General features: G+C 38.1%; 62 protein-coding genes and 1 pseudogene (2 of these 63 only partly in view). 25 read left to right on the top strand and 38 right to left on the bottom strand.

The window, feature by feature from the left end:
- The 5 genes and pseudogenes from clpA to argC form a co-directional block, all read right to left on the bottom strand.
- Window positions 1–894, bottom strand: partial view of an ATP-dependent Clp protease ATP-binding subunit ClpA gene (gene clpA / locus DS737_RS07960; protein ID WP_004639236.1) — the beginning only. It extends 1,392 nt beyond the left edge of the window; only the first 894 of its 2,286 coding nucleotides appear in the window; it begins with the start codon at window positions 892–894; its stop codon lies beyond the left edge, outside the window.
- 99 nt (window positions 895–993) lie between these two features.
- Window positions 994–1,098: pseudogene (locus DS737_RS07955) on the bottom strand (ATP-dependent Clp protease adapter ClpS); the annotation flags it as partial.
- A 346-nt stretch (window positions 1,099–1,444) separates the two neighbouring features.
- Window positions 1,445–1,858: an ATP-dependent Clp protease adapter ClpS gene (gene clpS / locus DS737_RS07950; RefSeq protein WP_005080553.1), complete on the bottom strand. Its 414-nt coding sequence runs from the start codon at window positions 1,856–1,858 to the stop codon at window positions 1,445–1,447.
- Between the two features lie 22 nt (window positions 1,859–1,880).
- The gene (locus DS737_RS07945) at window positions 1,881–2,630 is read right to left on the bottom strand and encodes a DUF6776 family protein (protein WP_005080551.1); all 750 of its coding nucleotides are present in this window, start codon (window positions 2,628–2,630) and stop codon (window positions 1,881–1,883) included.
- Window positions 2,631–2,711: 81 nt separating this feature from the next.
- Window positions 2,712–3,761 (bottom strand): N-acetyl-gamma-glutamyl-phosphate reductase, encoded by a 1,050-nt coding sequence (gene argC / locus DS737_RS07940; RefSeq protein ID WP_004639240.1) that lies wholly within the window; start codon window positions 3,759–3,761, stop codon window positions 2,712–2,714.
- A 295-nt stretch (window positions 3,762–4,056) separates the two neighbouring features.
- Here argC and DS737_RS07935 point away from each other — a divergent pair, with 295 nt between their 5' ends.
- The 3 genes from DS737_RS07935 to DS737_RS07925 all read left to right on the top strand — a co-directional run bounded on the left by DS737_RS07935 (window position 4,057) and on the right by DS737_RS07925 (window position 7,995).
- Window positions 4,057–5,586 (top strand): hypothetical protein, encoded by a 1,530-nt coding sequence (locus DS737_RS07935; RefSeq protein WP_113997247.1) that lies wholly within the window; start codon window positions 4,057–4,059, stop codon window positions 5,584–5,586.
- 182 nt (window positions 5,587–5,768) lie between these two features.
- Window positions 5,769–7,259: an alkaline phosphatase gene (gene phoA / locus DS737_RS07930; protein ID WP_113997246.1), complete on the top strand. Its 1,491-nt coding sequence runs from the start codon at window positions 5,769–5,771 to the stop codon at window positions 7,257–7,259.
- An 82-nt stretch (window positions 7,260–7,341) separates the two neighbouring features.
- Window positions 7,342–7,995: a CDP-alcohol phosphatidyltransferase family protein gene (locus tag DS737_RS07925; protein ID WP_113997245.1), complete on the top strand. Its 654-nt coding sequence runs from the start codon at window positions 7,342–7,344 to the stop codon at window positions 7,993–7,995.
- A 19-nt stretch (window positions 7,996–8,014) separates the two neighbouring features.
- On the opposite strand, the gene DS737_RS07920 is transcribed toward DS737_RS07925, so the two are convergent.
- On the bottom strand, window positions 8,015–8,707 hold the full coding sequence (locus DS737_RS07920; RefSeq protein WP_113997244.1) for a YgjP family zinc-dependent metalloprotease: 693 nt from the start codon (window positions 8,705–8,707) through the stop codon (window positions 8,015–8,017).
- Window positions 8,707–9,378, bottom strand: a complete 672-nt coding sequence (gene rpiA / locus DS737_RS07915) for a ribose-5-phosphate isomerase RpiA (RefSeq protein ID WP_004639245.1) — start codon at window positions 9,376–9,378, stop codon at window positions 8,707–8,709. The genes DS737_RS07920 and rpiA overlap by 1 nt, the downstream gene beginning before the upstream one ends.
- A 98-nt stretch (window positions 9,379–9,476) precedes the next feature.
- Between rpiA and ilvA the strand changes: the two genes are divergently transcribed.
- The 3 genes from ilvA to DS737_RS07900 all read left to right on the top strand — a co-directional run bounded on the left by ilvA (window position 9,477) and on the right by DS737_RS07900 (window position 13,162).
- Complete coding sequence (gene ilvA / locus DS737_RS07910) at window positions 9,477–11,021, top strand: threonine ammonia-lyase, biosynthetic (RefSeq protein WP_004639246.1); 1,545 nt, start codon at window positions 9,477–9,479, stop codon at window positions 11,019–11,021.
- Window positions 11,022–11,172: 151 nt separating this feature from the next.
- Complete coding sequence (locus DS737_RS07905) at window positions 11,173–11,823, top strand: potassium channel family protein (RefSeq protein WP_004639247.1); 651 nt, start codon at window positions 11,173–11,175, stop codon at window positions 11,821–11,823.
- Window position 11,824: 1 nt separating this feature from the next.
- Window positions 11,825–13,162, top strand: a complete 1,338-nt coding sequence (locus DS737_RS07900; protein WP_004639248.1) for a TrkH family potassium uptake protein — start codon at window positions 11,825–11,827, stop codon at window positions 13,160–13,162.
- A gap of 13 nt (window positions 13,163–13,175) precedes the next feature.
- Here DS737_RS07900 and DS737_RS07895 read toward each other — a convergent pair whose 3' ends face one another.
- Genes DS737_RS07895 through DS737_RS07885 form a run of 3 tightly spaced genes read right to left on the bottom strand, consistent with a single transcriptional unit; the run spans window position 13,176 to window position 17,815 of the window.
- Entirely contained in the window at window positions 13,176–13,685 is a 510-nt protein-coding gene (locus DS737_RS07895) for a cysteine peptidase family C39 domain-containing protein (RefSeq protein ID WP_113997243.1), read from the bottom strand.
- Window positions 13,686–14,855: a phospholipase A gene (locus DS737_RS07890; RefSeq protein ID WP_004639251.1), complete on the bottom strand. Its 1,170-nt coding sequence runs from the start codon at window positions 14,853–14,855 to the stop codon at window positions 13,686–13,688.
- Window positions 14,856–14,875: 20 nt separating this feature from the next.
- On the bottom strand, window positions 14,876–17,815 hold the full coding sequence (locus DS737_RS07885; RefSeq protein ID WP_113997242.1) for an insulinase family protein: 2,940 nt from the start codon (window positions 17,813–17,815) through the stop codon (window positions 14,876–14,878).
- A gap of 226 nt (window positions 17,816–18,041) precedes the next feature.
- On the opposite strand from DS737_RS07885, the gene DS737_RS07880 reads away from it, so the two are divergent.
- From DS737_RS07880 to DS737_RS07845, 8 genes are all read left to right on the top strand, one after another.
- Window positions 18,042–19,055, top strand: a complete 1,014-nt coding sequence (locus DS737_RS07880) for an adenosine kinase (protein WP_113997241.1) — start codon at window positions 18,042–18,044, stop codon at window positions 19,053–19,055.
- A gap of 16 nt (window positions 19,056–19,071) precedes the next feature.
- Window positions 19,072–19,380 carry a Rieske (2Fe-2S) protein gene (locus tag DS737_RS07875; protein WP_113997976.1) on the top strand — a complete coding sequence of 103 codons (309 nt, stop codon included), beginning with the start codon at window positions 19,072–19,074 and terminating at the stop codon, window positions 19,378–19,380.
- A 21-nt stretch (window positions 19,381–19,401) separates the two neighbouring features.
- Complete coding sequence (locus tag DS737_RS07870; protein ID WP_005080523.1) at window positions 19,402–20,013, top strand: OB-fold-containig protein; 612 nt, start codon at window positions 19,402–19,404, stop codon at window positions 20,011–20,013.
- Between the two features lie 523 nt (window positions 20,014–20,536).
- Window positions 20,537–20,728, top strand: coding sequence for a cytochrome oxidase putative small subunit CydP (gene cydP, locus DS737_RS07865; protein WP_008942550.1), 192 nt, complete (start codon window positions 20,537–20,539; stop codon window positions 20,726–20,728).
- Entirely contained in the window at window positions 20,728–22,305 is a 1,578-nt protein-coding gene (locus DS737_RS07860; protein WP_005080519.1) for a cytochrome ubiquinol oxidase subunit I, read from the top strand. Before cydP ends, DS737_RS07860 begins: the two co-directional genes overlap by 1 nt.
- A complete protein-coding gene (gene cydB / locus DS737_RS07855) occupies window positions 22,302–23,447 on the top strand; it encodes a cytochrome d ubiquinol oxidase subunit II (RefSeq protein WP_017396086.1) in 1,146 nt (381 codons plus the stop codon). The genes DS737_RS07860 and cydB overlap by 4 nt, the downstream gene beginning before the upstream one ends.
- Before the next feature lie 15 nt (window positions 23,448–23,462).
- A complete protein-coding gene (gene cydX, locus DS737_RS07850) occupies window positions 23,463–23,567 on the top strand; it encodes a cytochrome bd-I oxidase subunit CydX (RefSeq protein ID WP_005080515.1) in 105 nt (34 codons plus the stop codon).
- A 1-nt stretch (window position 23,568) separates the two neighbouring features.
- Window positions 23,569–23,865 (top strand): cyd operon YbgE family protein, encoded by a 297-nt coding sequence (locus DS737_RS07845; protein WP_005080513.1) that lies wholly within the window; start codon window positions 23,569–23,571, stop codon window positions 23,863–23,865.
- 94 nt (window positions 23,866–23,959) lie between these two features.
- Here the strand turns inward: DS737_RS07845 and DS737_RS07840 are convergent, their stop codons facing one another.
- From DS737_RS07840 to DS737_RS07815, 6 genes are all read right to left on the bottom strand, one after another.
- Window positions 23,960–24,535 (bottom strand): GNAT family N-acetyltransferase, encoded by a 576-nt coding sequence (locus DS737_RS07840; RefSeq protein ID WP_113997240.1) that lies wholly within the window; start codon window positions 24,533–24,535, stop codon window positions 23,960–23,962.
- Window positions 24,536–24,559: 24 nt separating this feature from the next.
- Complete coding sequence (locus DS737_RS07835; protein WP_005080508.1) at window positions 24,560–25,237, bottom strand: YccT family protein; 678 nt, start codon at window positions 25,235–25,237, stop codon at window positions 24,560–24,562.
- Between the two features lie 225 nt (window positions 25,238–25,462).
- The gene (locus DS737_RS07830; protein WP_004639262.1) at window positions 25,463–26,059 is read right to left on the bottom strand and encodes a nitroreductase family protein; all 597 of its coding nucleotides are present in this window, start codon (window positions 26,057–26,059) and stop codon (window positions 25,463–25,465) included.
- A 182-nt stretch (window positions 26,060–26,241) separates the two neighbouring features.
- Complete coding sequence (gene ftsY / locus DS737_RS07825; RefSeq protein ID WP_005080505.1) at window positions 26,242–27,357, bottom strand: signal recognition particle-docking protein FtsY; 1,116 nt, start codon at window positions 27,355–27,357, stop codon at window positions 26,242–26,244.
- Window positions 27,358–27,474: 117 nt separating this feature from the next.
- Entirely contained in the window at window positions 27,475–27,804 is a 330-nt protein-coding gene (locus tag DS737_RS07820; protein ID WP_113997239.1) for a hypothetical protein, read from the bottom strand.
- Window positions 27,805–27,943: 139 nt separating this feature from the next.
- Entirely contained in the window at window positions 27,944–28,303 is a 360-nt protein-coding gene (locus DS737_RS07815; RefSeq protein WP_005080500.1) for a hypothetical protein, read from the bottom strand.
- 241 nt (window positions 28,304–28,544) lie between these two features.
- On the opposite strand from DS737_RS07815, the gene DS737_RS07810 reads away from it, so the two are divergent.
- The 3 genes from DS737_RS07810 to DS737_RS07800 all read left to right on the top strand — a co-directional run bounded on the left by DS737_RS07810 (window position 28,545) and on the right by DS737_RS07800 (window position 30,020).
- Entirely contained in the window at window positions 28,545–28,778 is a 234-nt protein-coding gene (locus DS737_RS07810; protein ID WP_004639266.1) for an SEL1-like repeat protein, read from the top strand.
- Between the two features lie 291 nt (window positions 28,779–29,069).
- Entirely contained in the window at window positions 29,070–29,447 is a 378-nt protein-coding gene (locus DS737_RS07805) for a DUF2750 domain-containing protein (protein ID WP_004639267.1), read from the top strand.
- 141 nt (window positions 29,448–29,588) lie between these two features.
- A complete protein-coding gene (locus DS737_RS07800; protein ID WP_004639268.1) occupies window positions 29,589–30,020 on the top strand; it encodes a CBS domain-containing protein in 432 nt (143 codons plus the stop codon).
- 55 nt (window positions 30,021–30,075) lie between these two features.
- Here the strand turns inward: DS737_RS07800 and DS737_RS07795 are convergent, their stop codons facing one another.
- Entirely contained in the window at window positions 30,076–31,290 is a 1,215-nt protein-coding gene (locus tag DS737_RS07795; protein WP_113997238.1) for an aspartate aminotransferase family protein, read from the bottom strand.
- 167 nt (window positions 31,291–31,457) lie between these two features.
- On the opposite strand from DS737_RS07795, the gene grxD reads away from it, so the two are divergent.
- Complete coding sequence (gene grxD / locus DS737_RS07790) at window positions 31,458–31,799, top strand: Grx4 family monothiol glutaredoxin (RefSeq protein ID WP_004639270.1); 342 nt, start codon at window positions 31,458–31,460, stop codon at window positions 31,797–31,799.
- A 63-nt stretch (window positions 31,800–31,862) separates the two neighbouring features.
- On the opposite strand, the gene DS737_RS07785 is transcribed toward grxD, so the two are convergent.
- Window positions 31,863–32,186: a hypothetical protein gene (locus DS737_RS07785; protein WP_005090380.1), complete on the bottom strand. Its 324-nt coding sequence runs from the start codon at window positions 32,184–32,186 to the stop codon at window positions 31,863–31,865.
- A 128-nt stretch (window positions 32,187–32,314) separates the two neighbouring features.
- Between DS737_RS07785 and DS737_RS07780 the strand changes: the two genes are divergently transcribed.
- Window positions 32,315–33,235: a LysR family transcriptional regulator gene (locus tag DS737_RS07780; RefSeq protein ID WP_004639272.1), complete on the top strand. Its 921-nt coding sequence runs from the start codon at window positions 32,315–32,317 to the stop codon at window positions 33,233–33,235.
- Window positions 33,236–33,276: 41 nt separating this feature from the next.
- Here the strand turns inward: DS737_RS07780 and map are convergent, their stop codons facing one another.
- Window positions 33,277–34,071 carry a type I methionyl aminopeptidase gene (gene map, locus DS737_RS07775; RefSeq protein WP_004639273.1) on the bottom strand — a complete coding sequence of 265 codons (795 nt, stop codon included), beginning with the start codon at window positions 34,069–34,071 and terminating at the stop codon, window positions 33,277–33,279.
- Between the two features lie 355 nt (window positions 34,072–34,426).
- Here map and brnQ point away from each other — a divergent pair, with 355 nt between their 5' ends.
- On the top strand, window positions 34,427–35,728 hold the full coding sequence (brnQ, locus tag DS737_RS07770; protein ID WP_113997237.1) for a branched-chain amino acid transport system II carrier protein: 1,302 nt from the start codon (window positions 34,427–34,429) through the stop codon (window positions 35,726–35,728).
- Between the two features lie 396 nt (window positions 35,729–36,124).
- Window positions 36,125–36,385, top strand: a complete 261-nt coding sequence (locus tag DS737_RS07765; RefSeq protein WP_005080487.1) for a hypothetical protein — start codon at window positions 36,125–36,127, stop codon at window positions 36,383–36,385.
- Window positions 36,386–36,397: 12 nt separating this feature from the next.
- On the opposite strand, the gene DS737_RS07760 is transcribed toward DS737_RS07765, so the two are convergent.
- On the bottom strand, window positions 36,398–36,853 hold the full coding sequence (locus tag DS737_RS07760; RefSeq protein ID WP_004639279.1) for a hypothetical protein: 456 nt from the start codon (window positions 36,851–36,853) through the stop codon (window positions 36,398–36,400).
- A 140-nt stretch (window positions 36,854–36,993) separates the two neighbouring features.
- On the opposite strand from DS737_RS07760, the gene DS737_RS07755 reads away from it, so the two are divergent.
- Both DS737_RS07755 and DS737_RS07750 read left to right on the top strand, forming a co-directional pair.
- Complete coding sequence (locus tag DS737_RS07755; protein ID WP_113997236.1) at window positions 36,994–37,854, top strand: alpha/beta hydrolase family protein; 861 nt, start codon at window positions 36,994–36,996, stop codon at window positions 37,852–37,854.
- Window positions 37,855–38,536: 682 nt separating this feature from the next.
- Window positions 38,537–39,001 (top strand): MarR family winged helix-turn-helix transcriptional regulator, encoded by a 465-nt coding sequence (locus DS737_RS07750; protein WP_004639282.1) that lies wholly within the window; start codon window positions 38,537–38,539, stop codon window positions 38,999–39,001.
- 72 nt (window positions 39,002–39,073) lie between these two features.
- Here DS737_RS07750 and DS737_RS07745 read toward each other — a convergent pair whose 3' ends face one another.
- The 5 genes from DS737_RS07745 to DS737_RS07725 form a co-directional block, all read right to left on the bottom strand.
- On the bottom strand, window positions 39,074–39,736 hold the full coding sequence (locus DS737_RS07745; protein WP_005090374.1) for an SOS response-associated peptidase family protein: 663 nt from the start codon (window positions 39,734–39,736) through the stop codon (window positions 39,074–39,076).
- Window positions 39,737–39,816: 80 nt separating this feature from the next.
- Window positions 39,817–40,437, bottom strand: coding sequence for a 2OG-Fe(II) oxygenase (locus DS737_RS07740; protein WP_004639284.1), 621 nt, complete (start codon window positions 40,435–40,437; stop codon window positions 39,817–39,819).
- A gap of 135 nt (window positions 40,438–40,572) precedes the next feature.
- Entirely contained in the window at window positions 40,573–42,735 is a 2,163-nt protein-coding gene (locus DS737_RS07735; RefSeq protein ID WP_005090373.1) for a malate synthase G, read from the bottom strand.
- A 294-nt stretch (window positions 42,736–43,029) separates the two neighbouring features.
- The gene (gene zapE / locus DS737_RS07730) at window positions 43,030–44,175 is read right to left on the bottom strand and encodes a cell division protein ZapE (protein WP_004639286.1); all 1,146 of its coding nucleotides are present in this window, start codon (window positions 44,173–44,175) and stop codon (window positions 43,030–43,032) included.
- A gap of 118 nt (window positions 44,176–44,293) precedes the next feature.
- Window positions 44,294–45,313, bottom strand: a complete 1,020-nt coding sequence (locus DS737_RS07725) for an AraC family transcriptional regulator (protein ID WP_113997235.1) — start codon at window positions 45,311–45,313, stop codon at window positions 44,294–44,296.
- Window positions 45,314–45,468: 155 nt separating this feature from the next.
- Here DS737_RS07725 and DS737_RS07720 point away from each other — a divergent pair, with 155 nt between their 5' ends.
- A complete protein-coding gene (locus tag DS737_RS07720; RefSeq protein WP_113997234.1) occupies window positions 45,469–46,983 on the top strand; it encodes a flavin-containing monooxygenase in 1,515 nt (504 codons plus the stop codon).
- Window positions 46,984–47,030: 47 nt separating this feature from the next.
- Window positions 47,031–47,948, top strand: coding sequence for a lysine exporter LysO family protein (locus tag DS737_RS07715; RefSeq protein WP_004639289.1), 918 nt, complete (start codon window positions 47,031–47,033; stop codon window positions 47,946–47,948).
- Here the strand turns inward: DS737_RS07715 and pyrF are convergent.
- From pyrF to DS737_RS16265, 13 genes are all read right to left on the bottom strand, one after another.
- Window positions 47,945–48,625: an orotidine-5'-phosphate decarboxylase gene (gene pyrF / locus DS737_RS07710; RefSeq protein WP_004639290.1), complete on the bottom strand. Its 681-nt coding sequence runs from the start codon at window positions 48,623–48,625 to the stop codon at window positions 47,945–47,947. The two genes, DS737_RS07715 and pyrF, sit on opposite strands and share 4 nt — an antisense overlap.
- A gap of 33 nt (window positions 48,626–48,658) precedes the next feature.
- Entirely contained in the window at window positions 48,659–49,018 is a 360-nt protein-coding gene (locus DS737_RS07705; protein ID WP_004639291.1) for a lipopolysaccharide assembly protein LapA domain-containing protein, read from the bottom strand.
- A 15-nt stretch (window positions 49,019–49,033) separates the two neighbouring features.
- Window positions 49,034–49,336 (bottom strand): integration host factor subunit beta, encoded by a 303-nt coding sequence (locus tag DS737_RS07700; RefSeq protein ID WP_004639292.1) that lies wholly within the window; start codon window positions 49,334–49,336, stop codon window positions 49,034–49,036.
- Between the two features lie 157 nt (window positions 49,337–49,493).
- The gene (rpsA, locus tag DS737_RS07695; protein WP_004639293.1) at window positions 49,494–51,176 is read right to left on the bottom strand and encodes a 30S ribosomal protein S1; all 1,683 of its coding nucleotides are present in this window, start codon (window positions 51,174–51,176) and stop codon (window positions 49,494–49,496) included.
- 115 nt (window positions 51,177–51,291) lie between these two features.
- Entirely contained in the window at window positions 51,292–51,972 is a 681-nt protein-coding gene (gene cmk / locus DS737_RS07690; RefSeq protein ID WP_005080473.1) for a (d)CMP kinase, read from the bottom strand.
- Between the two features lie 9 nt (window positions 51,973–51,981).
- Window positions 51,982–52,422 carry an SRPBCC family protein gene (locus DS737_RS07685; protein ID WP_004639295.1) on the bottom strand — a complete coding sequence of 147 codons (441 nt, stop codon included), beginning with the start codon at window positions 52,420–52,422 and terminating at the stop codon, window positions 51,982–51,984.
- Window positions 52,423–52,489: 67 nt separating this feature from the next.
- Window positions 52,490–53,002, bottom strand: coding sequence for a tRNA adenosine(34) deaminase TadA (gene tadA / locus DS737_RS07680; RefSeq protein WP_005080470.1), 513 nt, complete (start codon window positions 53,000–53,002; stop codon window positions 52,490–52,492).
- A 4-nt stretch (window positions 53,003–53,006) separates the two neighbouring features.
- Entirely contained in the window at window positions 53,007–54,131 is a 1,125-nt protein-coding gene (locus DS737_RS07675; protein ID WP_171055793.1) for an enoyl-CoA hydratase/isomerase family protein, read from the bottom strand.
- On the bottom strand, window positions 54,128–54,841 hold the full coding sequence (ung, locus tag DS737_RS07670; protein WP_005080468.1) for a uracil-DNA glycosylase: 714 nt from the start codon (window positions 54,839–54,841) through the stop codon (window positions 54,128–54,130). The genes DS737_RS07675 and ung overlap by 4 nt, the downstream gene beginning before the upstream one ends.
- A 46-nt stretch (window positions 54,842–54,887) precedes the next feature.
- Complete coding sequence (locus DS737_RS07665; RefSeq protein ID WP_017394547.1) at window positions 54,888–55,484, bottom strand: 6-pyruvoyl trahydropterin synthase family protein; 597 nt, start codon at window positions 55,482–55,484, stop codon at window positions 54,888–54,890.
- Window positions 55,485–55,569: 85 nt separating this feature from the next.
- A complete protein-coding gene (gspK, locus tag DS737_RS07660; RefSeq protein WP_113997233.1) occupies window positions 55,570–56,547 on the bottom strand; it encodes a type II secretion system minor pseudopilin GspK in 978 nt (325 codons plus the stop codon).
- A gap of 1 nt (window position 56,548) precedes the next feature.
- On the bottom strand, window positions 56,549–57,328 hold the full coding sequence (gspJ, locus tag DS737_RS07655) for a type II secretion system minor pseudopilin GspJ (protein WP_113997232.1): 780 nt from the start codon (window positions 57,326–57,328) through the stop codon (window positions 56,549–56,551).
- A gap of 5 nt (window positions 57,329–57,333) precedes the next feature.
- Window positions 57,334–57,671: the 3' portion of a type II secretion system protein gene (locus DS737_RS16265; protein ID WP_042110486.1), read on the bottom strand. It continues 7 nt past the right edge of the window; 338 of the gene's 345 nt are visible here — the last part of the coding sequence; the start codon falls outside the window, past its right edge — the gene reads right to left on this strand; it ends in the stop codon at window positions 57,334–57,336.

Genomic DNA, 57,671 nt, shown 5'->3' with positions numbered 1-57,671 from the left:
GCCCATACTAGAGCCTGCACCAATAATCATATGAATTTCATCAATGAACAAAATGGCATTTGGATTTTTTTTCAAGGCATTCAACAGTTGTTTTAAACGCTTTTCAAAATCACCACGATATTTAGTACCAGCAACTAACGCACCAATATCCAAACTATACACTTCAGCATTTGCAAGTGGTTTCGGCGCCTTACCATTGACAATTAACCAAGCTAGACCTTCGGCAATCGATGTTTTACCAACACCAGGATCACCGACTAAAAGCGGATTATTCTTACGGCGACGACATAGGATTTGTGCCGCACGCTCAATCTCTTTCTCGCGTCCAATTAAAGGATCTGTTTTACCTTTTTGAGCTTCGACATTTAAGTTAAGCGTATATTGCTCCAATGGCCCAGCACTCGCTGAAGCACCATTTTCACCTTCAATGTCTTCTACTTCTTCTTCGACCTGAATCTCATCTTTACGTGTACCATGAGACAAGTATTGAGTTAGCGTCAAACGGTTAATTTGATGACGTTTAAGCAAATAAACAGCAAAAGAATCTCTTTCTGAATACATTGCTACGAGAACATCTGCACCTTCGACTGTTCGATCTCCACCACTCGATTGAACATGGAAGATCGCACGTTGTAAAATTCGATCAAAACTCTCTGTTGGATGAGGCGCTTGTTCACTATTGTCACCAAGCTTTGGGGTATGTTGCTCTACATATTCCTCTAGTTCTTTACGTAGCGTAACGATATCAGCACCACATGCTTTTAGAGCATTCACGGCTGAATCGTTATCAAGTAATGCAAGCAACAAATGTTCTACTGTCAGAAACTCATGTCTCTTTTGACGAGCCATGCTAACAGCCAAACGTAGCGATACTTCTAATTGACGACTGAGCATGTAACCCCCTTATATTTTGGGCCTATCAAAAAAAGACGAATCTTAAACTGAAAAGCCGATTATGGACTGATCCACTTGAGTATCAATAACCGTTATCTAATACACGTTTATGAATCTCTTCGCTTCATAATCTACTGTTAGCATTAGTTGAGCATATTGGTCAAGATTCAAAACAAAGTATTGTTGTAAAATTTCAATTACAAAGAGAATATAAACCATCTAATTGTTCAAAAATAAGACAAATCGATCAAAATATAGATTCTATCAAATTGTCTTTTTAACTCGTCACTTGGACATTCCGCCATCCTTATCAGTTAGCAAGCTCCACAAAAGCTGTGCTTCTTTTAAGTCTATCACTCATAACTTATGAGCCATATCATGGCGCAAGGTCCTGCGCATGAGGCAAAGGCGTTGTTCTTAACCCTTTCACTCACAACACAGTTGCTCGCCTTGCGCATGAGGAATATATTCCGCAAGAGCGGTGCTTTTCTTAACACTTTCACTCACAGCATAGCCGTTCGCCTTGCGCAGCTAAAAAGCGTTGCTTTTCTTAACGCTGCTCAGGTTCGATTTGGCACAGTAATGGATGACCTTGTGATCGTGCATAATTATTCACCTGATTTGCCTTGGTTTCGGCAATATCACGAGGATAGATCCCTGCCGTACCCTTACCTTCATAGTGAACCGTCAGCATCACCTGACTTGCCTGATCAAAGTCCATGCCGAAATAACTTTGCAGGACTTCTATCACAAAGTCCATTGGTGTGTAGTCATCATTCATTAGAACAACCGCATATAACGGCGGTCGTTTTAATTCTGGTGGTGCAGTTTGTACAACCACCTCACCCTCATGCTCCTCGTGCGAATCACTTAAACGAGGATTTAAGTGCCAATCAACATAACCCGATTGTTGAAACGAGTTTTTTACTTCACTTAAATTCATTTGACGTTTATATCTTCGCATATTGAACACTTAATCTTTAAATTTACTGAGCATTTGCTTCAGCTTGAGGAATTTCTGATACAAAAGCAGAATTTAATTCTACAGGTTGACCACGTTGCCAGCTAAACCGTTTAATCACTGGTGTTCCAGATCCACTTAAACGAACTTCAATAAATTGAGGTGTAAATCCTTTTGGCATCGTCCAGCGTCCAGTCAAACGTTCAAAGTCTTCAAAGTTAAAACTTTTATCTTCTAAAGGTACATCTAGAATTTCAGTATTTCGGATCAAACGTAATTCAACAGTACCACTAGCACGGCGTTTATTCGGGCTCACTTGCACCAAATCAATTTGATATTCAAAAGCATTTTCAGGTAACGATTTAATAGCAAGATTCTGTATCGTTAAGCTGACACCACCTCGTTGTTTCAATATTTCACGGTAAATCGCATTCATCCCTTGAAACTGGGTTTTCTCCGCATTGGCTTGATTGATCGCTTTAAACAAGTCATCAGCATTACTTACAGCCATATCTCGCTCTTGAATAGCTGTATTCAAACTTCTATTCATCGAGTCCAAGGCCGTCTTTTGCTTTTGGACAACTTCAACGAGCTGCTCAGCATCTGCATCATAACCAACAACGGTTAATCCTTGACGATGGCCAACAGTATAGCCAACCATGAAACTACCACCAATTAAAATTGCAGCAGCAATTAACAAAGGTAAATTTGATTTTAAGAATTTGTTTTTCTCAACGGAACTGTCTGGTGAATTCGTCGGTTCAACGTTTTCCATCTTCATCTCTATCGTTATGATCTACATCAAAGCACACATTTAAATCCAAATTTAAATGTGTGTGAAGTAAAAAAGCGTTTTTTATGGTAATAAACCAATGCCTTCTAAACCAGTTGCTTCATCAAAGCCAAACATCAAGTTCATATTTTGAACAGCTTGTCCAGCAGCACCTTTCACTAGATTATCTTGTGCAACCAAGATAATGAGTTTACTTGGTTGAGGACGGTATAATGCAATTCTAAGCTCATTTGCGCCTCGGACGCTACGAGTCTCTGGAGAACTATTTGCTGGCATAACATCAACAAATCTTTCGTCCTTATAAAAATCTTCATACAACACTTGTAGATCTTTTTGCTGACCTTGCTCAGTTAAATCAACATAAATCGTGCTTAACATACCACGAATCATAGGTACTAAATGAGGCACAAACACCAGTTGATCAAACTGACTTTTTTGTCCCGATATATTTTCCAATGCCTCAACAATTTCTGGATGATGACGATGTCCTGCAACACCATAAGCTTTGAAATTATCAGCATTTTCAGTATAAATCATACCAAGACTAGCTTTACGTCCTGCACCTGACACACCCGATTTAGCATCGACAATAATACTTTGTGTGTTAATCAAACCCGACTGATCTTTTATCAGTGGTGCGAGTCCAAGTTGTACAGTTGTTGGATAACACCCAGGATTACCGATCACTTCAGCTTGTTTAATTTTCTCACGATTGAGTTCAGTTAAACCATACGCTGAAGACTGAAGAACCTCTGGGCAAGTATGTTGCATACCATACCATTTCTCGAACTGCTCAAGATTTTGCAAACGAAAATCAGCTGCGAGATCAATTACTTTAGTACCTGCTGCAATTAGCTCTTCAGCATGTTGCATAGCGACACCATGCGGTGTAGCAAAGAAAATTACATCACATTTTTTTAACTGATCTAAGTCAAGATCTGAAAACTCTAAATCAGTATGTCCACGTAAACTTGGGAACATATCTGCAACACGCTTTCCGGCTTCTGTACGTGAAGTAAGAATACTGACTTGAACTTGTGAATGTCTTAATAATAGACGTAATAGCTCAACCCCTGTGTATCCAGTCCCACCAACAATACCAACAGAAATCACGTGTCACACCTTTAGCTTTAATTGAGGTAAGCAAATAGTATGGCAGTTTGCCTTGTTTTACACAATCTACAAGCCACTAACTTATAAGAAATTAATGATCAATGATAGAATTAACAGCAATCTATTCGCATATCACCCCAAAATCATATATAAGAATTAAAAGCTTTTTTATTTTATTCGAATAGATTTTACCATTGGTCAAGAAATACTATTGAATCAAGGACAGATTCGCATAGAATAAAACCGCGTAGAAATAATAATTTTCATGGATGCAAATTTTTTTTGGAGAGCTGGAATGCCTTCTTTGATGTTAGAACAAAGATTACATCATCATATTTGTTTAGGCTTGAGTGTCATTTTACTCGGCACCACTTTAGTTGGTTGTGGTAGCGGTGAAAGTAAAGCGAATAAAGAATCTCAACCAGAAGAGGTTATTGTTCCTAAGCCAAAAGATTTCAACATTAAAGTGCCGATTGAGATGCGTAATGTCGTGCTAAAGGTGTTTGATAATTCTGATAACAAATTAGTGCTTGAGCAAAATGTCATTACCACTACAAATTTAAAAGTGACTCTACCTTATATTTTAGACAGAAACCGCTTATATCGTGTTGAGATCTCTACAACTCCTAGTTCTATTGTATATAACTTCCTCACGAGTAAATACGAAAGCATGAACTTTACTTGGCGAGCTTTGGTAAAGGTTGATGTAAGCAATCTAACTCAAGCAATTTTTATCAATCCAAGTTCTGAAGCGATATATCAAAGAGCATTGGTACGTTCAGGACAATTACCTACTGATGAAAACCAATATCCTATGCTCATCACAGCAAATCAACTTGATCTTGCGACAGGTGATGTAGATGCCGCACTATTAAGTGCCTTTAAAAATCTTGATATCCCAAATGTAGAAGCAACTACTCTTTTTCACGTATTTTCACCTCAAGATGCTCATTTAAAAACTGCTTTATACGCAAACACCTATCTGAGTTTTGGTTATTTACGTCAGTGGGCCAACACATACCCAGACAATAGCTTTGTCGAATTTGCTCATAATCTGGCTATTGATTTAAGAGATGGTTACCTGGATGGAAAAACGCTTCGTGGTGATCCAGCACCTTTAACTTCACTGGTCGCAACCACACCTGACAACATTGATCCCGCCAAAAACACAATTATTGGTATTGGAACCACTCAAAAAAATGCGCGTGAGCAATATGCAGCTTCATTAAAGCAGGCAGTTCTTGAGCTTGCTGACTCTTTTAACCAAAGCAGCACTAATCCCAAAAACTACAGCAACTTACAACAACGCACTTATGCTGGTGTCATGCCAATTGCTGATCCATCCACACCCTCAAGTGTTCGCTTGAATGGTGCTGGTGATTATCGTCGTGCTGTCGGTTTTGCAGATACCAGTGCAACATGTAATGGCTCAATCTACCCTTGTAAACAAGGTTTAATCGGCATCAATCTGATTAATCACTCTTTACCAACGATTGAATATCTCATTGGTCATTACCAAGACAGTACCCAAAATTGTCAGCTTAATGTTCGAGCCGATGGCTGGATTGAACTGATAAAAGATAATCAAAAGTTTCGATCCAAGTTAGATGGTGACAGCACAGATAATTTATTAAGAGTTAATAAAGCTGATCACGAATATCTGCTAAATAGCAGCTCCCCTGAGCCTAAGCAAGGCGAACTTCAATATGAATTTGTGCAATTACACCTTAAAGAAAATCAAGTATTAAGTGCCAGTGCAGGTTTGGATAGTCGAAAAGCACCAGACCAATTACAAAGTACACAGTTACAATGTAATTTCAGCTAATCATACTTAAATCAGGCAATTGAAACATCATTTTTGATTGCCTGATTTAGATTAAGAAATCAAATTTTCATTCATTGTTAGAAATATTAATTTTTATTGTCATTAAACCGTCATCAAATGTTAACCAAAACTTCATATCTATTAATTAGTTTACTTATCAACTAATTTTTAGAGAAAAAACTTTGAAACTAAAACCATTACTTTTACCTATATTAATCACCTCCCTATTATTTACCGCATGTGGCGGAGATGACAATAATTACTCATCATCAAATCAACCTTTAGAAAAACCAAAGCCACCCGTAACAACACCTCAATTTGATGGTGAACTTCTTGAAGTTGGTGCAAATGGTAATGTTAGTGAATTTGGCGGAGCAACTCGTTTAAAAAAAGAACGTACTCAAGCAATGCGAGAGTCTCTGAGTGACAAAACCGTCAAGCATGTAATTCTATTTATTGGTGATGGTACGAGCGATTCTGAAATCACCGCAGCACGAAACTATGCAGAAGGCGCGGCTGGTTATTTTAAAGGCTTGGACGTCTTACCTTTCACTGGAAGCTATACGACTTATTCATTTAATAAAGATGGCGAAGTTGATTACGTGACCGACTCCGCAGCATCAGCAACTGCATGGGCTTCTGGAATTAAAACTTATAACAATGCCTTAGGCCTAGATATTCGCGGAAACCATCATGCAACACTATTAGAGCTAGCAAAAAAAGCTGGATTTGCGACAGGTAATGTAACCACCACAGAGCTGCAAGATGCAACCCCTGCCGCTTTAGTCTCGCATATCAGCGCACGTAAGTGTTATGGACCAAATGAAACCACTAAACGTTGTCCTGAAAGCGCATTGGAAAATGGTGGATTAGGTTCGATCACAGAACAGCTTTTAACAACACGTGCTGACGTTACTTTAGGTGGCGGCAAGAAAACATTCTATGAAGTTGCAAAAGCAGGTCCTTTCAAAGATAAGACCTTACTTGAACGCGCAAAATTAGAAAATTATCGTATTGTTGAAGACCTAAACTCGTTAAAAGCAGTTGATAGTGCCAATCAAAACCAGCCTTTACTCGGCTTATTCGCCGATGGCAACCTTCCTGTTATCTGGAGTGGTCCAGTAACACAATTAAATGGACATAAAAAAGGTGCCGAAAGCTGCCGAGATAATAGTGCCTTTTCTATTCAAACACCACGCTTGGCACAAATGACAGAAAAAGCGATCGAGCTATTAAGCAACAATGAAAAAGGCTTCTTTTTACAGGTTGAAAGCGGTTCTATTGATAAACGAAATCATGCAGCCGATCCGTGTGGACAAATTGGTGAAACTGTACAGCTTGATGAAGCCATTCAAGTTGCTCTTAAATTTGCAAAAGAACACGGCGAGACATTGATTGTTGTAACAGGTGATCATGCACATACAAGCCAAATTATACCAATAAATGGAGATAGCCCAGGACAGACTGCAGCTCTGAAAACCAAAGATGGGGTTGCAATGGCAATCAACTATGGCACCGCTCCAGAAGGTTCAAGTCAACATCATACTGGTGCACAAGTCCGTATTGCGGCTTATGGACCACGTGCTGCGAACGTATCTGGCTTACTAGATCAAACAGATTTATTCTTTATTATCCGTGATGCGTTAGGCATTCAACAAAACGCCTCAAGATAAACAGTACCAATTAAGGCGACCACAATATTTGTGGTCGTTTTTATCTATGGAAATTGAGTCATGCACATAACCACTAATGTGAATGCTATACTCTTTCCAACATGATGATTCAAGCTTAAATTTGATGCCAATCGCAAAGAAAATTCCTAAACTTCTTATTTATTTAAGACTCATCCTTGGCATACTCATTGTTATTATTACCCTAATGCAAATCAAATTTTATCCCATTTACACTGTAATCTTCCTGACATTAGGACTTCTCAGTGACATTTTTGATGGCATCATCGCTCGACATTTGGGCATCTCGGATCAGAATCTACGTAGATTAGACTCAAATATTGACCAAATTTTCTTTATCTGTGCGATCAGTGCAATTTATTTACAGCAACCAGAATTCTTTAAACAACATATTTTTCCAATCATTATTTTAATTATCTTTGAAGCATTCACTTATATCATCAGCTACTTTAAATTTAAGAAAGAAATTGCAACTCATACGATAGGAGCAAAAATATGGACTTTATTTTTATTTGCATTGCTGGTTCAAATCACACTTACAGGACAATCACAACTTTTATTTAACGCAGTTATTTGGCTAGGAATTCTGACACGCATTGAAATTATCGCAATCATTCTCACACTCAAGCAGTGGCAGAATGATGTACCTAGTCTCAAACAAGCTCTTCGTTTAAGACAAGGATTAGAAATTCAACGCAATCGTTTTTTTAATGGTTAAATAAACCAATCAGACGCTATTATTTTTGATAGTACCAACTCGGTAATTGAACCTGCTTCAACTGTTTACGATGTTCGATGTAATTTGGATCATGTTTCGCAACTTCAGCCCAAAAAGCTTCACTATGATCAAAATGTTTGGTATGTGCCAATTCATGCACACAAACAGAGCGAACAATCGACTCAGGCATCAAAACCAAAGCTGCATTTAACATGATGTCATGTTTAGAGGTACAACTTCCCCACCTTGTCTTTGGTTTTCGGACTGTACACGCTTGGTAAGGCAAGCCGATTTCTCGGCTGATTTGATTTAAATATTCAGGTAAAAATTGTTTTGCATAAGCCAATACCGCTGCTTGTAGTGCTTTTTCAGACTCTATCTCTCGAATAAATAACGTCTGTAATTCCCAATTAAATATAAAGATGTGGCGTTGTTTTTGTTTCACAATAGAGAATGATTGAGTATGGGCGAATAATACCAATTGCTCAGGAAAAGTGGATGTTTGAAGCAGTTGCTGTTGTTGCTTTGCCCATGTAGCCAAAAGCCATGGTTCGGATTGATTTAAAAATTGTTGAATCTGACGTTTAGTACAAAACAGCGGTACCGTCAAACGAATGCCAGTTGGCTCGACACGCAAACGCAAATTTCTCGCCCTTGCATGTCGAACTACTTTGACTTCTGGTAATGGCGTTTCTACAGAAACAGATACCATTACTGCGCTACACGCTCTTCAATTCCATTATTGGTTGCAACAATTGCGATCGTTGCTGCATTGAGTGCGAAAATACCATTGGTTACAACACCTGGGATGTTATTTAATGTTTTCTCTAACTCAATTGGATTGAGGATATTTAAATTATAAACATCCAAAATCACATTTCCATTATCAGTCACAACACCTTCACGATATACAGGATCACCGCCTAAAGCGACAATTTTACGTGCGACAGCTGAACGTGCCATCGGGATCACTTCAACAGGTAACGGAAAATCACGTCCTAATTGCTCAACCCATTTCGAATCATCAACTATACAAACAAATTTTTTGGCAATAGAGGCAACAATTTTCTCACGTGTCAACGCAGCACCACCACCTTTGATCATATGCATATGACGATCTATCTCATCAGCTCCATCTACATAAGCATCTAGGCCGCCTACAGAGTTCATATCAACAACTTCGATACCCAATTCTTTAAGGCGTTCTGCTGTTGCATTTGAACTCGCAACTGCTGCTTCTAATTGCAATTCAGGTAACAAATCAATTAAAAAGTTAACCGTACTTCCAGTTCCTACGCCCAAAATGCCGCCTTTAGGCAAATGTTTTAAAGCTGCTTTAGCCGCAGCTTGTTTTTTTTCATCTTGGGTTGCATATAGACTCATGACTTCACTCAACTATTTTGACATTTGCTGTAAGAAAACAGCGCAAATGCACAGGGGTTTGCTACAATGATCCCCTATTTTAAACTGTTATAGGGAAGATGAACATGCTGTCTCGTGTGGTACGACAAATTTTACAAGCAACGGTTTATGATGTTGCGATTGAAACACCGCTAGAAGCAGCTCCACGAATTAGTCAAAAAATTAATAATAATATTCGATTTAAACGTGAAGATTTACAGCCTGTTTTCTCTTTCAAACTTCGCGGTGCTTATAACCGTATTAGCCAACTTCCGAAAGATCAACTTGAGCGTGGAGTAATCTGTGCTTCAGCAGGAAATCATGCTCAAGGTGTTGCTTTATCAGGGAAGAAGCTAGGTATTCCTGCCATTATTGTCATGCCAAGCACAACACCCGACATTAAGGTACAAGCTGTTAAAAATTTAGGCGGTCAAGTTGTACTATATGGTGACAGCTTTGATGTTGCTAATAAATATGCTAAACAACGTGCAGAAGCCGAAGGCCTAGTTTTTATTCCACCTTATGATGATGAACTCGTCATTGCAGGTCAAGGCACCATTGCCAATGAAATCTTACGTCAATGGCGTGATGTCGAATATGTTTTTGTTGCTGTCGGCGGTGGCGGTTTAATTGCAGGTGTAGCTGCCTATCTAGGTGAAGTTGCACCACACGTCAAAGTGATCGGTGTTGAGTATGAAGAGTCAGCTTGTTTAAAAGCTGCACTCGCGGCCAATGAACGTGTGATTTTACCGCATGTTGGATTATTTGCAGATGGCACAGCAGTTGCACAAATTGGTGAGCTTCCTTTTGAAATGGTACAACTGCGTAAATCAGACAATTCAGGTCCGATTGTTGATCCAACAATTGTTACGGTAAATACCGATGAAATCTGTGCTGCAATCAAAGATACCTATGATGAAAATCGTAGTATCGTTGAACCTTCTGGTGCAATGGCTTTGGCAGGTATAAAAAAATACGTTGCCGAACATCAAATCAGCGATAAAAACATGGTCTCAATTGTTTGTGGTGCAAACATGAACTTTGATCGCCTCCGTTATATTGCTGAACGTACTGAATTAGGTGAACGTAAAGAAGCAATCTATGCTGTCACCATCCCTGAACAAAAAGGTGCATTCCTTAATTTCTGCCGTTCATTACAGGGTCGCAATATTACTGAATTTAATTATCGTGCAAGTGATAGTAATCAAGCACAGGTGTTTGTTGGTATTAGCCTAAAAGGCGGTGAAACTGAGCGTCACGAAATTCATGAGATGTTAAAGCAGCAATATGAAGTAGATGATCTTTCAGATGATGAAGTTGCTAAACTACATATTCGATACCTAATTGGCGGTCATGCCAATATTGAAAACGAACGTTTATTCCGTGTGGAATTTCCTGAACGACCAGGTGCACTATTAACCTTCCTTGAGCGATTAGGCCCAACGCATAACATTACGTTATTCCACTACCGTAATCACGGCGCTGCCGAAGGTCGAGTACTGGTTGGTTTACAAGCCACTGATGCGAAGCAAAATCCGGATGGGCTTATTGAGACGCTTGAACAAATCACTTATCCATATGCTGAAATTAGCGACAATATTGGATATAAGCGTTTCTTAAAGTAAAAATCACAGTCAAGAAAACCGACAGTTGTCGGTTTTCTTTTTATGTGTACTAGACAAATGTTTTCGAGCAACACAAAATCATTACAAAGAGAATTTTTATCCATTTTAAAATAGATAAAAAGACATTCTAATCATTTAGTTAAGGACCGTTATGGCACAATTTGCAGTCATTGGTTTAGGCAGTTTTGGTGCAACTGTTGCACTTGAACTTACTAAGCTAAATCATGATGTTATCGGCATAGACACCCAAAAACGTAATGTCGAAAACCTTGCAGACAAAATTACTCATGCGGTTATCGCAGATGCTACTGATGAACATGTACTAGATGAGTTGAATGTACAAAACTGTGATGCTGTTGTTGTTGCAATCGGTGAAGACATCGAAGCCAGCATTTTATGCGTGCTCAGTTTAAAAAATCTAGGAATAGATAAAATTTGGGTCAAAGCAAAAACCAAAGCACACCATACTATTTTATCTCATCTCAATATTAATAAAATCATTCATCCTGAAGAAGATATGGGTGTTCGTGTTGCACAGGCACTCAACTATCCAATGGTAAGTCGATATATGGCATTGGATGATGACCACTTTATTATTAAAGTTCCAATCAAAGAAAAATTACATGGTATTAATTTATCAGGCTTGATGCAGCTAGCACCTCACGTCAAACTTCTATTGGTTAAACGCAATAAAGATATCTTCTATGAAACAGACACCACCTTTACATTAAATAAAGGAGATGTACTTATCTTAGAAGGATTACTTGTAAATCTTAAAAAACTCTCTGAGTGTTTCCAATAAAATGACAACGAAAACACAGACACAAAAGATTTTTAATCTAAGTCCCCCGTCTCTTCTTGCCATCGGATTTCTTAGCTTTATCGTAATTGGAACTTTGTTACTTAAGCTTCCCATTTCGCATACTGGACAAATTTCTTGGATGGATGCCATTTTCACTGCGACCTCTGCCGTGACGATTACAGGCTTGTCTGTGGTTAATATTGGAGAGTCTTATACACATTTTGGACAATTTATTATTCTGCTGATGATCCAGTCGGGTGGATTGGGTTTTATGACCTTTGCGATATTAGCAGCACTTAGTTTGTCTCCAAAAGTGGGCTTAAAGCAACAAATGATGGCACAAGAAAGCTTGGGACAAACAAGCTTATCGAAAGTCACTTTTATTGCTAAAGGTGTTGTGGCTTATACCATTTTCTTTGAGTTGATTGGCGCTATCATATTATCAACCAGCTTTATTCCTCTTTATGGGATACCCAAAGGACTCTACTATTCTGTTTTTTATAGTATCTCCGCTTTTAACAATGCTGGATTTTCTCTATTTGACAATGGACTGAGCAATTTTTATGGCAATTACTTTATTTGTCTCACCATTAGTCTTTTGTACATCTTAGGTGGAATCGGTTTTTTAGTTTTAATGGATATTAAACAGAATAAAAAATGGAGAAAACTTAGTCCAAACACCAAACTTGTTGTAAGTACCATCGTTATTATCAATATATTTGCCTTCATCATGATTTGGCTCTTAGAATCACGTAATCCGATGACATTAGGGTCAATGAGTCTTGGTGAACAAGCCGTCAATTCATGGTTTCAAGCCACGGTACCTCGTTCCTCGGGTTTCAATACAATTGACACAGGTTCAATGAATAACAGTACAACACTTCTCACCATGTTACTCATGTTTATTGGCGGTGGCTCTCTGAGTACTGCTGGCGGAATCAAAGTTGGAACCTTTGTCATTTTGGTGCTGTGTGTGGTTGCATTTCTGCGACGTAATGACGAAATCCGCATTTTTAATCACGCCATTTCGCAAGAAACGACCTATAAAGCTCTCGCTGTTGCGGCCATAACTGGAATGCTCATATTTCTTGGTGGCTTTATTATATTGATATTAGAACCTGAACTTGATGTACTGGACTTGATGTTCGAAGTGTTATCAGCCGCCTGTACCGTAGGACTGTCGAGAGGTGCGACTGGAGAATTACATGATGGCAGCCTACTTGTCCTGTGCCTATTGATGTTTACGGGTCGGCTAGGACCACTCACACTAGCTTATTTAATCGCTACTCCAAAAAAGAGTCGTTTAAAACACCCTACTGCAAATATTCAGATTGGGTGATGAGGATTGTCATTTAAGCGTGTTCAACAACAACGGCTTGCCTACAAATACCATCAGCTTGGCGTTGTTGTTCAAATTCGTTTTTGGTCATTACATCAAAATGATCACAGAAACTAATTTGTTGTTCATCAATAGAATAAATTAAGGACTGATTACCAACGCCTTGAAAAGTATCATAGAATACGATGACAAATTTCCCATGATCAAAGGCTTGCTGAATATCGAAATAAGACAAAGCAGCTTGAACTGGAATGTTTAAACGCTCAGCATCAAGGTAACTTTGTCTTTCATTATCATCAATATTTGGATCAGGGTCAGTATAAAATGAGACCTTAAAACCTATTTTTTTTAATGCTACTGCTAAAGCAATGGTAAATGTACCTTCTTGCTGATCATGGCGACACAAACGAATTAGATCAGCAATATCAATATGGGTATCATATTGTTTTACAATCAACCAAACTGCAAATACACCACAATTTGCCTCTAGCTCCAGCAAAGGTTTAGGAATATTTAAGCCCATTTAATACCAATTCATCAGCGACACACCCAAACCGACATAAGTAGCTTTGTGATTATAGTCAATCAAACTTTCACCATAACCATCAAACAATTGGAAGTGTCCACGCAACTTGCCTGTAATAGGAAATGCCCAATCAAACTGAACTGCGCCATTCGAGCGATCTCCGCCTTTTAATGAATGTCGTAACATTAAAGAAAATTCATTATCACCCTTACGGTAAAATGCGGTTAAATCGCCACGACCAATATAATCCTTAATATCAGGGTTATTATCATCTTTGGCATCTTCTTCTACCCGATACCAAGGACGCAGCATAAGTGCGAAATTATCTTTTTCAAAACCAAGATTAAAAATCACACGGTTCCAACTACGAGATAACGGATCTGAACGACCATTTGATTGGTGGTTCAACGTGACACCAAGCAAACGCGCATTCAAACCTAAAATTTCATAATTGGTTCTAAACATCAAACTCGCTTCAGGTTCATAATTGGTCTCACGAAATGGTCGTGATTCTTCTGAATTGTAAACTTGCCAGCGTGAAGATTGCGTATAGCCCAACCAGAGATCACCATTATTCCCAAAGATATTTTCCCAAGCTTTGGTCTTTAAAGAAAGCTGAAACTTGGCTTCAGATGACGTTAGATTTTGCTTCTCATCTACCGTATTTACAGGATTTGGACTGCTTGGAAATTCATTTTTATTACTGGTCCAAAATACAGGTAACAAATAGACTGGTTGATAGGCACGGATATTCCAAGCACCTAATTTACTTTCTTCTGAAAGCTCCCAGCGGCGGTCTAATAACGACACGTTTGGATCAAACTTTGGCGCTGGTCCTAATATGTGAAAATCACTGACTTTCTGTACAACTTTGTCTTTTAGTGACTCTGCTTGCGGACTTTCTTTACGCTCTACCACAGGCGCAGATGCAGCCAAAACAGGTTCTGGTGCTGGTTGCTCCACTGACTCGATAATGGTGGGTGCTTTAAAAAGACGGTCATAACATGCTAAACGGTCTGCATTGGATGCTAAAGCGACACAGGCTTCCGCAGTGGCTGGGCTTGCAGGTGCTGTCGCTTGTGCATTTGCCAATGACGTAGTGAGTGAACTGAGTATCGTAATAACACTCAGCCCAAGATGACTACGTTCAAATGATTTGAACGTCATAGATGTCTCCAACTTTTCTTTTAATTAACCTGTTGAATATTAAAACCAAGTTGTTGTAAAGCCCCACGCTTTGCAAATGGAGCAACAACAGCTTTAACTGGTTTCTGTTCGAGTAAATATTGTTTCGCAACACGTTGCAAATCAGCCAAGGTTACATTTAACAAGCGTTCACGTAGTAATTTTCGGAATTTTGGTGTGCGTGCATGCAAATAAGCATAACAAGCAGTAATCGCCTCACCAGCTGGCGAACCTGGCTTATCCATGCTTGCAACAAGACCTAAAATCGCTTCCTCTAGTTGATACGGATATTGTTCGCTGTTTAGTAACCATTGAATACTCGCTTCAAAATCTTTAAAAGTTTCTTCTAAGCGAGGATCTCTATAGCTGTAAAAACGGAATGAACACGCATTTCCATCATAGCTTGCTCCACCACCATATGCGCCACCTTTTTCACGAATCGCACTATGTAAGAAACCGTTACGTAGATAAGCTGCTAGCACCATTAATGGTGCAGCATCAGGATGTGAAACATCCACAGCTTGATAGGCAGATGCACAAAACTGTACATTTGCTTGGATTAGCCATGCCTCATCAACATTGCTATCTACTCGTTCGATCTGAGTCAGTGTTACAGGTGTAGGATCAACCTCTAACTTATCCCAGACGTTTTGGATTTCTTCAACCAATCGATCAGACTGATGTTCTTCACAAACCAATAAGAATTGTTTCGGTGCTTGCAATAACATACGATGTATTGCTTGTAACTCAACAATGAGTGCCTGATAAGCCTCATCATCTTTGTCAATCTTGCTCACAAGCTCACTAAGCCAATTTAAAGCACCTAGACCAGTATTGTGATAATCACGGCGAGCCAATGCACTCATTTGACGAGATGCTGTTTGCATCGCATAGCTATGTCCAGAACCCGATAAACGCGACTGCCAACGAGTTTTACGTTGCTGTAATAACTCGATAATCCGATCTTTCTCATCAAAGCGAAGCTTTTCAAAAGCCAATTTCAACAACTGAATTGCATCAAGTTTTTGTGTAAGTGACTTAGTTGTAAGCGTCAACCAAGCACTAATACGATCCTTATCATCAACCTTACTTCGTAAAGATGCACCCATGCCCAAGCCACCGCTTACAGCCGTTTGGATCTGTTGTAGCTCAAGATAATTGTATTCACCTGCACCAACCTCACCCATCAAGATAGACAGTAAATTAAAGTATGGAGATTGAACAATTTCATCAGGGATTTGAATCAAAACTTGTTGATAATAAATACCATTGGTTCCCGCATGATAAAGATTCAATGGCGTGTCTAAACGATTACAAATGATCTCACGCAATTGACCTTGTACGATCTGAAGATCAGCAGGAATGTCCTCCAAGCCAACTTTTGGCAATAACTCAAGGTCATCAGGCGTATCTTGACGCTTTTTTAAAGCATCCGTTTTTTGCTGAATCTCGATCCTTTGTTCTTCGGTTAGGTTCGCAGTAATTTCAGCCAAACGCGCTTGTTCATCTTGTTGTTCTTTTGCTGACTTAGTTGCATCTGGCACCAAAGTCATTTGTACGCGATGTGGATTATCCAACAAGTGTGTCTGTATTAGATTAGACAACCACATCGGATCTTTTAGCTCTTCTTTGACTTGCCCAATTGCAGAGTCAACATCCCAAACATGAATTGGGTCGTTGTGGTGAATTGCACTACTCAAACCATTCAGAATCAAACTTAAACCATAAGGTGTACCATCACCATTGATTTCACGCTGATGTAATTCGATTTGGTGAAGAATTGCATCCACGAGATCCTGATCAACAGGTTTTGATGCAACCTCTTTTAAAATATTTAAAACACCATTTTTGAATGTTTCAGCATGCTCAGCATTTGAACCTTGCACGCCGCAGTAGAAAGTCATTTCAAAGTTACTGTCATCAACACCCATAATTGGTCCTGTGGATTGAGCGTAACCACAGGTTTCTAAATAATGGCGCAATGGCGAGGCAGAGTTTTCTAATAAGATCCCTTCGACTAAACGCATGCCTAAGCGTAACTTAATATCACTTGTTTCTGGCAATAACCATGACAATACGTGATAAGTCTTATCGTTTAAATCTTCACTATCAACTGCATAAGATTCTGTTACTGTAATCGGTGCTGCTAAACGCTTCTCTGGTTTTGAATATAAAGTAGTCCCTTGAGAAAACTTATGTAACGCCAACTTTTCAAATTGCTCTTGTAGATCATAAGCGCTTTGATTGCCAAAAGTCATAAATACGGCATTACTTGGGTGATAATGGGTTTTATAAAAATCCACTAACTGTTCATAGCTCAAATCTGGTATGTCTTTAGGATCACCGCCAGAGTTATAGTGATAGGTGGTTTCAGGGAATAGATGATGTGCAAGCTGATGATAAAGCTGATCTGTAGGGGCACTCATAGCGCCTTTCATTTCATTAAAAACAACACCTTTATAAACGGCTTGATTATTCTCAAGTTCAATTCGAATCCCCTCTTGAGCAAAGTCCAAAGGATTCAAATTCGCTGAGAAAGCTGCATCTAAATAAACAGATAATAAATTTTGAAAATCTTTTTTATTCTGTGTTGCAAATGGATAAGCAGTCCAGTCTGCTGCCGTGAAAGCATTCATAAACGTATTGAGTGAACGGCGAATCATTAAAAAGAAAGGGTCACGAACAGGAAATTTTTCAGAACCACATAATGCGGTATGTTCTAGAATATGCGCAGTCCCTTTCGAATCCATAGGTTGGGTTCTAAATGCAACCAAAAATACATTTTCGTCATGATTGGTTGCTAAGTGATAATGAACCGCACCAGTAACTTTGTGCTTATATTCTAAAACGTGAATATCGAGTGCTTCTACATGGTGTTGGCGTAATAACTGAAACGCTGGATAAGTCGTTTTAGCAATACTTTCAGAAACATCGACAGTCATATGATCTCCAATTTATCTATTTAAATAGTTACTCTTGAGAGTCTACCGAAGAATCGTAATCGATATCCATGTAAATTAGTCTATTTTTGTAGAAAAATTCATCGACTGAGCAATATCCAAGATGAATATCTAAAATCATTCTAAACTTGATTTTTTCTCAACAACCTACAGTAATCCTGAGCATTAGTGTAAACTTTATGTTTTGATTTTTAATGTGATGACAAACATGGCAACTGTTGATCTTTTTGCAATTGGGAATGCGCTCATTGACCAAGAATTTAAAGTCTCAAATGAGTTTTTAACAGAACATGCTTTGCAAAAAGGCACAATGCAGTTGGCTGATGGTGAAACTCAATCTGCGTTATATCAAAAACTACAAGATACCCAGACTTATAAAGGGCAAGCAAGTGGCGGTTCAGCAGCAAATACAACGGTTGCTTTTAGTTCATTAGGTGGAACAGCATTTTATGGATGCCGTGTCGGGAACGATGAACTTGGTTCGATTTATTTAAATGGCTTAAATGACGCTGGTATTAAAACCACAGCTCAATCAATCAGTGAAGGTGTCACTGGTACATGCATGGTCCTGATTAGTCCTGATTCAGAACGTACTATGCAAACTTATCTTGGTATTACTGCTGAGCTTTCTGATGAACAAATTGATTTTGAACCATTAAAAACAGCGAAATGGCTTTATATCGAAGGATATCTATCAACCAGTGAATCAGCTCGTGAAGCTGTGAAACAAGCGCGCCAAATCGCTAGAGAACATGGTGTTAAGATCGCTCTTTCTCTTTCAGATCCAGCAATGGTGCAATATGCACGTACTGGGCTTGAAGAACTATTGGGTGATGGCGTAGATTTATTGTTTTGTAATGAACAAGAAGCGTTGATGTTTAGCGAGACTGATAATCTCAATGATGCTATTGAAGTTTTGAAAATCAAAAATCAACATATTGTGATTACACAAGGTGCAAATGGCGCAATGATCATTGATCCAGCTCAACAATTTCATGTTGCGGGCCGACATGTTGAAGCGGTAGATGCTAACGGTGCTGGCGATGCTTTTTCTGGAGCATTTTTATATGCAATTAATGCTGGATTAAGCCTACAAGCAGCTGCACAACTTTCAATTTTGATATCAAGCGAAGTTGTCGCCCAATTTGGTCCACGTTTATCAGTCGATCATTACACTAAACTCTTTGAGCAGTTTAAAACCACACAACAGGAATGTGCTTAACATGGAAAAGATTTGCATGACTGAAGAAGTCCCTGAACGTGAATCGCGTGCGTTTGACACAATGAAAGGGACAACTATTTTTATTACTCAAAAGGATGGTGGTTTTTACGCTTATCAAAACGTATGCCCACATTTGCAAACCGAACTTGAGTATTTAGAAAATCAGTTCTTAGATCAAGATAGTGAATACATACAATGTTCTACTCATGGTGCACTGTTCTCAGTTGAAACTGGTGAATGTATTTCTGGACCATGTCTTGGTGACTTCCTTGAAAAAGTTAATTTGGAAGTCCACTCTGATGGTGGTATTTATATTGTTGATTAATTCTTAAATTAGTATTCTGCTATGACTGAGTTTTTTCTAAACTACTATCTGATGCCTTTTCACATGAGTGTAGTCGCTTTGATTGTGCTCAGCATCGCAGAAACAATTGGTATTCTGATTGGGTTACGGCCAAGTCATCTGGTCAAAAAACTGACTCCTGAGTGGATTTTAAACTCACCTCTTTTAGACGTTAAATTTTCGAAATATCTGATCGTTGTTTTCCTGCTGATTAATTTTAGTTTTGCAGGCTATTTTTTAGAACTTTCTTTTTTTGCAATTCAACATTACTTTATCTCCCCTTACTATTTATTTATTCCAGCATTAATTATCGACATATTTTTTACGGTCTTTATGATTCACTGTCTAGATCAAGTGATTAAACCTAAAGTGACTCATACTCACGCTAACTTGGTGGGTCGTTTGGCAACAATTTCCACTGGGAATGCTCGTCCTGGGTTTTCAGCTCAAGCACGTGTTCGTGATGAATTTGGACAACTGTATTATGTACAAGTTGAGCCAGAATATGGTGAGTTAGAGCTACAATCTCAAGTACTATTAATAAGTCAAAGATCAAATGCACACTACCTTGCAAAAAAAATATCTACCTCAAACAAGCTCTTTACTGCTGATTAAAGTGTTAAAAGCACATTTTACAGCACACCGTTACAAAAAATAACAATAAAGTATCCAAAAACATCTTCTTTGTCACTTTTTTAAATCAGAACAAATCAATAGAAAAAAGCTAGAGTAATTTCCTCATTTATTCTCCCCCAGAAAACATAGTATTTTACTTGGTTTAATTCATTTTAAATCTTTACGCTGTATATTTTTAAGGCACAGATATACAACCTCATGTAAACATTAAAATTTATTTAATACCCACCATTTTAATCAACTTTTTTATTTTGATAAAAAATAAATAACCAACAATTTAAGTTGGAATTTAACATTTAATTATAAGTATTTTAGTCGGATTTAAAATAAATAACCAACTATTTTAATAAGGAATCAATATACAAAAGAATATAATAAATATATTACACTGATTATTATAAGAATTTATGAAAAAATACATTCAAAATACATCTAAATTTTATTTTTATTTATATTTAGTAAATAATACAAATATCTTCACTTTAATATGAACTCCAGTTTTATGAACACAAGTTCTCAAAACTCAAATCGGCGATTAATTCGAGAAATCACGATTATCCTTATTATTAAAGTAATCCTTCTCATGGTAATTAAACACGTCTGGTTTGATGCACCAACAATTCCAAAAGATTTTAACAATCAAGTTGCCGAGCGTATTGCTGGTGACTTATCTAACACTCAGGAGACACGTTGATGATTTCTGAAAGCGTGGTCGATCTTTCGCGGTTCCAGTTTGCAATGACTGCGATGTATCACTTCATTTTTGTCCCTTTAACTTTAGGTCTTGCTTTTATTCTTGCCATTATGGAAACCACTTATGTGATTTCTGGTAAGGAAATTTATAAGGACATGACCAAGTTTTGGGGAAAACTTTTTGGGATTAACTTTGCTTTAGGTGTCACCACTGGTCTAACAATGGAATTCCAGTTCGGAACGAACTGGGCATATTATTCTCACTATGTCGGTGATATTTTCGGAGCACCGCTTGCAATTGAAGGCTTAATGGCTTTCTTCTTAGAGTCTACCTTTATTGGGTTATTCTTTTTTGGCTGGGATCGTCTCTCAAAATTTCAGCATTTAGGAGTAACTTGGTTAGTCGCAATCGGTTCAAATATGTCCGCATTATGGATTTTGATTGCAAATGGTTGGATGCAAAACCCAGTCGGTGCTGCATTCAATTATGAAACCATGCGAATGGAGCTCGTAGACTTTGCAGCCTTGATTTTCAACCCAGTGGCTCAAGTTAAATTCGTCCATACTGTATCTGCTGGTTATGTGACAGGTGCCATCTTTGTTTTAGCGATATCTAGCTACTACTTATTGAAAAAACAGGATTTACCTTTTGCACGTCGTTCTTTCGCGATTGCAGCTATCTTTGGTTTAGCATCTACTTTATCTGTCATTTTACTCGGTGATGAATCTGGTTATGAATTAGGTGATGTTCAGAAAACTAAACTTGCAGCTATTGAAGCTGAATGGCATACAGAACCAGCACCCGCTGCATTCACCTTATTTGGTATTCCAAATCAAGAAAAAATGCGGACTGACTACGCCATTAAAATCCCTTATGTCATGGGTATTATTGCAACGCGCTCCACTGACAAAGAAGTAACGGGTATTCACGATCTCATGAAACAACACGAGGTACGTATTCGTAATGGTATGGTGGCATATAGTGAGTTAGAAAAACTACGTGCGGGTGATCGCTCACCAGAGTTACTTGCATCATTTGAGCAAAATCAGAAAGACCTTGGTTATGGCCTTTTATTAAAGAAATATGCGCCAAATGTTGTTGATGCAACTGAAGCTCACATTCAGGCAGCGACCAAAGATACCATTCCAAATGTTGCAGCGTTGTTCTTTTCATTCCGTGCAATGGTTGCTTCTGGCTTTTTGATGCTTCTACTCTTTATCTTGGCAACTTGGGCAGTGGCTAAACGCAATGCTGAAGATAAACCATGGTTACTCAAATTTGCACTATTCTCTCTCCCACTCCCATGGATTGCGGCTCAAACAGGTTGGTATGTTGCTGAAGGTGGGCGTCAACCATGGTCAATTGGTGAAATTTTGCCAACACACTTGTCTGCATCTAGTATCAGTGCAGGTGATGTATGGGGTTCGATTATCGCTCTCGCTGCTTTCTATACAGTTCTTCTCATCATCGAAATGTATTTGATGATCAAGTTTGCACGTCTAGGTCCAAGTTCTTTACACACTGGTAAGTATCACTTTGAAAAACTTGAAGCAAAATCAGTGGAGGCTCAACCATGATCGAATATGAATTACTCAAAATTATTTGGTGGGTATTGGTTGGTGTATTGCTTATCGGCTTTGCACTCACCGATGGCTTCGACATGGGAGCAATGGCCCTAATGCCATTTGTCGGTAAAACAGACAATGAACGCCGAGCTGCAATCAATACCATTGCACCACACTGGGATGGTAACCAAGTTTGGTTTATTACAGCCGGTGGTGCGTTATTTGCAGCATGGCCTATGGTGTATGCAGTTGCCTTTTCGGGTATGTATTGGGCACTACTACTGGTCCTGTTTGCACTATTCTTACGACCCGTTGGCTTTGACTATCGGTCTAAATTAGAAAACACGCAATGGCGTACGTCATGGGATTGGGGGTTGTGTATAGGCGGTGCTGTTCCTGCGCTAGTCTTTGGTGTGGCTTTTGGTAATTTGTTCTTAGGTGTTCCATTTGGCTTAGACGAAACTCTACGTTCCCAATATACAGGTAGCTTCTTCGCTCTCTTAAATCCGTTTGCATTGGTTTGCGGTATTGTGAGCTTATCCATGCTCTGCGCTCATGGTGGTTCATGGTTGATGTTACGTACAGATGGAGATTTATTTCATCGTTCTGCCAAAGCAACACAACTGATGGCGGCTATTTTTCTTGCCTGCTTCCTTGTAGCAGGTGCATGGCTATACTTCGGCAGTATTGAAGGTTATAGCTATGCCACTGCTATCGACACCAATGCCGCACTCAACCCTCTTGCAAAAGAAGTTGTGACGAATGCAAACCATGGCTGGATGAATAATTACTCAACCTACCCAATCACGGTAGCCGCACCTGTTGCAGCCATTTTAGGTGCAATACTTGCACTGATCAGTGCAGGCAAACAAAAAGCTGCTATTACCTTTACAGGCACAAGCTTAATGATTGTTGGTGCGATTCTTACAGCTGGATTTGCACTATTCCCATTCCTGTTACCATCCAATATTGATCCAACCTCTAGTTTAACAATGTGGGATGCTGTATCTAGCCATAAAACGCTCGGAGTGATGACGGTTGCGGCTTGTATTTTTGTTCCACTCATTTTGATCTACACCTCTTGGTCTTATTACAAAATGTGGGGCGTAATTACCAGCAAACACATTGAAGAAAATTCACATAGTTTGTACTGATTGAGGAGCAATGATATGTGGTACTTTGCATGGATTCTAGGCATTTTAATGGCATGTTTTGCAGGTGTTCTGAGTGCACTATATATCGAACACCATCAAAATCTAGATGAGGAATCCTAAAATGGCAAAAGCAATGACAACACCGAAAAATAGTAAGGCACATGTATTTGCAATGACCATTTCGTTTCTGTTGGCATTGCCACTCGCAGCGATTTTACTGGTACATCCTGCCTTAATGTTAGATGCTCAGGGAAATTACAACCATAGCTTACTGATGTTGGTTATGATTGGAATTTCTGGTGGCTTTATTCATGGTGTAGGATTTATTCCCAAGTTTTGGTTATGGAAATGGTTATTCAGTCCATATGTTGCATGGCCACTCATGGTTTTAGGCTATTATATTTGGGTCGGTAATTAAACCTTATACAACGATCAAGTAAAGAGGCATATTAGGTTAAACTCGAAATGCCTCTTTTTCAACACCAAACACATACAATGTAATTTAAATGCAATTACAAAATGCATTTTATCTTCTTTTTTAATTCAATAAGTTGGATGAATGTCAGAGGTAAGCCAACTTCCGCATCTAAGGGATAAGGCAACATCTTTCCTGTTTTTTGATAACCACGACGTTGATAATAAGCGATTAATTCTTGTCTTAGATCTAAAACACTCATGAAAATATCAGAAACTTGAGGATGATTAACCATAATATATTGCTCAACGAAATTAAGCATTTTACGACCACAGCCTAGATTTTGGATCATAGGGTGAACTGCAAATGTACCTATCTCTACACTGCTACCATCAAATGTTAAACCCACACACGCAATAATTTTGTTCTGCTCGTCTTCACCCACAAATAATTCAAATTGTTCTTTTTCTAGCTCATCATTTAATTGCTTTTCCGTTATCCGACTGCCTTCTACTAAATCTTTTTCCGTGGTCCAACTGCGACCAGACCGCGTTCTGTATGCTATGTTCAATAATTCTATAAGTTGATCTACATCATGCCTTATTGCTTTTCTAATTTTTAAGCTCATCATTTCTTCGTTATATCTTTTTAATAAAAAAGCCGATGATAACATCGGCTTCACTAAACTATAAATACGTTAGTTACTCTGACCAGCTAACCAAGCCATAAACTTTTGACGTTCAGCTTTAGAGGCTTTTTGCCACAACTCAACCAATTGCTGATCAGTGGTTCTGTTAGCATTATTAGATGTTGTTGCAACTGTAGCAACAGGCTCAGCTATTGTTGGTTTTGCACCTGCGTATACGGCTGCAGGTTGATTAGCGGTATTATTTTTATTCTTTTGAGTTAGATCAAGTGTTCGGCTTAATAAACCACTACCAGTGAACCAAGGTTTTGCCTCATTATTAGCACCAGTTTGTTGTACGATCAATTTCTTATTTTGGTCATAAAGTGCAACTGTAGGCTGTTCGGCATATTTTTTTGCGGCTTCAAAATCTTTTGGAGCATTAACCAAACCCAAACGATAGCTTTGGTTATCTTTTAAATTTGGAGCTTGAATGGTGACAACGCCCGATCTCACGATGTCATGCTCACCACTTAAATGCTCAAAATACTCACGATATCGAACATTCAGAGTTATGTCACCAGCATCAACTTGATAGTTATTTTTACTTGAAGGTAATAAACCAGAGTTTACCTCTTGGCCATTCACCGCAACAATAACGATTTCTTCAGGCGCAGTAATTGTAACCGCTGAAAAAACTGAACCACTGAATAACAACCCGAAAGCAGCAATACCAACTCTTAAAGACATTAGACTTTTCTCGATATAAACTATTTATGAAACCGTATGCACTATGCTACGAGATTATGACTATTTTATGACAATAAGGCGAATGACCTATCTTAAGCCTTCTCCCATCAAGTGATATATACCTCATATTTGCCGTTAAAGACCATACCACTTTTGCCCAATCTTACTGTTTTTTCTTATTACAAAAAAAGAGCGCACAAGCGCCCTTTTTATTTCACGACAATTTTAGTTAAAAGTTTTAAAACGTGCTGCATCATCCATATAGGTTTTTTCACCAGCTGGTGCTTCAACTGAACCAAATACTAGCTGAGCACGTAGTTTCCAATTAGCAGGAATCGCAAAAGTTTCCGCAACTTCTTCATCGATGATTGGATTGTAATGCTGTAATGAAGCACCGATACCAATTTCAGCTAACGCAGTCCAAGTCGCAAATTGCGCAATGGCACTTGAATGTTCTGACCATACAGGGAAGTTATCTGCATACAATGCAAATTGTTCTTGTAAACCTTTTACAACATCTTGATCTTCATAAAATAGCGCTGTACCAAAGCCAGCAGCAAAACTATCAATTTTTGCATTGGTGCTTTCAAATGCTTCAGCTGGTACGATTTTGCGTAATGTTTCGCGCACAATATTCCAGAAATTTGTATGTGACGCACCATATAAAGTGACAACACGTGATGTTTGTGAGTTAAAAGATGATGGGCTTTGCTTTACAGCCTCACGAATTGTTTCTTCAATCGTTGCTTGATCAACTGAAACATTTTTACCAATGGCATAGATTGTACGGCGTGCTTTAATGCTATTTAAAAAGTTACTCATGTTGTTATTCCTACCTGTACCCGATGGGAGTTATCTTGGATTGAATGTAGTGTATAACGACTCATTTTCCTGTAATAGTCCAAAAAACATAACAGATCGTTTCGTTTTTGAAACAATACTATGATTCTTAGTCTATAAAAAAGGCCCCATTTATATGGGGCCTTTTTTAGCATTCATTGTGATTACTTATCTGTTTCAAACAATGCTGCTACAAATGATTTAGCTGAAAATGGACGTAAATCGTCAATCTTCTCACCTACACCAATATAACGGATTGGAACATGGGTACGGCTTGCGATATTGAAAAGCACGCCACCTTTTGCTGTGCCATCTAACTTGGTAATCGTGATACCCGTTAATCCAACTGCTTCATCAAACAGTTGCACTTGATTAATTGCATTTTGACCTGTACCAGCATCAACAATCAACATAATTTCATGTGGTGCAGTCGCATCAATCTTCTGCATAACACGTTTAACTTTTTTGAGTTCTTCCATCAAATGAGATTTATTTTGCAAACGTCCAGCCGTATCTGCGATTAATACATCAATCCCTTTAGCACGAGCACTTTCAAAAGCATCAAAAATCACTGATGCACTATCAGCACCATGACCCTGAGCAACAACAGGGATGTCATTACGCTCTCCCCAAATCTGTAATTGCTCTGTGGCAGCTGCACGGAAAGTATCACCCGCAGCCAACATCACTTTCTTGCCCTCACCCTGTAAACGTTTTGCTAGTTTACCGATCGTTGTCGTTTTACCAACACCATTTACACCGACCATAAGAATCACATAAGGAGACTTATTCGGGTCAATATGTAAGGGCTTAACACGCGGAGCAAGCAATGCAACTAACTCTTCTTGTAGTGCTTTGTACAATGCATGTGAATAAATCAAATCACCGCGTGCTGTCCGTTCTGTCAAGTTTGCAATAATCGTTTTGGTAGCATCGACACCAATATCAGCAACCAATAATTGCTCTTCAACTTCTTCTAATAATTCATCATCGATTTCTTTACCACCAATCAAGATATTCACCATACCATCCGTAAAACTACGGCGTGTTTTGGTTAAACCATCTTTCATGCGACCAAAGAAACCACCTGATTTTTCTTCTTCGACAACAGGTGTAGTTGACTCCACAGAAACAACAGTAGGCGTTTGTTCTACTGTTGTTGGTGTTGCAGGTTCAATAATCGGAACATCGACAGCAGGTAAACTTGGCAGGGTAACATCATCATCACCGATGTCAGCATCTATCAAGAATTTATTTTGAATGTTCGATTGCTGTTGCATGTCGATTCCTTGAGAATAAAGCAGCTTTTAAAAAAGATTGTCAGTCTAGCACAAATTGATTTCTTTTTCCCGACTGACATAAACCATTCATTTATCATTAAAAATTTTGATTTAAAACTACTCATCCTCTCGTGCCATTGCTGGATATTGTTTAATCCGATTTGATTCAAATTGATAGGCATGCATGAGACGTAAATAGCTGAATTTTTGAATTTTAGGATATTTTAAAATCGCTTTAGCCATCGACTGCGTCCTAGGGTGGCTTGCTTGCAGAGATAATTGAATTACATGATCAAGTTGCTGGTCATTCACTGGGCGTAGTAAAGCTTTATAACCCACTATAAAAATAGACAAAATAACAATAATGACCAAAATATTAAAAAATCGGTCTAGTTTCAGTCGATACTTAGACTGCAAAATTTTATGTTTAGAAATGATAGACAACATAACCAACCTCAGTGTTATGAAGCAGTGTATGTATCTACCTCACTTAGAGCAAGTATCAACATTCATCAATGTCTAGCAAAGTATGCGTTAAAGATTGTTTTTCAACCAATAACGCAACACCTACCGGATATCCAACTATTTAACTTGTTAGCGTACGCACGAAAGCAAAATATAAAATAAATGCAATAATGAGCAAGGTTATAAATATCGCAAACATCCCAACTCCACTTTCAGCATCTGCTGGATGCAAATCATCTTCATCTGCAATTCTAAGTAGCTCACCATTGTAAATTTCGTAAAAACGATCTTTTTCTTGAGGACTAAGATTTATCGCAAAATCATAAACACGTTTACGTTGCGCTAAACAATAATCACCAAGGTGGATCTCTTGATGAAAAACAGCCTCATCAAGCAATTTGCGATGATGATGTGCTAAAGCAATAATTTGATTCTCAGTTGGCGGCATATCAAAGCTTAAACCATCAATTGTATGTGACATATTTTTCTCCTTTTCTATTCTTCTCACTTTGATTTTACTTAAAATAATTTGCACAGAGTGTTTCATCGTGTAAGCTTTTATTTAATGTAAATAAAAATCTGCTCAGTCACTTTGGTTATTTGACAATTCAATTAATTTTGTCATAATAACTTCACAAACAAGTGATAAATTAGCTTAAATTCGGAGCAATGTAGCTTCGAATAGAATATGCGGTAATCATAATTAAAATAAGGAGTTATATATGATTCAACATTTTACACAACATGAACTAGAGCATGTTTATGCGAATGCGGTAAATACAATCCAATCGCAGAAAAACTTTCAAGACGCAGTAAAAGATCTTGAACAAGTTGCACAAGCAGGACATGGTAAAGCAGCGTTATTTCTAGCAGAATTGTACTATCAAGGTTTCCGAGTCGAACGAGACTCTTTGAAAGCCCAATACTGGCAAAAGATGGCAACCCTAAAAGCATAAAGAGACGTCACTTAGGTGGCGTTTTTTTATGCCTGATTATTTATAATACTTTTTTAAATAGAGACTACGCGCACTTCGTTTGTCTTGCGCTACATCAAAGCTTTAGTCGCTCAATTGTTTTTAAAATTAGCATGAAATCTCTCCTATGTTATCCCCTACATGAATCGTAGTTATAGGCATGTTTTCATCACCTAGAATATTTGCTTACGATTTATATGAATAGTTTAAACATAAATGCCATCTAGATTTCTTATAATAAAACATAAGTTTAAATAAGATCAGTTTAACGACATGTATCGGTTCAATCATTTCAAACCAGTATCAAGCGAGTTGATGATTAAAATATCAATTCTAAAAACAATGATGTATTGCGGAGTTCTTTGGGGTCTTTATCATGATGGTTGGGCAATTAAGTCTGATCAAAATGGACATGTATTTCCTTTTTGGCTCAACGGTGTTCAAGCACATCGCTATGCTCAGTCAAATTGGAAACACTACAAACCGCGTAAAATCACATCAAAAGATTTTCATGAATCCTTACTTCCATTGCTGACGCGTTTGCAAGTAGAACCAGCTCTCTTTAACTCATCTCATTGCAAATTTAAACTCTCTACACAACAGATGCAGCACTTTTTCTTTATGCATCATCAAACTGCTATAGCTGTTTAGGAGAAATTAGACACATGAACGGATATTTTTATTCAGAATATGTATAAAAAGTCATCATTAAGCTGCAATTAGGGCTTTGCAATTAAAAAAAATACCGTTAAGTTAAATGAAAACGACAATACAATACAGGTGGAATAAACAATGACAATCGTTGCTCAAGTCATCAAAAATAAAGCTGAACAATCTATTTTTACAATCTCGCCAAATTCGACTGTACTTGAAGCAATTAAAATTATGGCAGACAAAGGTGTTGGTGCTTTGGTCGTTGCAGAGGATGAGAAAGTCATTGGGATTTTTTCTGAACGTGACTATACCCGTAAGATTGCATTGATGGAGCGTTCATCAAATAGCACGTTGGTTGCGGATATTATGACCTCAAAAGTCATCACCGTAAGCCTAAACAACACAGTTGAAGAGTGTTTACAGCTGATGACTGATCGTCATTTACGCCATTTACCAGTATTAGAAAATGACAAGTTGGTTGGTTTTATTTCCATTGGCGATTTAGTTAAAGCCGCAATGGAAGATCAACGTATTTTAATTGAACAGCTACAACAGTATATTTCAGGCTAAATTCCTGAATAAAAAAAGGGCAATATAAAATTGCCCTTTTTTATAGAAATAAAACTTATGCTGTCAGGAAATTACGAATAGCAGGAACCAAACGTTGTAATAATTCATCTGCTTGTGCTTGAGTCATATTCAATGGTGGTAATAAACGAACCACGGATCCCGCAGTTACATTAATAATCAATTTATATTGATCTCGTGCAATTGCAACTAATTCAGCACAATCCTTAGGTAGTTGAATGCCAATCATCATACCAAAACCACGCACTTGAACATTATTTTCAGCGAGTTGAGCTCTTAATTGATCAACGATATACGCCCCAACCGTTGCTGCATTCTCTACCGCATTTTCTTGTTGAATCGTTTCAATTACGGTATAAACCACACGTGAACCCAATACAGTTCCACCATACGTAGAACCGTGACTTCCCGCACCGAGTATTCCAACAGCTTTCCCTTGCGTCATCACTGCACCGACTGGAAATCCATTACCTAAGCCTTTAGCAGTTGTCATCACGTCAGGAATAATATTGGTGTGTTGATAAGCAAAATACTTACCAGTACGACCATTCCCAGTTTGAATCTCATCAAGCATCATGAGCCAATTATGTTGATTACATAACGCACGTACTTCTTCAAGATAACTGAAGCCTTGTGGTGCAGTGTTAACACCACCCTCACCTTGAATTGGTTCAATCAAGATTGCAACAATATCAGGATGATGAATCGCAGCTTCTTGAATCGCCTCAACATCCCCAAAAGGCACACGAACAAAACCATCGACTAATGGTGCAAAACCTTCCTGAACTTTCTTATTCCCTGTTGCAGACAAAGTTGCCAATGTACGTCCATGGAAAGACTGCTCAGCTACGATAATTTTAGGATTTGAAATACCTTGTTGTGCCCCAAACTTACGTGCAATTTTAATTGCACCCTCATTTGACTCGGCACCACTGTTCGAAAAGAAAATTTCTTCCATTCCAGAGACTTCAGCAAGTTTCTGCGCTGCTGCAGTTTGCCAAGGGATTTCAAATAAATTACTAGTGTGCACTAATGTTGCAGCTTGTTCTGCTATAGCAGATGCAATGACTGGATGTGCATGCCCCAAACCACATACTGCGATTCCTGTCAAAGCATCGAGATATTCGGTACCATCTGCTGTATATAAATACGCCCCTCGTCCTCGCACAAAACTGATCGCTTGGCGACCATAGGTTGCCATAAGATGAGACGGTTGATCAGGTTGCACAGGAGCAAGAGTAATATTTGTCATAACAAACTCAATCTATCAGTAGTTGTGTGGAAAAAAGTTATATAAGCAAAAACTTGCCTAGATTGAAAGCATAAACTCACATTTATACAAGAAAAATCTTGGGCAATGCTCGGCGAAGCGATTTTTTTAGGTATATAATGTCCGAAGTTTAGTTGAGGATCTATCTAATGACGGAACAAGCGCGTGATACAGTAGCGTTAATTCGTGATCAAATTGCGAAACACCCTGTTTTACTTTACATGAAAGGCACTCCACAATTCCCGCAATGTGGTTTTTCTGCTCGCGCAGTAGAAGCACTTAGCCAAATTGGTCGTCCATTTGCCTATGTAAATATTTTGGAAAATCAAGATATTCGTGCAACTTTACCACAAATTGCGAACTGGCCAACTTTCCCACAATTATGGATCAATGGCGAGTTAATTGGTGGTAGCGATATCATGCTTGAAATGTTCCAAAATGGCGAATTAAAGCCATTAGTTGAACAGTATAGCCCAGCGCCTGAAGCATAAGCTATCAAGCAAAAAGCCAATCATATGATTGGCTTTTTTATTGGAAATTGAGAATAGAAAGTCTTACTCTTTACTAAACCCGATATAACGAAACATCCCTTCCACGCCCAAATCTGCTTTAAAAATCTGTATATTTAAGTATTTTGCCTGAGTCACTGTTGCATAGATGTTCATATTGGGATCATCGTGAATTTCATCCACTGATTGAGACAAAGCGGCTTCAAAACGATCAGCAATGAACTCAAACCCTAAATCCATTGCCATAAACAAAGTATGTTCACATGGTTGTATATATTGCTCTTGCGTCCAATCTAAAACTGCTTGGTCACAATAAGGACAGCTAATATTCGCACTAGCATCAGATACTTCAAAGAGTTGATAAGTCATATCTATCGATCATAAAAATTTTCTGAATTATAAAGGACTTTTTACTTCACAAAAAATATCGAATACGCTCTTATTTTTGCAACGACAAATCTATAAAATATCGAATGTTGCAGAAATGGAATTGAATAATGCTAACCGATTTAGATGATTTTTACTGTTTTGCGCTAGTCGTTGAACATGGTGGGTTTAGTGCGGCTGAACGCGCAACTGATATTCCAAAATCAAAACTCAGTCGGCGCGTTTACAACCTCGAAGAGCAACTCGGTGTACGTCTAATTCAGCGTAGTTCTCGACATTTTGCAGTTACAGATATTGGTATGGATGTCTATCGTCATGCACAGGTCATGATGAATGCTGCACAAGCTGCACATGATGTAGTCAACCATTTAAGCAGCGAACCTAGAGGTGTAATTAAAGTCAGCGTACCTGTAGATATAGCTCAAAACCAAATGGCTAAAATCCTACCCACTTTTCTAAAAAAATATCCTGAAGTACGAGTGCAAATGCTGGTTAGTAACCGTCGGGTTGATGTGATTAACGAAGGAATTGATCTCGCACTACGCGTCCGCTCAAATCTTGATGAAGACCCTAACTTGGTTTTAAGACAGTTTGAAACAATCGAACAACGACTTTTCGCAAGTCAGGCCTATTTAAATGAGTTTGGTCATGTCACCACACCGGAACAACTCACTGATCATCGCATCATCAGTATGTCTGAAGATCATCTTGATCAACAGTTTTTACTATCTGGACCGAATAATATTCAAAAGAAGATTAAGGTTAATCCCGTGATTATGGGCTCAAATTTATTGATGTTAACTGAGCTAGCCAGTCAAAACTGTGGAATTGCATTATTACCTGATAGTATTGCCCAAAACTTTGTAGAATCAGGGCAACTGGTCAGAGTATTACCAGAATGGACGGCACCTCATGGTATTTTCCATGCTGTTTATCCTTCACGACGAGGACTACTGCCTGCGGTGCGCGTTTTTATTGATTATCTAGTGGAAGAGTTAGCTCAGTGCACAACAAAAAAGGTTCGATCTTAAATCGAACCTTTCGCTTTATTCATCTAACAGTCTAAGAAATATTAAACTGGTGGATAATTTCCTGTTCCATTTGGCCATGGTGTGAGTAACTCAAAACCATTATCAGTCACAGCAACCATATGCTCCCATTGCGCAGACAAAGATTTATCTTGTGTGATGACAGTCCAACCATCGCTTAACTCTTTTACAAAAGGTTTCCCTGCATTCACCATAGGCTCAATGGTAAATACCATACCTTTCTTTAACACCATGCCTTGACCTTTTTGACCATAGTGCAAAATATTTGGCTGCTCATGGTAAACACGCCCAATACCATGCCCGCAATACTCACGAACAATGCTATAGCCCTCGCGATGAGCCACAGATTGAATTGCGTAACCAATATCCCCTAAAGTCGCACCAGGTTTAACTGTATGAATACCAGCTAACATTGCTTCATAAGTGGTTTCAACCAGTTTTTTAGCTGCTGGACTTGGCTCACCCACAAAATACATACGACTTGTATCACCAAAATACCCGTCTTTGATCACGGCCACATCAATGTTTAGGATATCACCATCCTGTAAAATCTTTTTAGCAGAAGGAATCGCATGACAGACCTCTTCATTAACAGAAATACAAGTGGTCTTGGTAAAACCATGGTAACCCACATTTGCAGGAATAACCTGCAATGTATTCACGATGTAGTCATTGCAAATATCATCTAAATACTCTGTTGAAACGCCGGGTTTAATATAAGGTCCGATCATTTCTAATACTTGTGCCGCTAAACGCCCAGAGATACGTAGCTTCTCAATATCTTGTTCAGACTTAATGGTCACAGTAGAAGCTCTCATTCGAGATATTCCTTATAAAAAACAATTTCAATTCAAAAATGCAGCTAAAAAGATCAGCTACAATAAGTATGCGGAATAGTTTTACGCTTCAAAAGAAAAATCTTCAATCATTTTATGACTAAAATAACACTTTTATTTTACATTTAATTTCAATGTTGATTATAGAAAAAAACAATAAACTATTAAATCAGCTGAACTTTTAAACACTTACCTATAACTCAAATGAATCAAAATCATATTTTGATTTATACATGTTCTTTTTAGTCAAAAATAAACCAGTTTTCACATAAAATTGGTTCCAATTGATCATCTTTCTGTTCTAAAATCCGCACTTTTATTTAATCATCCCGCTTTTATGAACCAACTCCGTACAGGAGATATTATTGCCTTAGGTTTTATGACCTTCGCACTGTTTATCGGTGCTGGTAATATTATTTTTCCACCAATTGTTGCTCAACAAGCTGGTGAACATGTATGGCTAGCTGCTTTTGGATTTCTAATCACCGCAGTAGGTCTACCTGTTATCACAATTATGGCTTTGTCTCGTATGCAAGGCTCAATTGAAATCATCAGCTCTCCCTTAGGACGTTTTTCGAGTTTACTTCTCACGATCGTCTGTTACCTAACAGTAGGACCATTGTTTGCTACGCCACGCACGGCGACCGTTTCTTATGAGATTGGCTTTGCACCTTATTTTGGAACATCAAGCAGTAGTCTTTTCATCTACAGTATCATTTATTTTGTTTTTGTCATGGCTGTGTCTTTGTACCCAAACAAACTCTTAGATACTGTCGGCCATGTACTTGCCCCCCTAAAAATCATTGCATTGGCAATCTTAGGTATCGCAGCATTTGCGATCCCAACAGGAATGATCTCTCCCCCGATCAACAACTATACTGCAAGCCCAGTATCAGAAGGTTTTGTAAGTGGTTACCTAACCATGGATACCTTAGGCGCACTTGTATTTGGTATCGTGATCATTCAAGCGATTCACTCACGTGGGGTCACAGATTCTAAACTTATTACCAAATACGCCATTATTGCAAGTTTAATTGCTGGTCTTGGCTTAACCCTTGTTTATATCAGCCTGTTTAAACTTGGCTTGGGCAGTCATGAAGTAGCAGCCAATGCTGACAATGGTGCAATCATTCTTCATGCATATGTTCAGCATGCATTTGGTGACTATGGCTCTTATTTCCTTACGGGTTTAATTTTCCTCGCTTGTATGGTCACTGCAATCGGCTTGACCTGTGCATGCGCCGAATATTTCACCGAGCTAACTGGTTTATCCTATAAATTACTAGTCTTCATTCTCACAGGTTTGTCTTTATTAATTTCAAATCTTGGTTTAACTAAACTAATTGCTTTTTCAGTTCCAGTGTTGAGCGCGATTTATCCACCTGCGATAGTGGTTATCATGCTGAGTTTTTTCTGGAAATATTGGAAAAAACCATCACTTGTTGTTGGTTCAGTAACAGCGATTGCTTTCTTTTTTGGAATTATTGAAGCCATAAAAGCTGCAGGTTTTGAAACATACTTGCCTGCTTTTATCGAGCAATTACCCTTAAATGAACAAAATCTTGCATGGTTACTCCCATCCTTGATCGTTCTTGTTTGCGCAATTACTGTAGATCGAATCCGTACCAGTAAAGATTAAAATGATTTGTCGTTAAAATGATGTTTTACCCAAACATGATTTTAGCTATACAAAGAATGTTCTTTTATCCAATGTTCATTTTTTGTTTACGACAGATCATTGTTCTATGTACTGCTAAATTATCAGTGATCAGAATTCAATTTGAAGTGAATTATGGAACATATGCTGCTTGATATAAAATGATACTTAAAAGATAAAAAATAACCTATATTTAACAAATAAATAGATTTAACTCACATCAGAAATACAAAAAAACCATATAAATCAACCCTACAAATAATTCCACTAAAAAAGAAGTCATTTAGCTATTGAAAAAATTGAAAATTCCAAGTACAACTTTAATAACAATTCCGACAAAAACACATGGTTTTGTCATCGCAACAAGGAGGGATGGAGATGTTATCAACACATTTCAACAAGCAAGTCTTCATTAACACTCTGAAGACCAATGACTCAATTATTTATGCCATCACTACACTTGCTCTAATGGCAACGTTATTGTTTCAAGGCGCTATTAAAGGCAACCTAAAACCCGAATATTTTGCTTATGCATTAATTGTTTCACTGGCATTTTGTGTATGGGCTGTTGTAGATCAGAAGTTTAGACAATTAAGTCTGGCACGCAAGAAAACTTCTTTAGGAAAAATGGATGAGTGATCATCCATTTTTTTAACCCCAAAAACTTAACATCGTTCCTAATAATAAAATGCCTGTTGCACCAAGCTCTACTATAATCAAAGCTAACATCATGATCGTCATAGACCAAGTAGGAAGCGTCAAACGTCCCAGCTGATGAGGACGTTTAAACTGATTGGTCGTATCTTTTAATAAACCATGAATGATATAAGTCAAAATTGACATTGCGAAAAAGAATAAATTGGCTAGAACACAAAATAAAACTACAGACTCAGCCAGAATCGTAAAATGACTGAGTACAGCCAAGATTAAGCTCGCTGCGGCATACAACAAGCTACTTCGATGAGCAATGTCTACATAGTAATGTGCCCTTGCCTGTTCTGTTTGTCTAATTTGATAATATTTCCAAACACCTGTTAGCATTCCAATCCATAAAAACACCCCACTAAATACAATAGCAATTTGTGTTGCATCTTTTAACTCATACATCCAAGTATCCCCATTATCAATTTCATTCCGTTTTGTTGCTATATTACAGAAAAATTGACTTAGGAGTCACACTTTAGCCAAGTTTCTTTTTGGAACTTATGTAAAGTAGAACAATGAATCAAAAATAGAGTATGTTTTAGATGAAAACATTTGAATCATTTTGGATAAGTTGTAAAGATGGCTATCAACTTGCTGCTCAATTCTATCCTGCTCAACAAAAGGACATCAACGCACTACCTATCTTAATTTGCCCTGCAACTGGTATTACCAAAACCTTTTATCATCCCTTTGCAGAATGGTTAAGCCAACAAGGTTATAACGTCCTCAGTTTTGATTTTAGGGGGATCGGTGAATCCTTACATGGTGCACTAAAGGATTCAACAGCCAGCATTAATGATTGGGGAATGCTAGATATTCCTGCTGCCATTGAAACATTATTAAAGCGCACAAATGCAGAAAAAGTGATTATTGTTGGACACAGCGCTGGAGGGCAATTACTGGGCATTACGCCGAACTACCATAAAGTAGCAAAAGTTTTGGCTATCGCTGGTTCTACTGGACACATTAAAGGTCTGAAAGGTAAAACTAAATTACTCGCACCAGTAATGTTTAATGTAATTTTCCCTATTTCAAGTCTATTTAAAGGATATGGAGCAACTCAATTTATTGGTATGGGAGAAAATCTACCAAAAAATGTTGCTAAACAATGGGCTGAGTTTTGCAGTAAACCTGGCTATGTTATGAATGCAGTTGGAAAAAGTATTTCCGAAGATTATCACCAAGAAATTCAGTGCCCTATCACTTCTTTTTGGGCCAGTGATGATGAAATTGCAACCCATACCAATGTCAAAGATTTACTTCGCTTATACCCAAATGCTAAAACCAAGCTTGTTGAGCTTAACCCACAAAAGCACGGCTATAAGCAAATTGGGCATATGTTGATGTTTAAAAAGTCACATCAAAAACTATGGTCATTAATTGAAAACGAATTACATATATAGGTTCAATTCTACAAACTATTTTCCTGTTTACGCATCTAAATCTGTAATCCTGTTTAGATGCGTTTTTTGAGTCTCTAGCTTATAAAGCAATCCTGATAACTCAACTCATAAGTTAGAAATATTTATAAAAATATAGTTTTGATTAGAAATACTTAACAAAAATTCACTCTAGAAAACTTTATTAAGCCACCAAAAGTGGAAGTGTGATAAAGAATGTCCTTATTCAACTGTTTCACAATATTTCTGGATTATATTTTTCAACCAGTTGTTTAATACAAAGTTCTGTATTTTTTAGTTTTTTAATGATTATTTATTTATTAAATATATTGATTTTGTATTTTTATGACATTTTAGACAGAATTTTTTATAAAAAAGTCACGTCAAAATGCGTATTTTTTTTCTACAATACGTTTATTCTACAAATGAGCAGAAATGCGAAGTCGTTGGAATATCGTTGAATTAAATTACTTTGGTGAATTCATCATTCATTACAAATTTATGTGAATTTTGTGATAATTCCCTTTGTTATTGATTAAGATGATTACATCATTATCTTTAAAGAGATTGGCTATCAACGACCTGCTATGAAACTTGTGTTTTTAGCAATGAAATTGTAGACATTTCATGGAATCTAAGCGTTACGCTATATCGCTCTTCATAAAAGCATGGGGGAAAGAGGGAAATGACAAAGAAATATGCGCGTTTTTTACCTACAGCCGATTCATTTAAGCTAGAAGATTTTCCTTACTATTGGATTTCTCAAGTAAATGCACAGTACGTACAAAACATCGATAACGTACTTAAGAAATATGGCTTAGACAACTCACGTCGTCGTATTCTCATCGCATTAGATGTTAAACCTCATGCAAGCGTATCTGAACTATCAGATATGGTCATCTCAAAAATGTCGACAACAACCAAAATTGTTTATCGCTTAAAAGATGAAGGTTACATCGAGACCTACTCTTGTAATGAAGATGGTCGTATTACTCGTGTCTATCTCACCGACAAGGGTAAAGAGATGATCATCAAAATTAATGATTTAACTTCAGTCATTCTAGAGCAATCATTTGATGGTTTGACACCACTGCAAATTGAAAAAACCATGGAAATTTTGAGACACATGTTTAAAAATCTTGCTCGTTAAAGGTTTTTCTTTATGAATAAACAAAGGCTTCAATCATGAAGCCTTTGTCATTTATATACGGGTTTGTTTTCTTCAATCAAACATATTCAACTGAGGTGTCACCTTTTCTATTTTTATTTTTGGTACATGTGAGCACTCAAACTCCTCAACTGGAAATCCGCACATAAAACGACTAAGTTGATTAGGTTGTTTTAAACTAAGCCACTCATTCAAGCGATCATGTGGAATGACAACGACGGATCGTTTAACGTCACCGGGTTCATGAAACTCTTTCATCATAGGATGATCAATCGCATTCATAGTCAACATCGTTGCAGAACGCACAATTTGATCATTTAATTTGCGTATTTCGTAAAGTGCTGCAATATAAAATGCTTGACCATCTTTTCGACGTACTCCCCAACGCTGTGGTTTACCGTCGATATATTTGCTTTCATAAAATTCAGCAACAGGAATAACACCAAATTTGCATTTTGATGCTGCTTCAAGAAAACTAGGTTTCTGAAAAATGGTTTCATGCCGTGCATTATAAGTATGTTTGGCAATATTGGTGTCTTCAGACCATTTAGGTACAAGCCCAAACAGTACATCTCGCCATTCTAAGCTCTGTTCTGATTGAAATAGCAAAGGTGTTTTATAACTTGGATAAACTTCATCCACATAGTCAAACGGGATCAATGGCAATTCAAGTTGCTTCGCTTGTTCGAGTGTTAAAGGCTTATAGTTGGCACACATACTATGATGATTAAATAAATCTCAATAAAAATATGTTTTAAAAGGGAGGTATCTTTACCTCCTTTAATTTTCTTAACAGGTTATTTAAATAACTTTTTCAATTTCGCACTTAAACCATGTACAAAACGATGCTTAGCGTTGGCTTTATCACTTGTCAAAAAGTTAATTTGAATCGACTGACGCTGCCCTTCATAAGGAACATATCCGTGCCAGCCATTATCAGTTACTTTAAATGCAACCAGAGTACCCGGGCCAGCATTAATCTCCTCAACATAGTCATCCATATTTTTTTCATCATTTAAAATGCGAAGACGGCCAGTTGGTGCATCCCAAGACTCATTTAAGTAAATCAAAATAGTGAGCAGCTTAGTCTTAGAATCAGAATGAATACGACCATCTTTTTGACGTGAATAACCACGTAATGTGATCATCATTGGATGTTCCATAACATCCACATCAAATTTTTCAGTTAAGATTTGACGGAACTCTTTGGTGTCAAGAGACTTTAAGAAACGATCAAAATTAGGTTTGATTTCAACATCTTCAATATTATAGCTTCCACCTTGATCAATTTTTGGGAAGTCTTGAATTACAGCCATTACCTCACTATCGACAATAGAGTTTTCTACTACAAAATATGGATACGGAGAGGTTGAAACTTGTGCTTGTTGTAAAGCATCTAATTTTAAAATTTGTGACATCGTTAAGTTTCGACTAAATGATCAAATTAAGAGAATTATAGCAAAAATTTGGTTTGCTTTTATATGTTGAAGCTATAAAAACAAAGACCCTTCAAAATTGAAGAGTCTTTGTAGATTCACAGAAACTAATCGAAATTAGTCACCTGTATACCCTTTAAGTTTTAAACGAGCAGCGTGTAACAATGGCTCTGTATAACCAGATGGTTGCTCAGCACCCTTGAAGATCAAGTCAGAAGCAGCTTGGAATGCAATCCCATCAAAGTTCGGTGCCATTGGCGTGTACAATGGATCATTGGCATTTTGTTGATCAACAATCACAGCCATGCGCTTAAGCACTTCTTCAACTTGTTCGCGTGTTACGATACCGTGACGTAACCAGTTAGCAACATGTTGAGAAGAAATACGTAATGTTGCGCGATCTTCCATCAAACCAACGTTGTTGATATCTGGAACTTTCGAACAACCCACACCCAAATCTACCCAACGAACAACATAACCTAAAATACCTTGGCAGTTATTCTCAAGCTCATTATTTAACTCTTCTGCAGTCCAATTTGTTTCAGGTGCAAATGGTGGAGTTAACAAGTCATCAAGTGTCAACATATCTTCCGCAGCCAATTCATCTTGGCGCGCTTTTACATTGATTTGATGGTAATGCAACGCATGAAGTACAGCACCCGTTGGAGATGGAACCCATGCACAAGTTGCACCAGCATTTGGATGTGCAGTCTTAGTCGCCAACATATCTTTCATGCTATCTGGTTTTGGCCACATGCCTTTACCAATCTGAGCTTTACCTTGTAAACCACATGCTAAACCAATCGCAACGTTACGGTTTTCATAAGCAGCAATCCATTTCTGGGTCTTAACTGCTTCTTTACGTACAACTGGCGCAGCTTCCATAGAAGTATGGATTTCATCACCCGTACGGTCCATGAAACCTGTGTTAATGAAGATTGTACGATCTTTAGCCGCAGCGATACAGTTCTTCAAATTCACTGAGGTACGACGTTCTTCGTCCATGATACCGATTTTGAGTGTTTTAGCTGGTAAGCCAAGCGCTTGTTCAGCACGCTCAAACAATTCAACTGCGAAAGCAACTTCTTCAGGACCATGCATTTTTGGTTTTACGATGTACATAGAACCTTTACGAGAGTTGTGATTCTCGTTTTGGCCACGGATATCAGCAATTGTAAGTAATGGCGTAACTAAAGCATCCATGATCCCTTCAAATACTTCCTCACCATCTACAAGGATCGCTGGGTTTGTCATCAAGTGACCCACATTACGAAGAAGCATTAATGAACGACCATGTAAAGTAGTCGTACCACCAATTAAGTTTTGAACTGTGCGGTCTTTATTCAAAGCACGAGTAATGGTTTTACCATTTTTCTCGATTGACTCTTGTAAGTCACCTTTCATCAAGCCTAACCAGTTACGATAGCCTTCGACTTTCTCTTCTGCATCAACTGCTGCAACAGAATCTTCTAAATCTTGAATAGTGGTGATCGCAGCCTCAAGCGTTAAATCTTTCACGCCAGCTGCATCTGTTTTACCTACAGGGCTATTTGCATCGATGTCAACAATAACATGCAAGCCATTATTTAATAAAACAATTTCTGTTGGATTGGCAGCTTCACCATTAAAACCAACAAATTGTGCTTCATGTTCTAAGCTCGTAGTTGAGCCATCTTTTAAACTTACAACTAAACGATTATGATCAACTGCATATTTTGTTGCATCTGCATGCGAACCTTGCGCCAACGGGAAGGTTTGGTTTAAGAAATCTTTTGCAAAAGCAATAACTTTGTCGCCACGAACTGGGTTATAGCCTTTGCCTTTTTCCGCACCATTTTCTTCAGAAATTACATCCGTACCATAAAGCGCGTCGTACAATGAACCCCAACGAGCGTTTGCAGCATTCAAGCAGTAACGTGCATTACGTACAGGTACCACTAACTGAGGCCCTGCTAATAAAGCAATTTCTTCGTCAACATTTTCAGTTGTAACTTTGAAATCTTCTACTTCTGGCACTAAATAACCAATTTCAGTTAAGAATGCTTTATATGCATTGAGTTCAAATTTATTATTGCGATGCCACTCATCAATTTTAGCTTGAAGCTCTTCACGCTTAGCCAATAACGCTTTGTTCTTTGGACTAAGATCAACAACGACTTGCTCGAAGTTTTTCCAGTAAGTTTCACTATCTAAACCAGAACCTGGTAAAGCTTCATTTTCGATGAAATCGTAAAGTTCTTTAGCAATCGCTAGCTTGCCTTGTTGAATACGTACAGTCATTGTCTTTCCTGATGGTGCTAACTTTTTATAACAAGAAACCTAGTATACCGATTTATACTAGCCTGAATAGTAATATCACATTCCTAAATAGTAAGCATTTTCCCAACATGTAGTATTGACAAAAATTAAATTTCTTGTTCTGGGAAAAGCTTATGTCTTATGTCCTTACTGTTTAGTGTTATCACCCTTATTCAAGGTTCAAACCTATCTAGTTATAACAAAATTCAAGCAAGAATAAAGTGCTCTCTACTTAAATTCATAAAAAAAGACATTCCGAAGAATGCCTTTTTTAAATCATGAAGTTTTTGCAATTTGTATTTGTCGATGCTCAGAATTTAAATAATCATCTGACTGCATTTCAAGTAATCTTGAACGTGTCCGTTCAATTTCAAATGCTAATTTATCGCCTTTATATAAATCAATAATCGAATCCTCTGAGGTTAATAACAACTTTACCCCACGGTCATAGAATTCATCGACCAAATAAATAAAGCGACGTGTCCCTTCAGATAAGAAATCCGTCAAATGCGGTACATTACTGACTAAAACAGTATTGTATATGTTTGCAATTTCGATGAAATCAGCTGGGCTACGCGGTTTAAAACATAGTTCAGAAAACTCACACCACAATACGTCTTCAGTATGCCCCAAAGTCTCAACAACACGATTGTTAATCATAATCGGAGAGTTTGATTGTACTTGTGTTTGGGTTAAAGCGCTAAAACGCTCAGCCATCCATGCCTGCACATCATTACCAAGCGGATGCTTAAACAACTGTGCTTGTTTTAATACCCGTAAACGGTAATCGATACCAGCATCAACATTCAAAACGGTACAATTTTTCTGAACCAATGCAATTGTCGGCAAGAAACGATCTCGATGAATCCCGTTTTTATACAAACCTTCAGGAGCAATATTTGAGGTAGCAACTAAAGTAATGCCCCGCTCAAACAACTTCTGGAATAAATCACTAATAATCATTGCATCTGTAACATTCGATACAAAGAATTCATCAAAACAGATCACCACTGCATTTTTGTAGATTTGATCTGCGACCAAATCCAAAGGATTACGCTGACCTGAAAGTTTGTTTAACTCTTTATGTACATGTTGCATAAAGTGATGGAAATGCATACGTGTTTTTCGACGGAATGGTACTGACTCATAAAATTGATCCATTAACCATGTCTTACCACGTCCTACACCACCCCACATATAAACACCTTTCGGATAGGTTTGACGACGGAATCGTCTAAACGCTTTCTTTGATGCTTTATAACGGGTGAGCAACTCTTTCCACACGCGATCTAGCTCTTGAACTGCCTGAGCTTGTGCTTCATCAGGCATGAACTGTCCTGACTCAAGTGCTTGAGCATAACGCTCAGCAGGTGATGTTGGAATGTATGCAGTGCTATGCGAGTCTGGCTTAGAATTTAACATAAGGTGTTATTACAATTTTAATTGAGAAAAATTATATCGAACATTGAGTTCAAAGACATTAGATTTTAGGCTTAATTATCATGTAGTTTAAACATCATAATGTTCCATTTTTAATCATTTAATGATTTCGGTTATACTGTCGAGGACTCTGTCCAAACCATCGTTTAAATGCATGATTAAAGGCAGCAGGTTCAGAATAACCCAACATTTCTGCAATCTGTTCAACTGAATATGTACTTGCTTCAATAAATTTTATTGCCTTTTTCTTGATAAGCCTTTCACGGATTTCTTTATAGCTGGTCTGCATTTGCTGCAATTGATGCCTTAGCGTTCGCTCAGGAATTTTGAGTGCGCATGCTGTCTCAGACATGGTCGGTATGACCCCATTTTGCAATTCGAGATAACCTTCCACATAATCAACTATTGTCACATCTAAATGCGCGACCTTCTCTAACAGCTCCAAATCGGATAGGCATTTTTCTTCATAAATTCGATAGGTCAGGATATCCGCAGATGGAATTTTAGTTTCTAAAAGTTGTGTATTCTCCATCATAAATGCAGCTTGCTCGCAACCAAACTTCACATCCACACCATAATAATCTTGGTAGGAAGCGATCAAGTGTAAATCTTTTGGCCTTTTAAAGGGTAATTCAATCTTTATTTTAGGAATCTCTAATCCCATCATTTTAAAAATATCTTGTAGGAATTTATAGGTTCCCGAGATTTCACACTGCGCTCTCAAATGCCCCAAATGTGTTTCGAGATCAATCGGTTGATATGCCAAATGAATAAAATCTTCTTGAATATCTAATTTTAAAGAACCAAATAGATGTGTGAGCTGTTGAAATCGGATTCCGTTTAGCAAAGCTTTTTCTAAAGTATTACTGGTCACCAAAAGCATAAGAAATGGACCATAACCTGCTAATGCATAATGCTGACCAATAAACAAACCTTGTTCAGGTGAAACATCTTGACTAATATGCTGCAGAATATCCCACTCAATCTCATCCGCAATGATTGAACTTGGATCTAAAGCGTCAGCATGTATTCCCATTTGGGCTAAACGTGTATCCACATCTATTCCAACATGACGCATGCCTTGAATCAAATACATCAATCCGAGGATAGATCTTTTCATAATTCTAAATCTAATTCTCAAAACTTTAATGTTGTACTATAAAAAAATAGCTAAATGAATTGCCGAAATGATCAAGTTTTACGTCTATACAATCATATTTAATCTTGGTAAAACCGTTAAACTTGCACAAAATTTAGCTGTGTAGGACGTAGACTATGCGTGATGTAACCAAAAATGCTATTCAAAAAACAAAAGTTGCGATTATTGGTGCAGGTTTTGGTGGTTTAGCTATGGCGATTCGCTTGTTGCAAAGTCAAATCAATGATTTTGTTATCTTAGAAAAAACCAACGATGTTGGTGGAACATGGCGAGAAAACCAATATCCTGGTGCTGCATGTGACGTCCAATCACATATGTATTCTCTTTCCTTTGCGCCAAAGACAGATTGGTCCAAGCGATATGCCGAAGCAGATGAAATTTTTGGTTATATTCAGGATATTACAGAGCAATACAAATTAAAGGATTATTGCAAGTTTAATCATGAAGTAACACATGCTGAATTTGATGAAAACCGTAATGTTTGGACTCTAGATTTTAAAGACCAACCAACACTAGAAGCACAATTCGTAATTTTTGCTTCTGGTCCATTGCATGTTCCACAAATTCCACATATCAAAGGCATTGAGAAATTTAAAGGTAAAGTATTTCATTCATCTAAATGGGAACACGATTACGATTTAAATGGAAAATCAGTTGCATCGATTGGTACAGGTGGTAGTGCTATTCAATATATTCCAGAGATTGCACCTGAGGTTAAGCAACTCTATGTTTTCCAACGTACAGCAGCCTGGGTAATTCCACGTGATGAACGTAAATATTCAAAACTAAGTAAATCGTTATTTAAAGCTTCAAATATTTATCGTCAAATTCATCGTAGTCGTTTGTACTGGAGCAACGAGTCACGTGTTGTACCAATTGTGCAACCACAAATTATGAAATATGGTCAAAAACTTGCCGAAGCCTTTATTCGTTTCCAAGTCAAAGACAAAGCCTTAGCTAAGAAGCTTACCCCAGATTTTGTTATGGGTTGTAAACGTATTTTGATTTCAAACAAATACTTCCCTACGTTTAACCGTAAAAATGTTGAACTAGTAACTGATGGTATTCAAGAAATCACAGCAAATGGCATTATCACCAAAGATGGTAAAGAGCGTCAGATTGACTGTTTGATCTATGGTACAGGTTTTATTACGGACCCACGTATCTACTTAAAACATTTTGACTGTGTGGGTCGAAATGGCATTGAGCTTAAACAAGCTTGGAAAGATGGCGCTGAGAGTTATTATGGTGTTGCAACTAAAAACTTCCCTAACCTTTTCCAGCTTTTAGGTCCAAACACAATTCTTGGCCATAACTCTGTGATTTTTATGATTGAATCACAAGTAAACTACATTCTACAATTGATTCAAACAGTTGATAAAACAGGCACTCAAGCAGTTGAAGTCAAACAAGAAGTTCAAGACCAATTCAACCAACGTGTACAAGAACAACTCAAAGGCACAGTATGGCAAGCCGGTGGATGTAGCAGTTGGTATCAAGCTGCGGATGGTAAAAACTTTTCTTTGTGGCCAACGTATACTTGGAAATATTGGTTAGAAACCCGCAAGGTGAATGTTGCGGATTACAATTTTATCAGTACAGCAATTGATACAAAAGTCGATGCAGCTTAAGCAATAATTCTTCATAATAAGCAGGTTATTCGTGACCTGCTTTTTTTATGCAATCTCTTATTCTGATTCTCCAAATATTTATCGTAATTTCATTAGGCTACTTTATTGCCCCTCACTTATCTTTCCAGATAAAACAACTTGTTTTTAAAATTCTTCCTTATTTTTCTTATATTTTATTGATCAGTGTAGCTTTTGAGTTAACTCAAGCCCTCAATCATATTGAAAATCCTGTCGCTATTCTTCCGCCAGCTTTACTGATTGCATTTACAACATCTATCGGTGCTTTCTTTATTTGTTTATTTACTTATAAACTGATTGATCGCCAAAGTGTTCAAGGCAAAATATCATTACGCTTGTTTTTAAATGCATTGAAAAATATCGCTAAAGCATTTTTGGCACTTGCAATAGGTGTTGCAATAGGCTTATTGATCAAAAATTTTGATGTACATATACCATTCAACAGTTGGTATCTATTACTTATTTTTATCTTCTTAATCGGTATCGAACTCGCCTTTACCCAATTTGATCGCAGTTGGTTAAGTTGGAAAATTTTGCTTGTTCCTGTTGCTGCTATTATTGGTTCTTGTCTTGCTTCTATCTTTAACTATTTTATTCTATCAGATCACTATAAATTAAACGAAGTTCTCGCATTAGCACAGGGCTACGGTTGGTATTCAATGTCAGGAATTGTGTTTACTGAATTACACTCAGCTAAACTTGGTGGCATTGCGCTGCTTACTGATTTATTTAGAGAGATTTTTGCAATTCTATTGATGTATTGTTTAGGCTGGCGTTTTCCACGATCAGCAATTTCTAGTGCAGGCGCAACGTCGATGGATGTAACTTTAGCAATGGTTAAACAATCATGTGGCACGCATTACGTACCACACGCCATGATGAGCGGATTAATTTTATCCTTGCTCGCGCCACTCTTAATCAGTCTATTTTTAAACTTAAAATTTTAAATTGAAGCTAAAATCGATTTTAGCATCGCTGTCGGATTCTCTGCTTTAGTGATTGGGCGACCAATTACTAAATGAGTAGAACCATCTTGTATCGCTTGTTTCGGTGTCACAATACGCTTTTGATCATCAGCACTTGATCCTGCTGGACGAATTCCTGGAGTAACCAATGCAAAGTCTTGGCCGAGCATTTGACGAAGAATTTTTGCTTCTTGCGCTGAACAAACCACACCATCCAAACCACTTTCCTGAGTGAGTTTAGCTAAACGCTGCACTTGCTCAACAGGCTCAATATCTAAACCTATATCACGCAAGTCTTCACGACCCATCGAAGTTAAAACAGTAACTGCAATCAATTGGGTTTGATAATTTCCTGCTTTAAGACGCTCCACACAAGTTTCCATCATCTTACGACCGCCAGATGCGTGAACGTTCACCATCCACACCCCTAAATCAGCAGCCGCGCATACAGCTTGTGCTGTAGTATTTGGAATATCATGAAACTTTAAATCAAGAAAAACTTCAAAACCCTTATCATGCAAGCTTTTAACAACAGCAGGTCCTTCGTGAGTAAAAAGCTCCTTGCCTACTTTAACTCGACATAAAGTAGGATCAAGTTGTTCCACAATCGTCAGAGCGTCGTATTGGCTTTTTGCGTCTAGGGCAACAATAATACTCAAGAGCTTTTCTTCCCGATAAAAATAAAGCCCATATTATAATGGGCTTTTATTTTCATTGGTAATATCCAATACAGTTTTTTCGTGCCTTACACTTGCAGCAGCATCAGCAGCCGCTTGTTGTGCAAGTTGAATTTGTTCTTTGCGAAGATGATCAATATCCTTACGCAATCTTTTAATTTCCCAATTCGTTTGGAAAACGCGGAAAACCTGAACACCTAAGAGCAGTCCAACCACAATGCCTAATGCTAACGTCAATAGAAGCAATAAACCTAAACGCATTGCTGGAACTTGAGTAAACAATAAATCAACTGGTAGCTCAGTTGGGTTTTGAAGCACCAAGGCAAGTGAATAACCAAAGATGACAACGAGTAATGCAATTAATACATAACGCATAAACACCTCAAATTCTTATTGACCAGATTCGTTTACTGCATCACGAAGGGCTTTACCTGGTTTAAAATGTGGTACAGCTTTCGCTGCGACATCAACAGCTTTACCTGTTTTTGGGTTACGACCTAAACGTGGCTCACGATGGTGTAAAGCAAAGCTCCCAAAACCACGTATTTCGATACGATCACCATTTGAAAGAGCTTCGATCATTTGGTCAATCATAATTTTAACAGCATCTTCAACTAAAGGTTCTGCTAAGTGTGGGTTTTTAAGTGCAATCCGTTCAATTAAATCAGATTTATTAAGTGCTTCAGTAGTCATTGATGACCTCTTTAATTATTGCTACTTCTCAGTGTTTTTAATAATAACCTGTTTAAATACAAAACGGTAGCGCAGTACATGATTACTACGCTACCGTTTACAGTATTTTTGTATAAAAAAGTACATCTCTGTTACAAGAAACGTACTTTTTAACAAATTACTTCATTTGAGCTTTAATTAAGTCACCAATAGTCTTAGGACCATTGCTTTCTGCAGCTTGAGTCGCAGCAGCTTGGCGAGCGTTGTTCACAGCTTCTTTCTCTTCAGCTTCGTCTTTCGCTTTGATAGACAAGTTGATAGAGCGAGATTTGCGATCAACGTTGATGATCTTAGCTTCAACTTCTTGACCCACTTCTAGGAATTTAGTTGCGTCTTCAACACGGTCACGGTTGATTTCAGAAGCTTTAAGTGTTGCTTCGATGTCATCAGCTAATTTAACTGTAGCACCTTTAGCATCAACAGCAGTTACAGTACCTTTAACTAAAGCACCGCGCTCATTCGCAGCCAAGAAGTCATTGAATGGATCGCTGTTTAATTGCTTGATACCAAGGCTGATACGGTTACCTTCAGCGTCTACAGACAAGATAACTGCTTCAACTGTGTCGCCTTTCTTGTAACGACGAATCGCTTCTTCGCCTTGTTCGTTCCAAGAAATATCAGACAAGTGAACTAAACCGTCGATACCACCGTTTAAGCCGATGAAGATACCGAAGTCAGTGATTGACTTGATTGTACCAGAAACTTTTTCGCCTTTTTCATGTGCTTTAGCAAACTCTTCCCATGGGTTAGCACGAGTTTGTTTGATACCCAATGAAATACGACGACGTTCTTCGTCAACTTCAAGAACCATAACATCAACTTCGTCACCGATCTGAACAACTTTAGATGGGTGGATGTTTTTGTTAGTGTGGTCCATTTCTGAAACGTGTACTAAACCTTCAACGCCTTCAGCGATTTCAGCGAAGCAACCGTAATCAGTTAAGTTTGTTACACGTGCTTTAACGATAGAACCTTTAGGGTAACGGCTCATGATCGCTAACCATGGATCTTCGCCTAATTGCTTAAGACCTAAAGATACGCGGTTACGCTCGCGGTCAAACTTAAGTACTTTAACTGTAACTTCTTGACCAACTTCAACAACTTCTGATGGGTGCTTGATACGTTTCCAAGCCATATCTGTGATATGTAGAAGACCATCAATACCGCCAAGATCAACGAACGCGCCGTAATCAGTAAGGTTCTTGATTGTACCTGTAACTGTTTGACCTTCTTCAAGTTGAGCAAGTAATGCTTCACGGTCAGCTGAAGATTCAGCTTCCATAACTGCACGACGAGATACAACAACGTTGTTACGTTTAGCATCAAGTTTGATTACTTTGAACTCTAACTCTTTACCTTCAAGGTGAGTTGTGTCACGAATAGGACGAGTGTCAACTAAAGAACCTGGTAAGAATGCACGTACAGGACCGATGTCAACAGTGAAACCACCTTTAACCTTACCAGAGATAACACCAGTAACGATTTCGCCGTCTTCAAAGATTTTCTCAAGTTTAGTCCAAGTTTCAGCACGTTTTGCTTTTTCACGTGATAAAACTGTTTGACCCATACCGTTGTCAAGCGCTTCAACAACTACGTCAACAGTATCGCCAACTTGAACTTCAAGTTCACGTTGTTCATTTAAAAATTCAGCACGATCAACAACGCCTTCAGATTTAAGGCCAGTGTCAACAGTAACCCAGTCAGAATCGATACTAACAACAGTACCTTGGATGACTGCACCCTTTTCAACGTTGAGGTTTAATTCACTTTCTTCAAAGAGGGCTGCAAAAGATTCGGTCATGATATACCTGATAAAGTCCGCGGTCTTGGATCAGACAAGGCCGGTTTAGTTAAGTTGTTACATTGTCCAAAAAATCTGATCAAGCAATGCTTCAACTGAAAATAAAATGGTTTATCTATTGAATACGGCTATCGATATAGTCAACCATTAATTGGAAGACTTCATTGATGCCAATATTAGAACTATCAATGATATATGCGTCGTCTGCTGGCTTTAATGGCGCAACAGCACGTTCCATATCTCGTTTATCTCTAGCCTGTATATTAGATAAAATGTCGTTTATTTTAGCATCAAGACCCATACCCTGCAACTGTTTTACCCGACGTTCAGCACGGGACTCAGCAGATGCAGTTAGATAGATTTTAGCTTGCGCTTCAGGAAATATTGATGTCGCCATGTCACGACCATCGGCCACTAAACCTGGTGCTTGGATAAAAGCACGTTGACGTTCAAATAATGCTTTTCTCAACTCTGGTACAGTCGCAACCTTTGACGCGTATTCACCAACTTGTTCCGTTCTGATTATATTGGTCACATCTACACCATCTAAATAGATAAGTGTTACAGAGGCTGATGATTTAAACTCAATGTCGAGATGAGTTGCACATTCAATACATTGCTCTAATTCTGAATCAATTTGATCTAATAATCCGCGTTGAAACAATGACAGTCCAAGTAAACGATATAACGCACCAGAATCTAACAAATTGAAACCGTAATGCGCTGCTATTTTTGCTGCCAATGTTCCTTTACCTGAACCGCTTGGACCATCTATCGTAATAATATGAACTGTCATTCCCATCTCTTATGAAGCAACCGACTTCGCTAACTTTGAAAAACCTAGTGTAATCGCTGCTTTGAGTTGTGCAAGAATTAATTTACTTACAAGCGGTGCTTTTGCTGTAAATTCAATCTTATAAGTTACTAAAGTGATATAAGGCGTAATCTCTCTAAAATCAATTTGTCCCAAATGGTGCTTAACTAAAGGGTTATTAATTAGCTTATATTCGATACGCTTATTTTCTTCCAACAAAGTTATTTCTTCTTGAAGTGGCTTAATCGGCCCAAATCCCATACGTCGAATAGACCCCACTCCATCTGGGCGCTGCGGATCAGTAGAGTCCTTAACTCGTACAACTTGCAAAGGTGCAAATGCCTTATTGTATGTTGCATGTTTTGACAACAGATCAAAAACTTCGGAGATCGGTGCATTGAATTCTTTTTTTATGGTGATCGCATTACGCATAGTTTCGCCTTTTTGATTAAACCAAAATCATAGGAGCGGCTAGTCTGCCATAACTCATCGCAGATTTTTAATCATTTGAGGACGTTTTAGATAAACGGATCTGTTTCTTTTGATTACGTCTTTGTTTAAAGAAATCACTGAGTTGAGCGGAACATTTTGCTTGCATACACCCATGTTCAAAGACAAATTTGTGATTGTAATAACCACTATCAAGTAACTGACGAGCACTCACCAGCGAACCTGCTTTAGGTTCAGGCGTTGCAAATACAACACGTTGAATACGCGCATGAATCAAAGCACCTACACACATAGTACAAGGTTCAAGCGTTACATAAAGCGTTGCATCTTCAGGCAAACGATAGTTTTGAATGCTCTGACAAGCCATGCGCAATGCTTGAATTTCAGCATGTGCACTTGGGTCTGAAAGCAAGATTGGCGCGTTGTAACCTGCCCCAATAATTTTCGATTGACTTACAATAACAGCACCAACAGGTATTTCACCTTGTTCTGCAGCTAATGCAGCTTGCTCGTAAGCAAACTGCATCCAATATTCGTCATCAAAAGTATCTGGATTACTCATCGCCTTATGCAATGATACCGTATTGTCTTAACAATACATTCCAACTATCAATCGTAGTTATAGGTGGACAATCCGACAAAATATCTTTTAATGTAATTTTTTCAGTTGCTTTCCATTCAGGCGATAGATCTTTATCCACTAAACGCGCACGCACACCTTCAACAAAATCTGGATGGCGAATTTTCCAATCAGAAATTTGGGCCTCTAATGCAAACACTTCATCCCAAGCATGTCCTTGTTTACCCCACTGCCAAAGTAACCAAGTAATAGCCGCCGTGCTTGGAGAACCTTTTTGCAAATTCTCACTCGCCTGACGCAACCAATCACTGCTCGCTTCACTCAATCCAATGATGGCCTGATAATCAAACTCAAAGTTTTGACCACGACAAACGCTGTGTATAACATCAATAGAGTTTTGCAATGGACCTGCCGCAACTGGACGATGCAGACTATTTAACGTGTCATCAATGGCACGAAAAGCACCCGCAGGATAGTGGTTCCAATCGACATTTAAAACTTTCTGCAAGACATTATCTCGCTGAGCTTCACAAATATGAGTTGCCCAACCAATACTAAATGCACCTGCAGCTGTCATAATCGACCCTGTCAGTCCCGTGAATAAACCAATTTGACCACGATCTGCCAAGAAACGACTTCCACCCACATCTGGGTATAATCCAATATTGATTTCTGGCATCGCAAGGCGAGAATAAGGTGTAACTAAGCGAAATGGCGCAGCCATAAATAAACCGAGTCCACCACCCATCACATAACCCTCACCCCAAACCACGATTGGTTTAGCATAGTTATGTAACAGTAAATCCAAGGCATACTCTTGTTCAAAGAAACGATTTGCGGCATCAACCTCATTGTTAATGACAAGCTGACGGAGCTTACGTACATCGCCGCCTGCACAAAATGCTTTAGGCGTTGTTGAATCTAGCCAAATTGCTTTAACACTTTCATCTTCATGAAAATGCTCAAAAACCTTAAGTAGAGCACTAACAATAGATTCATCTAATGCATGCAATGATTTTGGGCGGTTTAAACGAATTACTCGCCAACCATTCTTTTCTTGCTCAATAACCAAATCAGGATGATAGCTATTCAAATCGGGAGAAGTCATTATGCGTCCAATTGCCAGTCTATAGGCTCAATGCCATGTTGTTTCAAATAATGATTACTTTTAGAAAATACTTTGCAGCCAAAAAAACCACCACGGTTTGCTGCTAATGGTGATGGATGAGCTGCACTCAAAACAAGATGCCTATTACGATCAATACGTTGCCCTTTGCGTTGTGCATAAGCCCCCCACAAAATGAAAACAACATGTTCTCGTTGTTCGTTTAACACATCAATCACTGCATCGGTAAATTCTTCCCAACCTTGCTTTTGATGTGATGTGGGCTGCCCAGCCTCAACAGTGAGTACACTGTTTAAAAGCAAAACACCTTGCTCTGCCCATTTACTCAAATCACCATGACGAGAAATGGGTATTGCCAAATCAGTAGATAATTCATGAAAAATATTACGCAAAGATGGTGGTAATGCAACCCCTCTCTGCACCGAAAAGCTTAAACCATTTGCTTGATTTGGACCGTGATAAGGATCTTGACCCAAAATTACAACTTTAACCGCATTTAAAGGTGTTGTATTCAATGCATTAAAAATCTGCTTACTCGGAGGATAAATTATTTTTTCAGCATTTTTTTGCTGCTGCAAAAACTCACGCAAATTATCCATTTTCTGACTAAGAAGAAAGTCAGATAAAGAAATTTTCCACGACTCATCCAACTGAACTTTACTTAACTTGTCCTGCTGTTGTTCAGTAAATTGCATCAACATTCCTTGAAATTACTCCACTCTCACGAATGAAATGTACAGATTAAATATTAACTTGTAATTCTACATTTGGGTTTTGAAATTTTAACCCTTGTTTCAAGTTTTTATACAGATTTGGATCACTCCATTCAGCTTGAACTTGCTCGGAAAAAATAATTTGCTCCAAGCTCAATGCACCCATTTGCTCATTATCAATATCTTCTTGAAAACTTTGCGCATAACCCGTATCTGTTTCGTGAACAATGACCGAGTAAACTTCAACATCACCCTCACCGTTTTGAGTAATTGTTGAATTCAACACTTGTTGAGCGAGATAGAAGAAAATACGAGAAAACTGCTCTGCTGAAGGCGAAACAGGCAATGCGATCCATCGTGCACTAAACGTTTTACATGCATCAATATAAGCTGGATCATCTTTTTGCCAATAGCAAATTGCATGATCAAAGCTATCAAACAGCTCTTTAATCACGCCTTTCAACAAGCCAAAATCATAAACCATTTGCCCATGATCCAGCTTCGATGCTTTTAGCAGCAACTCAACTTTATAGCTATGACCATGAATAGAACGCTTACAGCGATCTGATGTACAGTTCCGTACAATATGAGCGTTTTCAAACTTAAATAATTTACGAATTAACATGCACCAAGCGAATCTTTTCTGCAAACGAAGTTTATTATAAAACAAAAAAACAAGCATTGGGATCGAATTTAAAATTTGTGACTATTCAATTATTCAATCCATGGCCCGTACGAAAAGGTGCTAAACTTCGAGCGTAAACCGTAACCTGCTTATCTTTCCTGTATATAGCACTGGTAAATTGACGTTTTCGCTCACTCAAAACAACCTCAATCAACGCTGTAAAGTAATCTGATTTAGTATCCAACCACGCCGCTGCATCCGTTTTATTCTGTTCTTCTATCCCAGAAAATGCATTTATTTTCCATAAATCATCAAAACTAGAAAAATACGTTAAATTTGCCTGTTTTGCTTTTAATTCTTGATCAACCGTATTTACATCAACTCTAGGATCAATACTCGCAAGCAACAATGCTGGTGCTGTATTGATATTCACTTTTGTTGGTTCAGGTAAGGCAGAAATATAGTTTTTAATTAAGTCATAATTCTTACCTTCAAAGCCGCGGACTAATTTTAACTCTTCAATACTGTGAAATTTGGTATTTGGTGTTAAATAAGCTGGCTCTAAACCTTGATAATAATTACTTTCAGCCCCCATAGCACCTGTTGGCTCATCATCACTATCCTGCCAGTCAATTACCGCTTGACTTAATTCTGCTGGCAATCCAACGCGTTGCAGCAATCTCTCAAACCATCGGCGAGCAGAATCATCAACACTACCATCACTTTTAAGTAAATTATTGAGATTAAACTTTCCAGACTCATCAACTAAACGACCCGAAACATATCCATCCTCTACAGGGAATGCAGGCATTGGTTTCGCCCAACTTTCTTGTAAATGATCAATATTTTTGCCACTTTCATTATCCTGAATCAATAACTCAGCAAAAAATGCCTCTGCACTTTTCGCATAGAGCAAAGATTGGTTCTGTCGCATTAAATAGCCTGTATTTTCAGCACTATTACTTTGGCGTTTTGCAATTGTTGCGGCGAGAATTGTTGCTAAAGCAACCATGACAAGGATAGTCAATATAGCAACGCCATGTTGTGATCTTATATTTCTCATATCATTGACTATCCTGACTACGATCGATCAGACGATAGATCCACTCATAATCTGTACCAGCAACAGTCAATTGAATTTTCAATCCTAATGGTAACTTTCTTAATTCAGCCGTGTTTTCTGGATCTACATTATTTTCAGGCCACTGCATTAACTCTTGTGGATTGAAAACAGATACTTTAAAGCGCTCAACATTATCCAACAATGCACTTGACATCGGCTGCACACGATTTGGAATATTTAGATTTGTGTATTTCAATCGATATAGTCTTTTTTGAGACTCATCAAAACGATATTCGATACGCTCGTATGGCGACAACCCTTGCTTAAGCGGATCAGAAACACCAGCTTTACTAAACATAAAAACCTGATCATTAAGTACCAATGCAGCTTGCAATTGCCTTCCATCATTTGCTGTTAAAGGGATGATCTGCAAACTATCTCGCAAGATCTGCTGATAAGCGTCTTGTAATGCAAACAAATTCACTTCATGTTCAGCATTTCGATCTTTCACTTTTAACAAATAATCAAATACTTTCCAACCTAACATAGAAAGAACTGCAAAAATTGCAATTGCAACCAGCAACTCAACCAACGTAAATCCTGAGCGAGGATTAACAAAGTGAAACTTTGTCCGAGCGCAAGATGACGAACTATGTTCGGAGTGATCACGATTAAGTCGAGCACTGCTCGACCGCTCCGCAAGACGAAAAGCTAGGCTTTGAGTGCGAGGATTAACAAAGTGAAACTTTGAGATTTGCATATTATTGTTTTTATTATTCATATGATTTAACTTTCAGTCTGATGATTGAAAAACACTAGATGACCAACACCCGCTTCAACTTTATCTTGATCAACGTTAAATAAACTCACTTGTAATTCGATCCGCTGAACTTTGGGGCTAATCGTTGCTTGTGCTTTTTTATCAATTTGCCATGTTTCACCTTGTGAAGTGATTTGTTTGGATTGGGTTCCATCCAACCACTCTTTGTTAATCTCCATCATTGCAACCTCATTCATTGCAACAAATTGAGCCTTAGTACGTAAAATTGCATTTGAGGTTGCTTGCGTATATTGCATGGCTATTTTTGTTAGCGCGATTGCAGCCACTGCAAAAATTGCCAAAG

It is taken from the genome of Acinetobacter haemolyticus (genome assembly GCF_003323815.1).
Lineage (GTDB): Bacteria > Pseudomonadota > Gammaproteobacteria > Pseudomonadales > Moraxellaceae > Acinetobacter > Acinetobacter haemolyticus.
This window is presented reverse-complemented; position numbering and strand designations above follow the sequence as displayed.

Coding starts and splice junctions, on each gene's coding strand:
- clpS (WP_005080553.1), bottom strand. CDS start 1,858: ATGCGAAGATATAAACGTCAAATGAATTTAAGTGAAGTAAAAAACTCG.
- DS737_RS07945 (WP_005080551.1), bottom strand. CDS start 2,630: ATGGAAAACGTTGAACCGACGAATTCACCAGACAGTTCCGTTGAGAAA.
- DS737_RS07935 (WP_113997247.1), top strand. CDS start 4,057: ATGCCTTCTTTGATGTTAGAACAAAGATTACATCATCATATTTGTTTA.
- DS737_RS07925 (WP_113997245.1), top strand. CDS start 7,342: ATGCTATACTCTTTCCAACATGATGATTCAAGCTTAAATTTGATGCCA.
- DS737_RS07920 (WP_113997244.1), bottom strand. CDS start 8,707: ATGGTATCTGTTTCTGTAGAAACGCCATTACCAGAAGTCAAAGTAGTT.
- rpiA (WP_004639245.1), bottom strand. CDS start 9,378: ATGAGTCTATATGCAACCCAAGATGAAAAAAAACAAGCTGCGGCTAAA.
- ilvA (WP_004639246.1), top strand. CDS start 9,477: ATGAACATGCTGTCTCGTGTGGTACGACAAATTTTACAAGCAACGGTT.
- DS737_RS07905 (WP_004639247.1), top strand. CDS start 11,173: ATGGCACAATTTGCAGTCATTGGTTTAGGCAGTTTTGGTGCAACTGTT.
- DS737_RS07900 (WP_004639248.1), top strand. CDS start 11,825: ATGACAACGAAAACACAGACACAAAAGATTTTTAATCTAAGTCCCCCG.
- DS737_RS07895 (WP_113997243.1), bottom strand. CDS start 13,685: ATGGGCTTAAATATTCCTAAACCTTTGCTGGAGCTAGAGGCAAATTGT.
- DS737_RS07890 (WP_004639251.1), bottom strand. CDS start 14,855: ATGACGTTCAAATCATTTGAACGTAGTCATCTTGGGCTGAGTGTTATT.
- DS737_RS07885 (WP_113997242.1), bottom strand. CDS start 17,815: ATGACTGTCGATGTTTCTGAAAGTATTGCTAAAACGACTTATCCAGCG.
- DS737_RS07880 (WP_113997241.1), top strand. CDS start 18,042: ATGGCAACTGTTGATCTTTTTGCAATTGGGAATGCGCTCATTGACCAA.
- DS737_RS07875 (WP_113997976.1), top strand. CDS start 19,072: ATGACTGAAGAAGTCCCTGAACGTGAATCGCGTGCGTTTGACACAATG.
- DS737_RS07870 (WP_005080523.1), top strand. CDS start 19,402: ATGACTGAGTTTTTTCTAAACTACTATCTGATGCCTTTTCACATGAGT.
- cydP (WP_008942550.1), top strand. CDS start 20,537: ATGAACACAAGTTCTCAAAACTCAAATCGGCGATTAATTCGAGAAATC.
- DS737_RS07860 (WP_005080519.1), top strand. CDS start 20,728: ATGATTTCTGAAAGCGTGGTCGATCTTTCGCGGTTCCAGTTTGCAATG.
- cydB (WP_017396086.1), top strand. CDS start 22,302: ATGATCGAATATGAATTACTCAAAATTATTTGGTGGGTATTGGTTGGT.
- cydX (WP_005080515.1), top strand. CDS start 23,463: ATGTGGTACTTTGCATGGATTCTAGGCATTTTAATGGCATGTTTTGCA.
- DS737_RS07845 (WP_005080513.1), top strand. CDS start 23,569: ATGGCAAAAGCAATGACAACACCGAAAAATAGTAAGGCACATGTATTT.
- DS737_RS07840 (WP_113997240.1), bottom strand. CDS start 24,535: ATGTTATCATCGGCTTTTTTATTAAAAAGATATAACGAAGAAATGATG.
- DS737_RS07835 (WP_005080508.1), bottom strand. CDS start 25,237: ATGTCTTTAAGAGTTGGTATTGCTGCTTTCGGGTTGTTATTCAGTGGT.
- DS737_RS07830 (WP_004639262.1), bottom strand. CDS start 26,059: ATGAGTAACTTTTTAAATAGCATTAAAGCACGCCGTACAATCTATGCC.
- ftsY (WP_005080505.1), bottom strand. CDS start 27,357: ATGCAACAGCAATCGAACATTCAAAATAAATTCTTGATAGATGCTGAC.
- DS737_RS07820 (WP_113997239.1), bottom strand. CDS start 27,804: ATGTTGTCTATCATTTCTAAACATAAAATTTTGCAGTCTAAGTATCGA.
- DS737_RS07815 (WP_005080500.1), bottom strand. CDS start 28,303: ATGTCACATACAATTGATGGTTTAAGCTTTGATATGCCGCCAACTGAG.
- DS737_RS07810 (WP_004639266.1), top strand. CDS start 28,545: ATGATTCAACATTTTACACAACATGAACTAGAGCATGTTTATGCGAAT.
- DS737_RS07805 (WP_004639267.1), top strand. CDS start 29,070: ATGTATCGGTTCAATCATTTCAAACCAGTATCAAGCGAGTTGATGATT.
- DS737_RS07800 (WP_004639268.1), top strand. CDS start 29,589: ATGACAATCGTTGCTCAAGTCATCAAAAATAAAGCTGAACAATCTATT.
- DS737_RS07795 (WP_113997238.1), bottom strand. CDS start 31,290: ATGACAAATATTACTCTTGCTCCTGTGCAACCTGATCAACCGTCTCAT.
- grxD (WP_004639270.1), top strand. CDS start 31,458: ATGACGGAACAAGCGCGTGATACAGTAGCGTTAATTCGTGATCAAATT.
- DS737_RS07785 (WP_005090380.1), bottom strand. CDS start 32,186: ATGACTTATCAACTCTTTGAAGTATCTGATGCTAGTGCGAATATTAGC.
- DS737_RS07780 (WP_004639272.1), top strand. CDS start 32,315: ATGCTAACCGATTTAGATGATTTTTACTGTTTTGCGCTAGTCGTTGAA.
- map (WP_004639273.1), bottom strand. CDS start 34,071: ATGAGAGCTTCTACTGTGACCATTAAGTCTGAACAAGATATTGAGAAG.
- brnQ (WP_113997237.1), top strand. CDS start 34,427: ATGAACCAACTCCGTACAGGAGATATTATTGCCTTAGGTTTTATGACC.
- DS737_RS07765 (WP_005080487.1), top strand. CDS start 36,125: ATGTTATCAACACATTTCAACAAGCAAGTCTTCATTAACACTCTGAAG.
- DS737_RS07760 (WP_004639279.1), bottom strand. CDS start 36,853: ATGTATGAGTTAAAAGATGCAACACAAATTGCTATTGTATTTAGTGGG.
- DS737_RS07755 (WP_113997236.1), top strand. CDS start 36,994: ATGAAAACATTTGAATCATTTTGGATAAGTTGTAAAGATGGCTATCAA.
- DS737_RS07750 (WP_004639282.1), top strand. CDS start 38,537: ATGACAAAGAAATATGCGCGTTTTTTACCTACAGCCGATTCATTTAAG.
- DS737_RS07745 (WP_005090374.1), bottom strand. CDS start 39,736: ATGTGTGCCAACTATAAGCCTTTAACACTCGAACAAGCGAAGCAACTT.
- DS737_RS07740 (WP_004639284.1), bottom strand. CDS start 40,437: ATGTCACAAATTTTAAAATTAGATGCTTTACAACAAGCACAAGTTTCA.
- DS737_RS07735 (WP_005090373.1), bottom strand. CDS start 42,735: ATGACTGTACGTATTCAACAAGGCAAGCTAGCGATTGCTAAAGAACTT.
- zapE (WP_004639286.1), bottom strand. CDS start 44,175: ATGTTAAATTCTAAGCCAGACTCGCATAGCACTGCATACATTCCAACA.
- DS737_RS07725 (WP_113997235.1), bottom strand. CDS start 45,313: ATGAAAAGATCTATCCTCGGATTGATGTATTTGATTCAAGGCATGCGT.
- DS737_RS07720 (WP_113997234.1), top strand. CDS start 45,469: ATGCGTGATGTAACCAAAAATGCTATTCAAAAAACAAAAGTTGCGATT.
- DS737_RS07715 (WP_004639289.1), top strand. CDS start 47,031: ATGCAATCTCTTATTCTGATTCTCCAAATATTTATCGTAATTTCATTA.
- DS737_RS07705 (WP_004639291.1), bottom strand. CDS start 49,018: ATGCGTTATGTATTAATTGCATTACTCGTTGTCATCTTTGGTTATTCA.
- DS737_RS07700 (WP_004639292.1), bottom strand. CDS start 49,336: ATGACTACTGAAGCACTTAATAAATCTGATTTAATTGAACGGATTGCA.
- rpsA (WP_004639293.1), bottom strand. CDS start 51,176: ATGACCGAATCTTTTGCAGCCCTCTTTGAAGAAAGTGAATTAAACCTC.
- cmk (WP_005080473.1), bottom strand. CDS start 51,972: ATGACAGTTCATATTATTACGATAGATGGTCCAAGCGGTTCAGGTAAA.
- DS737_RS07685 (WP_004639295.1), bottom strand. CDS start 52,422: ATGCGTAATGCGATCACCATAAAAAAAGAATTCAATGCACCGATCTCC.
- tadA (WP_005080470.1), bottom strand. CDS start 53,002: ATGAGTAATCCAGATACTTTTGATGACGAATATTGGATGCAGTTTGCT.
- ung (WP_005080468.1), bottom strand. CDS start 54,841: ATGCAATTTACTGAACAACAGCAGGACAAGTTAAGTAAAGTTCAGTTG.
- DS737_RS07665 (WP_017394547.1), bottom strand. CDS start 55,484: ATGTTAATTCGTAAATTATTTAAGTTTGAAAACGCTCATATTGTACGG.
- gspK (WP_113997233.1), bottom strand. CDS start 56,547: ATGAGAAATATAAGATCACAACATGGCGTTGCTATATTGACTATCCTT.
- gspJ (WP_113997232.1), bottom strand. CDS start 57,328: ATGAATAATAAAAACAATAATATGCAAATCTCAAAGTTTCACTTTGTT.